The following is a 57363-nucleotide window of genomic DNA, read 5'->3' as shown; positions in this document are numbered from 1 at the left end:
GAAGCGCTTGAGATTAAGTTGATCCAAAATTCCCAATATCATCAGCGAGACTAAACCTTGGGTTGGTGGGATCATGTTGTAGACATTACCCAGGCTATGCTTGAGCTCTAGCGGATCAATCAGTTTTGCTTGATGGCGCTGTAAGTCACTTAAACGCAAAGGGCTACCCAATTCAGTCAATTCTTTGGCGAGTAAGTCAGCCAGATCACCGCGGTAATAATCTTCCGTTCCTTTTCTGGCGATCTGGCGCAGGGTTTTAGCGAGGCGCTCTTGTTTGAAGATGCTGCCAACTTGGGGCGCTTTGCCGTCCACTAGAAAGGTTTCTGCAAATCCAGGAATGGGACTGAGTTCGGCCGTCTTTTTAGTAGTTAAGCTCGATTGGCTATGAGTGACTGGCACCCCTTTTTCTGCGTAATAGATTGCATCAGCCAATAAACGGGAGAGTGGAATTTTTCCGCCCAAACCTTGTTTGGATAATTGATGTGCGGCACCCCATCCCGAGATGGTTCCGGCAACTGTATTGGCAGCAACCGCTCCACGAAACGGAATCGCCTTGGTAATACCGCGTTCTGCGTACCAGTTTTTTGTCGCTAGGCCAGCCGCTGCTCCACAGGCATCAATGCCACCCATGGCTTTACCAGGGGAGTGCACCACCCAAAAGGAGTCGCCACCAATGGAATTCATATGTGGGTACACCACTGCAATAGTGGCTGCTGCCGCAACCATGGCCTCAAGGGCATTACCACCTTCACGTAAAACTGCCAAAGCAGATTCAGATGCCAGGGAGTGGGGCGCTACGGCCATTCCACGAATACCCCATTTTTGTTGCATAGATTTCTCCGGATTGATTATTTTTTTAATTACCTCAATCCGATTATAGGGCTTCAGATCCGTGCCTTTAGGACCATTTGGATCTGAAGATTTTTAATTACTTGGCAAAAGCAATTTCTGCAAACTTAGCAATAGATAGGAGTTTGGCGTCCTCCTGGTATTGTCCAATCAATTGAATGCCTAAAGGCAAGCCATTGCCTGATTTGGTAAAAGGAAGATTGATCGCAGGCATTCCCAAAAAGCTCCAGAGGGCGCAGAAAATGGGATCTCCAGTAGAGGTCAATCCCTTGGGCGCCTCGCCACTAGCTGGTACCGATAAGAATCCATCGTATTGTTCAAAAAATGCAGCAATAGATTGTTTTAATTCTATTTGTTTTGCGCGAGCAGCAAGATAGGCTTCGGAAGAGTGCTTAGAGCCTCTGTCGGCTAAATCAATAATATGTTGGCTGAGGAGTTCCTTGTTCTCTTTGAGATGGGTTTCGTGAATCTGCGCTGCCTCGCAATCCATCATCAAGTTCATATCAGCTATGGCATCCCAGTATTGGGTTGGTAGCGTCAGCTCTTGGACAATAGCGCCTGCAGCGCGCAACCGATCTGCTGCAGCATCGAGCGCTTGTTTTTGCTCTGCACTTAGCAGGTGATCGTGTGGAGTGACAATTTTTGCAATGCGAGGTGTTGCAAAAGGGGCGATACCCGTTTTTTCGTTTAACACCAGATCGGGCAAAATAATTGCATCTTCTTCAGCCAGGCTGTCATTCTTGAGTAACTGAAAAGCCAGCGCCGCGTCATCAACTGATCTGGTGAAAAACCCAATGTGATCGAGGGAGCCGGCTAGGGGGTGAGCCCCTTCGCGCGTTACAGCGCCAAAGCTAGCTTTGAATCCAACCACACCACAAAAGGCAGCGGGACGCACAATGGATCCTTGCGTTTGTGATCCGAGTGCCAGAGGTACTATGCCGGCTGCCACGGATGCTGCTGAGCCGCTGGATGAGCCGCCAGGCGTATGTTCTGCATTCCAGGGATTCGTTGTGGGGCCAGGGTGGCGCCAAGCAAATTCAGTAGTGACAGTTTTGCCAAAAATCACACCGCCAAGCTGGCGAATTTTTGCAATGATGGGCGCATCCTCTTTGGGAATATTGCCCTTGTAAATTGGAGAGCCATTAGTAGTAGGGAACTGAGTTGTGGCAATAATATCTTTGACGCCAACTGGAATACCGCTAAGTGGCCCCGGCTTAACTTCTTTAGCAAGATCTTCCAGTGAGCCTCTCACCAGAAATGCATGCAAACTGGGCTCTAAGAGATCAGCCTGGTCACAGCATTGTGACAATAGTTCGTGGGGGGTGAGCTCACCCGCTTGAATTTTGTTGCAAGCTTCTCTTAGGCCAGGTATTTTTTTCATATGCATCGATGTCTTATGGTTGTTTGTTTAGGCAGTCTAAGACCGCCTAAACAGATTGATTACTTCAATGTTAATGCGTTCTTGATATAGGTTTGATTGATGAAGGTGTCATAAGCTGGTTGCTCCTTCAGATTTCCAAGTGCAATTTGGGTTTCCATTGCAATCTTTAGCGCTTGTGGCGTGATTTGTACGCTCTTAGGGAACACATTCTCACTCATCATGCGGTTCACTGCATTTTCAACAACCTGAGGGTCTTGTGAAGGAAACTCTTTCTTGGCGATTTCAATTGCGCCTTTGGGGTCTTTGGCCATATAACGCAGCGCCACTTCCATGCCATTAACCATTCTTTGGGCAACTACTGGATCGACTGTTTTCATAGCGGTAATTGACGAGAAGGCATAAGGACCATAGGTTTTTGGAAAGCCTAAGACAACTTTCATGCCCTTGATCGCAACTTGATCCAAGCCTGGCTCATATAGGACGGCTACCTTAGCTTGTCCACCTAGTAAGGCTGCTGGCTCAGTACCGAGAGGTACTTGGATCATATCAATATCGGTTTTCTCATTCATGCCATTTTCTTTAAGCAACTTCAGAAATAAAGATGTGCTGGTTGTTGGCATGAGGCCGGTGACTACTTTTTGACCCTTGATATCCTTGATTGAAGTGAATTTGACATCTGGTGCAGTAGCAATCCAAACTGCTGCGCCATTGACTGCATTGCTAATAATTCCCACGTTAGCACCTTTGGACGCTGCTATCGCAGTCCACTCTGGACCATGAATGGAGAACTGTGAGCTACCAGACAAAACAGAGGATAGTGCTGCAGTTGGGGAGCCAGCAGTTTCTTTAATCACGCTCAAACCCTGATCCTGGAAGAAGCCTTTATCAATCGCCACATATAAGGGCAAATACAGCATTGACTGAAAAGCCTGAGAGATCGTGACGGTCTTCACTTCTGCCGATGCCGATAGTGAAGTCATGCCGATTCCCGCTGCTAATGCGATAGTGCTTAATTTCTTAAAGATGGATTGCATTTGTAATACCTCCAATGAGTTAATAAATTACATTCGAATTTGGGTGCGTCCGTTATCAGAGCGCCAAGGGAACATCCATTTTTCCAGTGCATCAATCGCGTGATAGAGAAAGAAGCCAACAATCATTAGCATGAAGAGGCCAACCCATACTGAATTGAGCTCATATAGACTTGAAGCGTTATAAATCATGTGACCTAAGCCAGCTTTCGAGGAGATAAACTCACCCACGACTGCACCAACCAAGCCAAAGCCCACATTAATTCTGAAGTTAGAAACAATCACCGGCATTGAAGAGGGCGCAATGACTTCAAAAAATATTTGATGCTTATTACCGCCCATTGAAAACAATAGTGATTGCAGATCTTTATCAGCATCCTTGGTTGCCTGGTGGGCTGCAATGAGTGCAATGATTGCTGTCATCGAAACCACCAATACAACCTTAGCTCCCAATCCCGTTCCAAACCAGAGCAATATGATTGGTGCAAGGGCAATTTTGGGAACGCTATTAATAGCCACTATGAATGGTTCTGTAATTTGTGCGGCCCATTTTGAGTACCAAAGGGAGAGTCCCAGTGCCGTACCAATGATGGTGCCGATCACAAAACCAAGCAGTGCTTCCCAAAGGGTATAGCCTGTATCAATAAAGATGGAGTAGTTCAGCACACTTGCAACAAAACATTTCCAAATACCTGCTGGCGTTCCCACTAGGAATTCTGAAATAAATCCAAGCTCAGCTCCCAGCTGCCAAGCAGCAAAAAAAAGAACTACAGAAAGTAATTGGATAAATGATTTGCCTGTGCCGCTATTAAGCCAAGAACTTAGCAAGGATGGTTTTGAGTTCATACTGAAGCATCCTTTTTGGTTTGAATATCTAACTCAGAACAGAGTAAGTTGAAGTACTCAGAAAAGTTTTTATGAGCCCTTGCATCAATTGGGGATGTACGCTCTATTTCTATTTCATGTACATTTTTTACGGTAGTGGGTCTGCCACTTAACGCAACAACACGCTTGGATAGGGCTACTGCTTCATCAATATCGTGCGTCACTAGGATGACTGTCTTTTTAAAGGTAGCAACAGCCTCAAGTAAGACGCTCTCTAAATACAATCGAGTTTGATAATCAAGTGCAGAAAAAGGTTCATCTAATAGAAGGATATCCGGATCCATTAGCAAGGTTCTGATCAGGGCAACCCGTTGACGCATCCCACCAGAAAGGGTTTGAGGGTAAGATTTTTCAAATCCAGATAGACCAAAAGTAGATAGATATTCTCTGGCCATATCAACTGCCCGGGGCCCATCTTCCCCTCGCACTTTTAGCCCCAGTAAAACGTTATCAAGCACTGTTTTCCAGGGAAAAAGTAGGTCTTTTTGCATCATGTAGCCAATACGACCCCGCAGACTGGTGGTTTTTTCACCTCTATATATAAGAGACCCCTGATCTGCCTCTAGTAAGCCGGCAATAATATTAAAAATAGTCGATTTACCGCAGCCGCTTGGTCCAATGATGCTGACAAAGTCTTGCTCGTGGACATCAAATGTCAGGCCGCTAAGCACCTCAACAGGCCCCGACTTCGAGCTGAAGGATTTATGAATCCCGTTAATAGAGAGTTGAATAGCTTGATTAGTCATGTCTTTAATGGCGATCTAAATTGGTGCGAAGTAGGTAGTAATACTTACATTCTTAGTTCAGGCCAAAGTAGGGGAGGATTTTTTTATGGTGCAGCAATGCATCAATTTGGTATTTCCTGAACCAAGGTGGGGCTTTCCTGAGTGAGAGCCTCTTTGGGCACTCATTTTTACCTTAGGCGATAATTGCCTCTGATGAGCATTTTGTTGGAATTTGATAAAAAAGTACGGAGATATATGAGTAATTCAATTGAGAATAGTTTTTTTGCGCGATTTGCCATTCGCTGCGCAAACTGGGCTGAGCGTTGGTTCCCGGACTCCTGGGTATTTGCCGTAGTTGCTGTCATCGTTGTGGCCTTAGCCACGCTATACATTGGCGCCACCCCAAGCGATGCGGCCATGGCTTTCGGTAATGGCTTTTGGACTCTCATTCCTTTCACTATGCAAATGGCTTTTGTGGTGATTGGTGGCTATGTAGTTGCTAGCTCACCACCGGCAACTAAGCTAATTGAAAAAATGGCCAAAATTCCTAAAAATGGTCGTTCCGCCGTTTGCTGGGTCGCAGGTATTTCGATGGCAGCTTCTTTGTTGAACTGGGGTCTCTCTTTGGTTTTCGGTGGTTTACTGGTAAGGGCCTTGGCACGACGGACTGATTTGAAGATGGACTATCGTGCTGCAGGCGCTGCTGCTTATTTAGGCCTCGGCGCTGTTTGGGCGCTTGGTTTGTCATCTTCGGCCGCTCAACTACAGGCCAATCCAGCTAGCTTGCCACCATCTGTGTTGGCAATTACAGGCGTTATCCCCTTTACTGAAACTATTTTCTTATGGCAGTCTGGCGTTTTGCTCGCTGCATTGTTTATTGTTTCTTTGATTGTGTCTTATGTTTCAGCGCCCGGGCCTCAGGCTGCTCGTGATGCCGCTGGTTGCGGTGTTGATGTGAGCTTGCCTCCTCCTAAGCTGGCTGAGCGCACCCGTCCTGGGGAGTGGTTGGAATACAGCCCGCTATTAATTATTTTGCTGGCCTTGTTGGCTGCAGGCTGGTTGTATAACGAGTTCACTACCAAGCCTTTTATTACGGCGATTTCTGGTCTCAATACCTATAACTTCCTATTTATCATGGTTGGTGCTTTGCTGCATTGGCGTCCAAGAAGTTTCTTGGATGCGGTTTCAAAAGCAGTTCCAACGACTACGGGTGTATTGATTCAGTTTCCTTTGTATGGTTCGATCGCCGCTTTGATGACCCAAGTAAAAGGGGTTGATGCGCATACCTTGTCTGCGCATATCTCTGATTTCTTTGTGCATATTGCATCGCATGACAGCTATGCCATCATCATGAGTATTTACTCTGCAGTTCTGGGCTTCTTCATTCCATCGGGTGGCGGCAAGTGGATTATTGAGGCGCCTTATGTCATGCAAGTGGCTAATGACTTGCAATATCACTTGGGTTGGGCTGTGCAGATCTACAACGCTGCTGAAGCATTGCCAAACTTGATTAATCCGTTTTATATGTTGCCTTTGTTGGGCATCTTGGGAATCAAGGCACGTGAGGTGATTGGTTTCTCATTTGTACAGTTGCTAGTGCATACACCTTTGGTGCTGTTCTTGTTGTGGATGCTGGGTAACACCTTGGCTTATATCCCACCGATGCATTAATACTTAAAACATATTGATTTAATACATATTAAAAAGAGATGAATAATGAGTGAAAAATTAAAACTAGGATTTGTTGGACTTGGCATCATGGGTGCTCCAATGGCATCTCATTTGATTAAGGCGGGTCATGAAGTTTATGTAGCCACTCGCAGCAAAGTAGCCCCAGAAATTGCAGCATCGAGTGCAATTGTTTGTGCTAATCCACAAGAAGTTGCCAAGCAGGCGGATATTATTTTCCTGATGCTGCCTGATACCCCAGATGTGGAGCGCGTATTACTTGGTGAGCATGGTGTGGCAGCGGGCCTCACCACAGGCAAGACAGTGGTGGATATGAGTTCAATTTCCCCGATTGCCACTAAAGAGTTTGCTAAAAAAATCAATGCATTAGGGTGTGACTACTTAGATGCGCCTGTATCAGGCGGACAAGTGGGTGCTCAAAATGCCACGCTTTCAATTATGGTTGGTGGTGATGAGGCAGTATTTAACAAAGTGAAGCCTGTCTTTGAGTTAATGGGTAAAAACATTAACTTAGTTGGTGGCAATGGCGATGGTCAAACTGCAAAAGTGGCTAATCAAATTATTGTTGCTCTTAATATCGAGGCAGTAGCTGAAGCCCTGCTGTTTGCAGCCAAAGCGGGCGCAGATCCAGCCAAGGTTCGCCAAGCATTAATGGGCGGCTTTGCAAGTTCCAAGATCTTGGAGGTGCATGGTGAACGCATGGTGAAGCGCACGTTTGATCCTGGTTTCCGTATTGAGTTGCATCAGAAGGATTTAAATCTAGCTCTTGAGAGCGCTAGATCACTTGGGGTATCGTTGCCAAATACGGCAACCGCCCAAGCCCTCTTTAGTTCTTGCGTAGCCCATGGCGGTAAGGCGTGGGATCACTCTGCAATGGTGAAGGCCCTAGAAGGCATGGCTAACTTTGAAATCGGGCAAAAGGCTGACTAAAGCCCGAGTGTATTTATTGCAGTGCAATACACTAATAGCAGCAATAGTGTTCAGAGCCTCATCTACGATGGGGCTTTTTTATTGCCTAGGTGTTTTCGCTAGGAGTTGATGTGAATCAATTGCTTTTTTATTTCTACTTGATCTAATGACTCGACGACTTTCGTAATAACGAAGTCAAAAATAACTAATTACATATGGCAATCATGCCAGCGAGAGACAGGGCGGCTTATTGGCTGCTACAGAAAGGTAGAGATGAAGATTTATCAAACCATCAATAAAGTACCGGGCGGGTTAATGGTTGTGCCCTTATTTATTGGCATGCTACTCAACACGTTTGCGCCAAATGCCTTAAAGATAGGCGGTTTTACACAAGCTCTCACTAATCAGGGCTACCCAACCTTTTTGGCGATGTATCTATTTACCGTTGGCACAAAGATGACGCTCAATGCAGCGCCAACGATGCTCAAACGTGGTTTTGGTATCTTGTTTGCAAAGGTCGGTATCGCAATTGCTATTTCTTTGGCGATCGCCCACTTTTTTAATGGCGACATTGTTGGTCTCACTACCTTAGCAGTATTGGCAGCCATGAACGATACCAATGGCGGTATGTTTCTTGCTCTAACTAGCACCTTCGGTAGCAAAGAAGATGCGGGCACTTACGTGCCACAAAGTATAGAAACTGGACCATTTTTAACCATGCTAGTTTTAGTCGGAGCAGGCCTGGCGGTCATTCCTTGGATGACGATGTTCTCGGTCATTGCCCCAATTATTGCTGGAGCGATTCTTGGAAATCTAGATAGCGATCTCAGGGATTTCTTTGGTAAGCATGAGCCAATCATTATTCCCTTTATGGCCTTCACACTGGGTCAAGGTATCAATTTGTCAGCGGTAACGACCGCCGGCTTGCCGGGCATCTTGCTTGGCCTCTCAGTATTGGTCATTACTGGAATCGTTTGCATCTTGGCTGATCGCCTATTAGGCGGCTCTGGCGTAGCGGGTGCCGCAGCTTCCAGCACGGCAGGCAATGCCACCGGCACTCCGCAAGCAGTTGCACTGGCTGACCCATCTTTTGCAGCAATTGCACCTTTAGCGACTGTTCAAGTGGCCGCTTCGGTGATTGTGACTGCAGTGCTGACCCCGGTACTTACGGCCTATATCTATCGTCGCAATAAGAAGAAGCTAGAGGCGCAGTAATGTTCTGATCTAGCGGTTTCGCTTTTGCCTTTATTTTTTGAGGCGATACCCGGTCTTGAATATCCAGATGACCGCGGCGACAGAAACCGCTAGAAAGCTCAAAGTCATTCCCAGACTGACCCATAGGTTCACATCCTCAATGCTATAAAAGCTCCAGCGAAAACCGCTGATGAGGTAAACCACTGGATTGAGCAAGGCCACTTTTTGCCAGAATGGTGGCAATACTGAGATAGAGTAAAAGCTACCCCCCAAGAATGTCAGCGGGGTGATGATTAGTAAGGGCACCACTTGAAGTTTCTCGAAGCCATCAGCCCAAATACCAATGATGAAACCAATCAAACTAAAGGTGACTGAAGTCAGCAAAAGGTAAGTCAGCATCCAAATAGGGTGATCTATCTTGATGTTTACAAAAAAGGTTGCTGTGATCAAAATAATGAGACCCAGGATGATGGACTTGGTTGCTGCTGCACCCACATAGCTAATGATGATTTCTAGGGGGGATAGGGGTGCAGAAAGTAATTCATAGATGGTGCCGCTAAATTTGGGAAAGTAGATACCAAAAGAAGCATTAGAAATACTTTGTGTGAGTAGTGAGAGCATGATCAAGCCAGGCACAATAAATGCGCCATAGGAAACGCCTTCCATCTCACTAATACGTGAACCAATCGCTGAACCAAACACTACAAAATACAAAGAGGTGGAGATCACTGGCGCAATGATGCTTTGCATCAGGGTACGTCTGGTTCTAGCCATCTCAAATTTGAAAATGGCCCGCATGCCATAAAAATTAAGATTCATTTGAACTTGCTCCAGCATTCACTAAATTGACAAAGATCTCTTCAAGCGAGCTTTGTTTGGTATGAAGGTCTTTAAAGGTAATCCCACCCTCAGAAAGTCTGCGTAAGACTTCCCCTATGCCCATTTGCTCACTATTTGCATCATAGGTGTAGGTCAATTCGAATTTGTCTGTAGAAAGGCTAAGACCAGGAATATCGAGACCTGAGGGAATCGATTCAAGCGGAAATGGCAATTGCAGTATGAGTTCTTTTTTACCGAGTTGCTTCATTAACGCTAATTTTTCTTTTACTAAAATCAATTCACCCTTGCGGATGATGCCAATCCGATCGGCCATCTCTTCTGCTTCTTCAATATAGTGCGTCGTCAGAATCACAGTGGTACCGTTATTTTTGAGATCTCTGACCAATTCCCACATATCGCGTCTAAGACTCACGTCCACCCCAGCTGTGGGTTCATCTAGGAAGAGGATCTTGGGCTCGTGCGATAGGGCCTTAGCAATCATGAGTCGGCGCTTCATGCCGCCTGAGAGCGTCATGATCTTGTTATTACGCTTCTCCCACAGTGAAAGGTCTTTGAGGATCTTCTCAATGAGCGCAGGATTAGCCGGCTTACCATATAGGCCGCGACTAAATACGACGGTATTCCAGACAGTTTCGAAGGAATCGGTAGACAGTTCCTGTGGAACAAGACCAATTAAGGAGCGCGCCTCTTTGTAATTGCCAATGATGTTCTTCCCGTCAACCAATACTCGGCCAGAGCTAGGGTTCACAATTCCGCAAATAATGCTAATGAGGGTTGTTTTGCCAGCACCATTTTGACCAAGTAGGGCAAAGATTTCGCCTTTAGCAATTTCAAGATTGATGTCTTTGAGGGCCTGAAAGCCAGACTGATAGATTTTTGATAGGTGGGAAATGGATAGGATCTGATTCATTGGGGGTCATATTACCTGAAGGCTGTAATTGCTTGATTTATTGTGCGAATGAATAGGTTTCTAAAACTTCGAGGCTGATTTTTTCGAGGACATTGAAATGCGTACTCTCTAATTTAATTTGCGGCGCACAGTGCATTTCCATCGCCTCAATCCAGCGATTGACGCATAAGCACCACTGGTCGCCAGCGCATAAGCCAGGAAAGCCGTACTCCGGTCTTGGTGTGATGAGGTCATTGCCTTTGCTCAGGCTAAATTGCAAGAACGCATCACTGACAACTGCGCAGACCAAATGACTGCCAGCATCATCAACACCCGTGTTGCAACAGCCATCGCGAAAGAAGCCGGTAAGAGGGTCGAATGAGCAAGGGACTAGTGGCTGGCCATACACATTTAGGGTGGGAGCAATATTCATATCTTTACCAAGGTAGTTTTTCGCCGGAATATGATAAAAAACTTCCGGAGTCTTGTTTTTCAATACTTTCGATCACTTTGAAAAGATCACTGACGGCATCCAAAGCGGGGCGGCCAATTTGCTCCCCCTTAAAAGGCTTGGATAGTCTGGAGTTCACCGTGCCTGGATGCAATGCAACCAAGGCTGTATTGGGTTTAATTCTGCCCAATTCAATTGCTGCAGTTTTGATTAACATATTTAGGGCAGCTTTTGAGGCGCGATAGCCATACCACCCACCAAGACGGTTATCTTCGATGCTGCCAACTTTGGCAGACAGGGTGGCCATGATGCTATGTTGACTGTCGAGGAGTTTTGAAAAATGACGAATAGTCAGGGCTGGCCCAATCGCATTGATTTTCATGAGTTCGCTCAGTTGATCTGCATTGAGATCATCCAGCTTCTTTTCTGGCATCCAGTCGGCGCTATGAAGGACGCCAATCGTATTGATAATGAGTTGAAAAGGTGCTTTGGAGGCTAAAGCCTTGGCTGCGAGCTCAATCGATTCAGGTATCTGATAATCAATCGAGGGTGCAGATTGGCGGCTTATTCCCACAACCATTGAGCAGGAGGGGTTATTTTGCAGCAGCTCCATAAATGCAGATCCAATGGTTCCAGAGGATCCAATGACTAGTGCACGAAAGGGGTGGGGAAGTAATCCCATGGATTGTTTGGCCGGTGAGGTATCGCCTGCTAGTTTATTGAATAAGTCTTAAACTTGCTTGATGAGCCAGGAACTGCAAAAACTAAGCCTTTTTTATGATGGCGCTTGCCCTTTGTGTCAGGCTGAAATCACTTTTTTGTCTCGCAGAAATAATGCGGGGCTGCTCGATTTTGTGGACATCAACTCGCAATTTTATGATTCGCACGCAACGGGTGTCTCATGCGACCAAGCTTTGGCATCAATGTATGGTCAATATGCTAATGGTGAATTGATTAATGGCGTGTCAGTTTTTTCAGAGGCCTACCGACGGGCGGATCTGCCTTTTTTGGCTTGGGTGTTTTCGCAAAAGGCGCTTCAACCGTTGCTGCAACTAGGCTATGGTTTCTTTGCTAGAAATCGACATGCTATCTCTAAAATCTTTGGTCCAGGCGCCTTATGGCTGGTAAATAGGACGAACAACAGGAAATGAGATGAAAAGACTCATTACAGTTTTAACTTCAATACTCTGCATTGCGCTGGGCATGAATACGCCTGCTTACTCTCAAGATGCCTCTTTTATTCATGCACTATTAAATCAAGCAAAGTTACAGGGCGCTGGTAAATTTACTTATTGGGGGTTTGATGTCTATGATGCGAAGCTCTACCGCAGTAACAACGTAAGCGCGCCAGAATTTGCATTGGATATCCGTTATCTAAGATCTTTTTCAGGCCCTGCAATTGCCAAAAGAGTAACGCAAGAGATGGAGGGTTTAGGTGTTCCAGCGCAGCAAGCTGATCTTTGGGGTAAGCAACTTGCGACGATCTTCCCCAATGTTGAACGTGGCCAATCTTTAACTGCGATCTATTTGCCAAAACAGGGTACTGTATTCTTTCATGAGGGTAAGCAACTTGGCGAAATACCCGATACCCAATTTGCTAAAGCCTTTTTTAGTATTTGGCTCGACCCCAATACCAGCGCACCTAAATTGCGCAATCAATTGCTCGGACAAAGCTGCCCTCCACCTTTAATTAATGAGGCTTGTTGATTTATGAAAATACACTTACGTCAAATTGCCTTAGGTTTCTGTATGACCCTATTGTTGGGTGGCTGCTCTAGTCCTGCGGTTGTGCAATATGCTGATCAAAAGCCCGAGCTAGATTTAAGTCAATTTTTTTCCGGAACGATTCATGCCTATGGCATCTTTACTGATCGCAGTGGGGAGGTTAAAAAGCGTTTTACCGTGTTAATTCAGTCGAACTGGGAGGTGGTTCAGGGAAAAAAAGTAGGTACCCTGGATGAGAGTTTTGAGTATTCTGATGGCACAACGCAAAAGCGCATATGGCGGCTAACTGAGACAGCCCCAGGTCAATTTACTGGTACCGCAGATGATGTTGTTGGGGTAGCTAAAGGTGAGTCCGCGGGGAATGCCTTGCATTGGGCCTATACCTTGGCCCTTCCCGTGGATGGCACAACTTACCACGTGCAATTTGATGATTGGATGTACTTGGTGACGCCCAAGGTGATGCTTAATAAAGCCAAGATGAGTAAATTTGGTATTGAACTGGGTGAAGTAACCTTGAGTTTTTATAAGCCTTAATTGATGGACCCATGCAAAGGAACATGTTGATGAATAAAACAGGAGTTGTAAAGTATTTGATTGGTACGATCTTCTGCGGGGCAGTCTTTACTGTTGGCGCCCAAGTAATCCATCCAGGTGGATTTGTCACCATGACGCCGAGTGAGATTCCATGGAAAGATAGCGAGAGTGGCCTAAAGACAGTCATACTGTTTGGTGACCCAAGTAAGCCTGGGATCTACATCATGCGCAATATTTTTCCTGCAGGGGTGATGAGCACACCGCATTCTCACGATCAAGATCGTTGGGTAACTGTAATTAAAGGAACTTGGTATTCTGGTACGGATGGCGCTTGGGATCCAAAGAGCACGATCCCCATGCCGGCAGGCAGTGTCATGTTTCATCCTGCTAATGCGGTCCATTTTGATGGGTCACTGAAGGAGCCGGTTGAGGTCCAGATTATGGGGATGGGTCCAGTGAAGACGACTTATATTGACCCAAAATTGGGTAAATATGGACACCCATATAAATTGAATTAGGAGTTTTTGTGAGAATTGAAGATAAAGATCCCGCAAGGCATGCTGGTATTGAATACCCGATGGAGGTTGGAGCGCCCGTATTTGCACCGATTAAAGTCGTCGAAGAAAAAGATAAAGCGGTTAATGTTGCTAGGCAAAATGCAAAGCTTGAATACGATCGCATTATGGAGCAGGCTGAAGTCCTCATGAGACAGGCGAGGTCTTTGCAAGCGCGCCTTGATGCTACTGAGATGGTTCATCGCTCTAAGTTTAGTTTTAATCCCTTACACGGTAAAACCTATCATCTTTACTATGATCAAAGAAATGCCACGCATCTTCTCATTCAAAACGGACCGAAGGATTGGAGTTGTGGAATCCCTGATAACTGGGTGTACTCCATGGCAGTCAAAAAATTAGGTGATAGCACGTGGGCGGTAGTGGAGGAAGATCAGTAAACCGCAATTAAAGATAATTTATTGGATATAGAAAAAGCCCCTGAATCTACATCCAGGGGCTTCGTGTTTACTACTCCGTGAGAACCTATCTCATGGTAATAATGGGTGATTAAGCGAACCCAAAAATTGCAACAAATCCAAGCGCAACTCCAACCATCAAGATCTTCAAGACAGTCATTGCAAAGATATCTGGATAGGATTGCTTGTGTGTCAAACCGCAGACTGCCAAGAGGGTGATGATGGCGCCATTGTGTGGGCCAGTATCGAAACCGCCTGATGCGATAGAGGCAAAGCGACCCAAGATTTCTGGTGACATATTGACAGTTTGCGCCCAATCTAACCAAAACTTGCTAAACAGATCAAGTGCAATGGACACGCCGCCAGATGCTGAGCCGGTAATACCGCAAATGATATTGATGGTCACAGCCATGGATGCCAAAGGACCATCACCCCAGTTCATATTCATGACGCTATGAGCAATAGTGTTAAACCCAGGCAGGGCAGCAATCACGTTGCCATAACCAACTTCGGAAGCGACGTTCATGACTGCCAATAATGAGCCCACTGCACCAAGACTAATCGCTCTGCTAATACCGCCTTTGGAGATGCGATTAAAGCCGAGAGCGATTGACACCACAATACCGCAAGCAACGGCAATAATTAAGGACCAAATACTAATGACATTCTTAAGAGCAGTAGCCGTCAATGGTAATTTCATCGCCACAATCGGCGCCAATGAATCTGGATCCCAAGGAAATACATTGTTACCAATGTAGTTCACTACCAATACTGTCAACAAAGGCAGTATGGATAAATGCCATGATGGCAATGCTTCATCGCGTGGGCTTGGCTCGTTAATGGTATGTGCACCATAGCCTTCACCATTTGCATGGGCTTGATTAACACGATAGGTTAACCACATCATGCCGGTTACAAACATGATGATTGCAACAGTAATACCTAGGGTTGGCCCAGAATAAACACTGGTTCCAAAAAACTTAGTTGGAATAATGTTTTGGATTTGTGGTGAACCAGGAAGGCTGTCCATCGTGAAAGTGAATGCCCCTAATACGATGCTGGCAGGTACAAACTTCTTTGGAATATCCGCTTGCTTAAATAAAGCGGCAGCAAAAGGGTATACGGCAAATACAACCACGAACATGCTGACGCCACCATAAGTCAAGATGGCAGCAGAAAGAACGGTTGAGAGCACTGCACGCTTTGGCCCTAAAGATTTGATAATCGCGCTTGCAATGGATTGCGCCATACCGCTTTCTTCCATCACTTTGCCGAAAATAGCGCCAAGCATAAATACAGGGAAGAAGTTTTTGACGTAGATCGCCGCCTTCACCATAAACAGCTCGGTGTAAGTTGGCATTACTGGCAATCCTTGTGAGAATGCCGCAATCAAAGCAAATATAGGGGCAAAAAAGATAACTGAATACCCCTTATATGCAAAGTAAATCAATAAAACTAAACTGGCAAAAATTCCTATAACTTCCATTTTTTGTCTCCGCTTATATTAGAAAGAAATGTCGATCTCAATTACTTCGAAGTCGGCATTACAAACTCAGCGCCTTTGGCAATACTCTCTGGCCAACGCTGCATGACACTCTTTTGCTTGGTATAGAAACGTACGCCTTCTTTACCGTAGGCATGCATATCACCAAAGAGGGACTTCTTCCAACCGCCAAAACCATGCCACGCCATTGGAACTGGGATAGGTACGTTAATACCAACCATGCCGACTTGTACGCGGCGGGCAAATTCGCGAGCAATATTGCCATCGCTAGTAAAGCAAGCAACACCGTTACCAAATTCGCAAGAGTTCACTAGTTTCAAGGCTTCGGTAAAGTTGGCTACACGCAAGCAAGACAATACTGGTCCGAAGATTTCTTCGAGGTAAATCTTCATATCAGGGGTAACGTTATCAAATAGGGTGCCGCCAATAAAGAAGCCATCTTCATGACCGGGTACTTTAAGACCGCGGCCATCTACCAAGAGTTTGGCGCCAGAAGCAACGCCGCTTTCTATATAGCCAGTAATGCGCTCAAGTGCAGCTTTGGTAACGATAGGGCCCATCTCAGCATCGAGCTCCATGCCATTCTTCACTTTGAGAGTCTTAGTACGCTCAATCAGTTTTGGCATGATTTTGTCAGCAGCATCACCTACCAATACCGCTACAGAGATTGCCATGCAACGCTCTCCAGCAGAGCCGTATGCGGCGCCAATCAAAGCGTCAATTGCTTTATCCATGTCGGCATCCGGCATGATGACCATATGGTTCTTAGCGCCACCCAAAGCCTGGGAGCGCTTACCAAAATGTGCGCAACGCTCATAGATGTAATTGGCAATAGGTGTAGAGCCAACAAAGCTAACAGCTTTCACATCTGGGTTTTCGATTAAGGCATCCACCGCCTCTTTATCACCTTGTACAACGTTAAATACGCCATCAGGTAGACCAGCTTCTTTTAAAAGCTTGGCCATAAAGAGTGAAGCCGTAGGGTCGGTTGGGCTGGGCTTGAGGATGAAAGTGTTGCCACAAGCAATCGCCACAGGGAACATCCACATTGGCACCATTACTGGGAAGTTAAATGGAGTAACACCAGCAACAACACCTAAAGGCTGACGCATGACCCAGTTATCAATCCCGGTTGATACTTGCTCGGTATAGTCGCCTTTAAGTAGCTCAGGGATACCAGTGGCAAATTCAACAATTTCAATGCCGCGGGTTACTTCACCTTGGGCATCGGTAAATACCTTGCCATGTTCCGCAGTAATGATGGCGGCTAACTCATCACGCTTGGCATTGAGTAACTCTAAATACTTGAACATAATGCGCGCACGGCGCAGTGGAGATGTTTGGCTCCAGCTCTCAAAAGCGGTTTGAGCGTTTGCAACAACTGCATCAACCTCTTTGCGGCTAGCGAGGGCCACGCGACGGGCTACTTTGCCAGTGCTTGGATTAAATACATCAGCAAAGCGACCCTCTGTTGGGTTGACTACTTTGCCACCCACATAGTGACCAATATCTTCTTTAGATTCAAAGGGTTGCGGTGCATTCATAGTGTATGTATACCTGTTTTTAGTGATAAAGCTTGGGATCTTATCGCAAAACCCCGTTTTTTGTTGGGCGTGCCAAAGCCGATTAGCTGGCTATTTCATTCAGAATGAATGTGCGTGAATATACAGATAGGGGATCAAAATGTCCCTGACCTTTATCAAGTCTCTTTTATCTCAATTAGAACTTTAGTTTTAGCCGCTCAGGAACTTGATTTTGGTCAAGATTGTCACTTATCAATAGAGCTATAAATGAGTTTTAAAGCCATTAATAATGTGTTGTTCAAAAGAGGGTTGATAAAAAATGAATAAATCTGAGTTGGTTGAAAAAATTGCTAGTGATGCTGATCTTTCTAAAGCATCTGCTGATCGTGCCCTGAGCGCAGTAATTGCTCATATTATGAAGGCCGTTACCAAGGGTGATGATGTCCAGTTGATTGGTTTTGGCGCATTTAAGTCCGGCAAGCGTGCAGCGCGCCTTGGGCGCAATCCAGCTACTGGTGCAGAAATCAAGATTCCCGCAGCCAAGACAGTGAAATTTACTGCTGGTAAAGCGTTTAAGGACGCTGTTAATAAACGTAAATGAAATGTTGCAGTACGGCATTAGAAAAAGTCACCTGAGGGTGGCTTTTTATTTGGTGTGAGAGGGTATGCCCTTATTTGAGTTTACGCAAAAGACAGTATGCTGTGTCGATCTACAAATATATGTGGAGGAGACAAATTTGAAGTTCAAGAAAAAGGCTGCTTGTTTTATTGGAGCGGCCCTATTAGCCCCCACCTTTTCCTATGCCCAAGAAAGTGTGACGCCTGATCAGGTAGTGGGCGCTATTGAAAACCAATTTGGTGTGAATCCGGGTCAGAGGCGCAATCATATTAATGGTGTCTGCGTTGCCGGATCTTTTGTTGGTAATAAAAGTGTTCAGGCTTACACCACATCACCTTTGTTTTCCGGGAAAGCTATCCCGGTGATTGGTAGATTTTCCTTAGCAGGTGGTAGCTTAAAAATCCCAGACACAGCCAGAAATCCTCGTGGCATGGCCCTCGAGTTTGAATTGCCCAATCAAAATAGACAGCACTTTACGATGCTCAATGTTCCAGTATTTGGCGCAGCTACACCCAGCTCTTTTTACGACGGTGTGATTGCAAATACGCCAGACCCTGCAACCGGTAAACCTGACCCAGAAAAGGTGGCTCATTACAAAGCAACTCATCCGGACGCGCAGGCGCTGGGGGAGTATTTAGCAAAAAACAATCCCGTTGTCAGTTATGCCAATAGTGATTTTTATAGCGTGCATACGTTTCGATTTATCAATAAAAATCAGCAAACCACTCTCGTCAAGTGGCGCTTTGTACCGGAGGATGGTGTGAAGCGTTTGTCGGATGAAGAGCTTAAAACAGCGCCAACCCGTTTCTTGGACCAAGACATCATGTCTAAAACGCAAGCAGGACTGGTGCGCTGGCAGATGATGCTTGTCATTGGTGAGCCTGGTGATGAACAAACTAATCCCACTATTTATTGGCCGGCAAATCGCAAAGAAATTAAGGCCGGTGTGCTGACCTTGAGCTCAGCTTCTCCACAACAAGGCGGCGCTTGCGAAAAGATTAACTTCGATCCTTTGGTAATGACACAAGGCATTGCACCTACTAATGATCCCGTTTTACTGTTCCGCTCACCAGCTTATGCTGATTCCTATGCCAAGCGTATGACAGGCCAGTAATAGACTGCAGTGCAGAATTACAAAACAAAAATCCTCCCCATGAGCAGGGAGGATTTTTTAGTTAAGCTAGCTTCTTTTTTGCGAGTAGTGGCAACGTTGCAGCAATGATGGCGCATAGCGAAATCTGAATGAATCCAGCCCCAGTCCAGCCAAATGATCCTTTGAGTGCCGCCAAAAGATAGCCAGCAAATGCTGCAGGAATATACAAGCTAGCGACGAACAGTCCTGACGCTTTCGAGGCATAGGAGCGCTTTACGGATTTGATAATTCCTGCTGAAAGATTGGCGTATGCCATGCCGCTGATAGAAGCGCCAAATAAGAAAGATAGCCCAATATGCACTGTCAGGGAATCACTGATACCTGAAAACAAGATGCCACCCGTGATTGAGGCCACAAGTAGCGAAATAAAAAGAAGTTTTTGATAGTTAAAGCGATCGCCAAGCCAGCCGCCAAAGAGAGACAGCAAAGCCCCTGCGCCATAAAAGCTGACTGCCAAGCCCGCTTGTTTTGGAGTGAATCCTAAAGCTTCGCGTAGGTAGGTTGGGTATAGGCCTAAATATCCGTAAATGGAGAGGCCAGCAAAAACGGTTGCCAATGCCATGATCATTGGCGTTCTTGACAAAAGAGTGCCCCCGGATTCGTTATCAGCAATAGTTTCTTGTGCGGTGCTCGGGGTGGCAACGGACTCGCTAAACCATGGCTTGACAAAAAGGACAATCAAAATGAATGTTGGGAGGCCTGCCAAACCAAATACGATAAAAGGAGTTTGCCAATTTGTAATGCCTAAGATGGCGGCACCCAAGTTTGGCCCCAGAATAGCCCCAATTCCAAATGTAAAGTTAAGTGAACTTGCCGCCACAGCGCGATGATTAAGAAAGTAGGTGGTGCCAATTGCCAAAATTGCAGTTAGCTGCATCGCCTCACCTAGACCAGAGATAAAACGGTAAATAATTAAATCCGTTAATGTGGTTGCGTACCCTGTTAAGTAGGTGGCAACGGAGAATAAAACAAGTCCAAGTAAGACGACATTCTTACGCGACATTTTGCTGAGCAAGAAACCTGTGGGGATGCCAGCGAGCCCCATGCCCAATGTAAATACAGTAGAAGCTAGGCCGACCTGTGGAAGTGATAGTTCCAAGGCTTTGCGAACATCACTGGCAAGAACAGAAAATAACTGACGGTCCATCGCATTGACAACATAAGAAAGCAAGAGAACAACAAACATCAGCAATGCCCATTTTGGGTTTTCCAAATGGAGGGTTTGCTTTTGAGGGATTGGATTGGCGTTGCTCATAGTCGTTCCTTCATGTTTACGATGGCAATTGATTAAATGGCTGAGGTTAATTATTTTGTACTAGATAAATATCAAGAATTTCTGCTCCCGTACAAATCAGAACCTCGTTATGGGCTTGAATGTAATCGAGCAATGCCTCTAAATATTTAATGCGATGCGGTGCACCAGTAAGGTAGGGATGAATAGATATAGCCATTACCCGTGGAATTTTCTCGCCCTCTAAATAGAGTCGATCAAATTGATCTTTGCCTCTTTGGAAAATTTCATCAGAGCGATGTTGTTGAACGGCAGAAATCACCACGTCATTGATTTCAACGCTATAGGGGACCGAAACAATTTTTCCGGTTTCCGTTTTGATTGATACGGGTTGATCATCCAGCACCCAGTCAGCGACATACTCTATGCCAGCAGCGGCAAGTAAGTCAACGGTGGTTTCTGTCTCTGTAATACCGGGGCTTTCCCAGCCACGCGGCGGCTTGCCAGTAAATTCAGTAATTGCAGCAATCGTCTTGGCTATGGCTTCAGCCTGATCTTCTACCTTATGCATCGGCTTTTGCTCAAACCCATGGCCCATAAAGTCCCAGCCAGCCTCACGAGCTGCTTCACAGGCCTCAGGATATACAGTAAGAGCAGATCCGTTGACAGCGAAAGTGGCCTTAATCTTGCGACTCTCTAAGGCTTCTAGAAATCTCCAAAAGCCCACGCGCATTCCGTACTCATGCCATGCCCAGTTGGGAACGTCTGGTAATAGGGGTTGCCCCATCGGGGGAGATAAAACAGTTCTTGGCATTGCTAAAGCAGGGGACCAATTCTCCACATTAACAATAATCCAGACTGCAACGCGTGCTTTTTTAGGGAGAATAAAAGGCTTACGTTTGATGATCGAGGCATATGGAATGCGATCTCTGATTGGGGTTAGGCTAGTCATGGAAGTGCTTTCCTCTTCACTGATGCATACATGTCGAACATACTATATTTAATTGAATGAACCTGGGTAACTAGATTCATTATTTTGGTGCAACTATTTGCTCAAGAAGTGCCAAATCCATATTGCGATTGCCCAAGATCGAGATTCCAAAAGGGGCGCCTTCAATTTGCAGCAAAGGGAGGGTGACTTGGGGAAGTCCGCATAGTCCGGCAATGCACAATAATTGGAATGTATTTTTTCGGAAAGCATCAAATTCCTCCATTGAGGAATTTAGTTTTGGCGCCACATCAATTACGGTGGGAAGGATTAAAAAGGTATTTCCCGATAATAATTTTTGCATCGCTAAAATAATTTCCGCTTGTTCGGCTTTGGCTTTGAGAACCTGCTCCTCATTAATGAGCTTAGCCGCCTCAAAGCGTTCCTTGACGCCAGGACCAATGTCCTGAATATGAGACTGAACCCATTGACCATGCTCTTTCCATGCCTCCGCAGCCTGAAGGATACGAAACGTTTCCGTCCAATCTTTTAGATGCCCCGAGCCAATACTTATAGTGGGAATGTCTGTCAAGTTAAGGTGCTTGCTAACCGCTTCTTTGCTCTGGGTGGCCAATGCTGAAGGTAATAAATCGAAAGCTTCTTTTATATAAGCAAAGGTAGGCTCATAGATTGGGGTGGGCCCTTTTAATAAGATCTTCCCAAGCTCTAGAAGAATTTGAGCATCTCTCGAGAACCATCCCAAGGTATCAAAACTTTTGGCTAGGGGCCGCGCCTCTGCAAGACTAATGCACCCATGAGTCGGTCTAAAACCATAAATCCCGCAAAAGCTAGCAGGTGCCCTTACTGAGCCTCCGGTATCAGATCCTATGGCAAAGTCTACCAATCCTGCTGCTACCGCTGCAGCTGAGCCGCTAGAGGATCCCCCGGGAACGCGATCCGGCGCCGCACAATTAACAGGAGTCCCGTAATGGGGATTCATTCCCAAGATACTGTATGTAAGCTCGTCGGTGTGGGTTTTACCAATCAGTGATGCGCCAGCATGAAGCAAAGCTTCGATAAATTCAGCGGTCTTGTTTGGGATGGGGTGAGAATGAAGCCATGCTGGACTTCCAAATGAAGTAGGAACTCCAGCAATGTCGTAGTTATCTTTTACCCCGAATGATAGCCCTTTGAGTGGCCCCGAGGCAGTTGAAATAATTTCGATAGGAGCATGTTTGCAAAAGGCATTAACGTTATCGCGTTCAAAGATAGTGGGCATGGGATCTCAGGGGGTAAAAATTAAAAGTCCCTATCAGTGTAGGTGATCTGCGCAAATTTAGCTGGGAGCTTATAAACAAAAACCCCGCTATTGCTAGCAGGGTTTTATTATTGCAACCCTGAAATTTCAGGGCCTCTTCTACTGAGCTATTTACTTCACCACCATCAAGGTAAATGGTGAAACATAGGCTTGCAGGGTAACCAAGATACCTACTAAACAAGCTAATGCAATGGAGTGGAAGAATACAAAGCGCAGAATGGTTCCTTCGTGGTTAAACCAACGAGTCGCTGTGGATGCTACAACGATCGATTGTGCATCGATCATTTTGCCCATCACGCCACCAGAGCTGTTGGCTGCTCCCATCAAGTTTTGACTCAGACCCAATTGGTCAGCAGCCACCTTTTGCATACCGCCAAACAAGACGTTTGAGGCTGTATCTGAGCCAGTCAAGGCTGTGCCCAACCATCCCATCAAGGTTCCAAAGAAGGGGTAGAGGGCGCCAGTTGCAGCAAAAGCCAAACCTAAAGTGGTGTCTGTTCCAGAGTAGCGGGTTACTGTGCCCAAGCCCAACATCAAGCAAATGGTGATTAATGAGTAACGCACCAACCAAATTGTTTTACCGTAGTTCACAATCAAGCTGATTGGGCTGTATTTCATTAACAAACCACTGATGATGGCTGCAACTAAGATGGCAGTACCACTTGCCGACAGTAAGCCAAAGACATATACCGCTGCTTCTTTGGTTGGCACCGGAACGGCAGGAGCCACCTTTTCAACCATATTGTGCAGCCCCTCGATTGGGAATTTCGGAGCAAAGATGCCATTCATATAGGCTTTTACTTCTGGTAAGCCCCAAATAAAGACGAGCACAGTCAAGATGATCCAAGGCAGCCAGGCGCGAATCACATCGGCGCGTGGATGTTTTTGTGGAATAGATGGTGCCTGTGCATCACCTCCATCGGCCTCATGATTTTTGAGGGTAGTAGATTTCCAAATGGTTTTTGGTGACCAAACCTTCAAAAACAATACAAGAGCAGTCATTGAAACCAATGCAGAAATCACGTCCACTAATTCAGGTCCAATGTAGTTTGATACATAGAACTGGGAAACTGCAAAGCTGATGCCAGTTACGAAAATAGCAGGCCAAACTTCCCACATTGCCTTGCGACCAACAAAGGCCCAGATCAGCCAGAAGGGCACAAGGAAGGAGAAGAATGGCAATTGACGGCCAACCATAGCGGAGATAGCCATGACATCGTAGCCATGCACTTTAGCTAAAGTAATAATTGGAATACCTAAGGCGCCAAATGCGACTGGTGCAGTGTTGGCAATTAACGATAAGCCGGATGCAGCCAGGGGTGTAAACCCAAGGCCAATCAAGATTGCAGCGGTCACCGCCACTGGAGTGCCAAATCCTGCCGCACCTTCAAAGAAGGCGCCAAATGCAAAGGCGATTAAGAGTAACTGGAGGCGGCGATCTTCAGTGATGCCAGCAATAGAATCTTGCAAGATCTTAAATGAGCCATTTTGCTCAGTCAGTTGGTGCAAGAAAATAATATTGAGAATAATCCAGCCAATTGGTAGTAGACCAGTTAGGCCACCCAAGAGAGCTGCTTTGCTAGCCATTTCCATTGGCATACCGTAAATAACGATTGCTACGATCAGGGCGCTCAGAAGGCCCAAACCTGCTGCAATGTGGGCTTTCATGTGCAGGAATGCCAAACCAACTAACATGACAACAACCGGAACTGCTGCCAAGAGAGTTGATAGGACCATATTACCCATTGGGTTGTAGATTTGTTGCCAAACCATGTGTTGCTCCTATTAATAAGTTAATGCGATTAGTTTTTGCTTATTTCTAAGCATTAAAAAGCCCAAGGACCTTTTGGATCTCCATCAATCACCTTGCAAATCAATCTTTATGGTTTTGTTGTAAAAATGATCAATTCGCTGTTTGGCGTATCAAAAATGCATATTACCCCATTAGCAGGGGCTCTTTTTGGGCGGGCGTATTCAGATTAACCCTGATACGATATTGATCGTCAAGGCCAAAATGGCTGTATTAAAAAAGAAGGCCAGTACGCAATGCACTAGTACCGTTCGCCGCATGGTCTGGCTGGAGATATTGACATCGGCAGTTTGTGACGAGGTGCCAATGATGCAAGCAAAGTACAGAAAGTCACCATAGTTAGGCAAGGGGGTGCTCGGGAAGTCGAGGCCGCCACGTAATTTTCCATCCCTAGAGGGCAGGTAATAGTAGTGGGCGTACTGTAGTGCAAACATGGTCTGTATAAAGGCCCAAGTCAGAACAATAGTGCAGGCTGCCAAGCCAATATGAGAGACTCTTCCGCTACCGGTAACGCTCTTGGCAACAATGGTCTCTGCAACGATTGCACCAATGGAGGCGAATGCAGCAACAATGGCCATGGCTAGCACCACATATTGACCTTCATCGTTACGAAGTGCTCTTTCTTTAATGTCTTGATTTTTAGAAAAAATGAGTTGTGAAGTCAGGGCTAGATAGGACAAGACCATGACGTTCCAGCCGATGAGGGTGCGGGTCAGGGGAAGAAGAGCTAGGCTGGCTGGGAGTAAGTAGCTAACAGTAGCTCCCAAAAAAATAGCCAATATCAATCTAGGTCGAGATTGAATCATTTGAAGTAGTGGAACTTTTTGCATAGGCTATGCCAAGCTTAACTTAAATAAGTGTTAGCCGCGAAATTTGATAATCCAGTATTCTTTTCTAATTGTTAGCTCTGTGAGTATGCATCGATGTATTTAAAGAGAGTAAGGCAGTCACCCGCTTTTTTTGAGGGATTGAAGGCTATGGCAGAGCCTGCCTTAGCGTTGATTACCTGGTCAATCGTCACCAATATCGCCTTGTTGTCTGCTGGCTTAAATGCCTCCCATACCTTTTGGTTCAATATATTGGTTTATGCTGGGTCAGCACAGCTGGCAGTCATCCCTTTGATTGTTGGGGATTATCCATTGTGGACTATTTGGCTCACCGCATTGATTGTTAACTCCCGCTTCATTATCTTTAGTGTGGCACTTCAGCCATATTTTAAAAAATACTCCTTTGTTCAGAGGCTTGGCATTGGCTATATCAACGGCGATATCGTGTTCGTGAAGTTTTTAGAAAAATTTCCTATAACTAAGCATGGCAATAAAGCGGAAATACAATTATTTTATTTTCTGGGCTTGGCTCTGGGTAATTGGCTTGCATGGCAATTTGGGGTTTTGTTAGCGATTGCTTTTGAAACCCAAATACCAGGCTCATGGGGTCTTGGATTTGCAGGCACGCTTGCTCTGGTGGCGCTTGTCATTCCAACCATAAAAAATAAGACGGCATTGGTTTCTGCATTGATGGCCGCTCTTACATGCGTACTGACTATTAACTTGCCTTATCGCCTCACTATTGTTTGCTCAGTGATTGCAGGTGTACTTGCTGCTGCATGGATGGACCGTGCTATTAGTAAGGGGGCGCGATGATCGGATTTGATTTATGGCTTGCTTTTTTCGGTTTGATCATCATTACCTTTATTAGTAGAGGGCTTTTTTTACTGATGGGCGACAAGTTTCACATTTCAGAGAGTATTCATGAGTTTTTGCGCTATGCCCCTACTGCGGCTTTGATTGCCATCATTCTGCCCGAGGTCATTTTTACAAAAAATACAGCGCACTTCTATGAGCTCAATGTATGGTCGCCACAGCTCTTTGGTGGAATAGCAGCAGTGATCGTTTTTTTATTCACAAAAAGCATGCTGGTAACTATCTTTATTGGCATGACCATCTTTACAGTCGCAAGATTTTTACTTTGAGCCTTGTGGTAACAAGAAAGCCCAACCAAGTTTCCCCGTTGGGCTTCGCCTTCCGCTAAGGGGAGGCTTGTGCGAATATGAAAGATTAAGGTTTCATAACGCCGAGCACATAGATGTGCTCACTAAGTTACTGGCGGTTGCCAGTGCGGGCTACACATTCTCTGTAAACCCACAGCTTCATCCTATGCTTGCTTTTGCTATTCGTCAAATGAATTTATAGATAGTTTAGTTATTAAAGGGGATGGAAGCTAAAAAACGTCTTGAACTAAATGAATCGCTGCATTGGTTTCACAGCTACATTTGTAGCTTATGAGCGCGAGGGGTTTCTATTCCGGGGTGATCGGGGCATCATATGGCTACGTGTATATGCGATTCTCAATTTCATTTGGCGCTAGTGAGACAAGTGTGATTGTATTTAGCAATCAACGATCTTCATATTTCGATTGCGCCTCGTTTTGCCGATGATACAAATGGCATAGTGATTTGTGCTGATGTCTATGATGGTAGCTAATTAACTCGCTTACTCATTCGTTAAGATAAGTGCACACTGAGATTGAAGTGAAAGCTATTTGAAAAGGCAATGTCGTTCAATGGAACTCAAACAATTAAAGTATTTCGTAAGCGTTGTAGAGCATGGCAGCATGGGTAAGGCAGCGCTTGCCTTGGGTGTGGTTACATCCGCTCTTAGTCAGCAAATTAGCAGACTAGAAAGCGAGTTGGCAATTCGTTTGCTTGTGCGCACATCAGGTGGCGTTGTTCCAACCGAGGCGGGTTTGGCTTTTTGTCAGCAAGCTCAGTTAACTTTGCGTCATGCAGATGATGCCATTCTTGCTGCGCGCTCCGCCCGCTTATCTGGCCATGTGAGTGTTGGCCTCGCACCCAGTACAGCGAGTGTAATAGGCCTCCCTTTTTTGAGGGCGATGCAAGAGCGGTATCCAGAAGTTCGCCTGCGTTTGGTAGAGAGTCTTTCTGGGCATTTGGAGTCGATGTTGATTGGGCGACAAATTGATCTGGCTATTTTATTTAGAGAGATTCCCACCCAACGTTGGAGCTTTGTACCGCTTTTGGACGAACACCTTTTTTTGATAGGACATGCCAGCATGAAAGGCATGCCCTCCGGATCTAAGGTAGCACTCTCCAGGTTAGGGGGGTTGCCCCTCATTTTGCCAAGTGGATCACATGGCTTGCGTGCGCTACTCGATGGCGCGTTTAGGGGTAGCCAATCTCACCCGCAGATTGCCCTTGAGGTTGATGGATTAGCCATGCTCATGGATGCAGTCCGTGGTGGACTTGGTGCGACCATTCAACCAGGTGCGGCACTGGCACACATCCAAAATCATTCTTTAGTAAGTGTGCGCATAGCTGATAAGGATGCAGTTCGGCCTAACTTGATTGTCAGCGTTTCGGATAGTGAGCTTTCACCAGCTGGGCTTGCAGCGCGTGTAGTGTTAGCTGATGTAAGTCGTCAATTGGTTCTGGCTGGTGACTGGCCTGGTGCAAGCTTACGCTCCCACAATCTTCACAAAAAGTGAAGACTACTTGTCAATATTGGTATATCGTAGAACACGCTGTCCTGCTAAAGTAAATTTTTAATCAGGAGTGTAGATGGTCGATGTATTAGTAATTGGTGGGGGTAATGCAGCATTATGTGCTGCGCTAATGGCGCGTGAGGCCGGTGCAAGTGTAATGCTGTTAGAGTCCTCCCCGAAAGAATGGCGAGGCGGCAATTCTCAGCACACTCGCAATCTTCGCTGCATGCATGATTTCCCTGAAGATGTATTGGTTGATGCCTATACGGAAGAAGAGTATTGGCAGGATCTTCTAAAGGTTACTGGAGGTAATACCAATGAGGCGCTGGCTCGACTGGTGATTCGTGCATCTGCAGACTGCCGCCCTTGGATGCGTAAGCATGGGGTGCGATTTCAGCCACCCTTATCTGGCGCTTTGCATGTAGCGCGAACTAATGCTTTTTTTATGGGTGGCGGTAAAGCTTTAGTGAATGCCTATTATCGCAGCGCAGAAACTCTGGGGGTGCACATTCGTTACGAAACGCCTGTGGATAGAGTGGAGTTAGATGGCGATCGGTTTGTTGCTGCATATAGTGGAGAGGAGCGTTTCGAGGCTCGAACCTGTGTGCTGGCGTCAGGTGGTTTTGAATCAAATCGTGAATGGTTGCGTGAAGCCTGGGGTCAAAATGAACTTGGCGAATGGCCAGCTGATAATTTTCTGATTCGTGGTACCCGTTTCAATCAGGGTGTTTTGCTAAGAGCGTTATTGAATGCTGGTGCAGATAGCATTGGTGATCCTTCGCAATCGCACTGCGTTGCTATTGATGCACGTTCACCTTTGTATGACGGAGGTATTTGCACGCGTATTGATTGCGTATCGTTGGGGATTGTTGTGAATCGCAATGCGCAGCGTTTTTATGATGAGGGCGAAGATTTTTGGCCTAAGCGTTATGCAATTTGGGGTCGTTTGGTAGCTCAACAAGCTGGTCAAATTGGCTACTCCATTATCGACTCTAAAGCGGTTGGGCGTTTTATGCCACCAGTCTTTCCTGGTGCAAAAGCAAATACCCTTGAGGAACTTGCATCTCAATTGCAACTGCCAGAGGCGCAGCTAGTTGAGACAGTGAACAGGTTCAACGCAGCCTGTAAAGAGGGTACTTTTGATCACACCCTTTTAGACAATTGCCATACCGAGAACTTGCAACCTCCCAAGACGCATTGGGCTAGACCAATTGATAGCCCGCCATATTATGGTTATGCATTGCGGCCCGGAATTACTTTTACGTACTTGGGGTTAAAGGTGAATGATCGTGCCCAAGTTCATTTTGGCGGACAAGCCAGCCCAAATCTATTTACCGCCGGAGAAATGATGGCTGGTAATGTTCTTGGTAAGGGTTATACGGCTGGCGTTGGAATGTCTATTGGCACTGCGTTTGGGCGGATTGCTGGAGTAGAGGCGGCGCGCGCCAGTTTGCAAATAAGGAATGAACATGCTTGATAAGTCTTCTATAGTAATTCCGATTGAGGTCATGTCAGAGGATGAGTCAGAACTCGCTCGTGAGTTACAGATTTGTAATGCTTGCCGCTACTGTGAAGGGTTTTGTGCGGTCTTTCCGGCGATGACTCGGCGACTCGATTTTAGTAAAGCAGATGTTAATTATTTGGCCAACCTTTGTCATAACTGTGGCGCTTGCTATCACGCTTGCCAGTATGCGCCACCCCATGAGTTTATGGTCAATATTCCGCAGGCAATGGCACGAGTGCGACTTGAAACTTATACCCAATATGCCTGGCCAAAAAAACTTGGAGCCCTGTATCAGCGCAATGGCTTGTTCGTTTCGTTAACGCTTGCATTTTCGCTACTTATATTTTCTCTGGCAGCACATGTGCAAACGAGTAATCAAATGACCAGTCATTTGGAAGGTAATTTTTATGCTGTTTTCCCGCATAGTGTATTGGCAATCATCTTTGGAGTCATTTTTGGGTTTGTATTGATATCTTTAGGCATAGGCGTTCGGCGCTTTTGGAAAGACATATCTACCGATCGAGCCACTACGGAAGCGGTAATTGAGGCCAGTACCAACGCATTAACCCTGAAATACCTTGATGGCGGTCATGGGGAGGGTTGTAACGAATCAGACGATGCCTTTACTTTAATGCGCCGCCGCTTTCATCATTTCACCTTCTATGGTTTCATGCTTTGTTTTGCAGCCACCTCAGTTGCCACCATGTATCACTATGTTCTGAAGTGGGATGCACCTTATCCTGTGCTGAGTCTGCCAGTTTTATTGGGTATTGCTGGAGGTATTGGTTTGCTCATCGGACCTGCTGGTCTTCTTTGGCTGAACCTGCGTCGCCATGACCAACATGGGGATGTGCGTCAACGCCCAATGGATCGGGTATTCATTACGCTCTTATTTTTATCGGGATTTACCGGTTTAGCCTTGTTGATCTGGCGTGATAGCCCTGCAATGGTAAATTTATTGGCAATTCATCTGGGTGTGATATCGGCGCTTTTCATATCATTGCCTTACGGCAAATTTGCTCATGGTATTTTTCGTTGTGCCGCATTACTGAAGTCATCCATCGAAAGGCGTCAAGCTAGCAATTTAAATCTGGGCTCTGATTAGAATGGATTCATTATTTTGTATATCCAACCCTCAATGGGAGTTATGAATGAATTCCAGTTTGAAGTTAGCGCCAACAAAACCGACAACCACAGTTTCAACTTTTGGAGCTGTTTTGCGTGTCACCAGTGGCAATTTTCTTGAGCAATTTGATTTCTTTCTCTTTGGGTTTTACGCTACCTCTATTTCGAAAGTATTTTTTCCGGCCGACAGTGAATTTGCTTCGCTGATGTTAACGTTCGCAGTCTTTGGCGCCGGCTTCTTAATGCGTCCCTTGGGAGCAATTTTTTTAGGGGCTTATATTGATAAGGTGGGGCGCCGCAAAGGTTTGATTGTCACCTTATCCATTATGGCGAGCGGCACCATCTTAATTGCTTGTGTCCCAGGATATGCAACGATCGGAATATTGGCGCCATTTTTGGTTTTGCTGGGGCGGTTATTGCAAGGCTTTTCTGCTGGGGCGGAGTTAGGTGGTGTTTCGGTTTATCTAGCTGAAATGGCTACGCCAGGACGAAAAGGTTTTTTCACAAGCTGGCAATCCGCTAGTCAACAGGTTTCGATTGTTTTGGCTGCGGTTTTGGGTTATTCGATAACCCAAATCATGCCCGCTCAAGATATCCTGGCTTGGGGTTGGCGTATCCCATTCTTTATTGGCTGCGGTATTGTTCCAATCATTTTTATCTTGCGTCGTAGCTTGCAAGAGACTGATGAGTTTAAGGCGCGCAGACACCATCCCAGCACTCGCGAGGTGTATGCAACCATACTGAATAACTGGATGACTGTATTGGCTGGGATGTTTTTGGTCGCAATGACTACAGCTACTTTCTACATGATCACTGTATACACGCCAACTTTTGGTAGGTCGGTATTAAAGTTGAGCGCCTCTGATAGCCTCTTGGTTACCTTTTTTGTCGGGATTTCCAATTTTCTGTGGTTGCCGGTAGGTGGCGCCTTATCCGATCGCATTGGCCGACGCCCGATTTTGATTGCTATTACCGTACTAGCTATTTGTACCGGTTATCCATCGCTCACTTGGTTATGTGCGGAGCCTAGCTTTGAACGCATGTTATTAGTTTTGCTTTGGTTCTCATTCTTTTTTGGCATGTATAACGGTGCGATGGTGGCCGCCTTAACGGAGATAATGCCAGTTAATGTTCGGGTAGCTGGATTTTCCCTCTCATTTAGTTTGGCTACTGCAGTTTTTGGCGGATTTACACCGGTTGTTTCGACTTATTTAATTAACTTAACTGGAGATAAAGCAGCGCCAGGCTATTGGCTCAGTTTTGCTGCTATTTGTAGTCTAGGAGCAACTCTATTTTTATACCGCCGGGCGACGGTATTTTTAAAATAAAAGAGGCTAATCAATCCCTTCTTTTAATTCAGTTGCATCCAGATTGCAGTAATAAAAATAATAAGCAGGAGGAGACATGAAGCATAGTAAGTATAAAGACGATCAACGTCGACAATTTTTAAGTTGGTTGGCGGCGAGTCCATTGTTGGCACTCGGGTCCAGCCAAGATCTTTTGGCTCAGGAAAAAATTGATCCCAGAGAGCTTCTGCGGAACTATAGCGAGCATCTGGACCCGATGATGCTCTCGCCCAAAATACCTTTTGAGCTTATCTCAAGTCCACAAGAAGCTATCAATGTATTTGACTTTGAGCCAGTAGCCTTTAAGAGGGTTCCGCTAGCCCACTTTGCTTACATGGCCACAGGAATTGATGATGAAGTGACCTTGCGCGCCAATCGTAGTGCCTTTCAAAAGTTCCCATTACGCCCGCGTCGTATGCGTGATGTCAGTCATGTGGATACCTCAATTACTTTATTTGGGAGTAAATGGAAATCTCCAATCATGATTGCTCCCACGGGTGGAAATAAGGCTTACGACCCCGAAGGGGAGGTAGCCGTTGCTCGAGCAGCTCGAGCGGGGGGTTATTTAAATGTTCTCTCAGCAGCCGGCGCTTCTACTATTGAAGAGGTTGTAGCCGCTCGCCAAGGTGAGGTCTGGTTTTCTCTCTACGCAACCTCAAGTACCGAAGTTGCTAAGCAGGTTGTTCGGCGGGTTGAGAGGGTTGGTGTTCCTGTTTTAGAGATCACGGTTGATCGCAATGGTGGCAGAAATCAGGAGACCTTTTTTCGTTTAAAGAAAATGGATTCTCGCACTTGCTCAAATTGCCATGTCCATGGATTTGGGAGTGCGCAAGAGCGGCCAATCTATGATGGTATTGATATGACTGGTATCAATATGTCCTCATCGAATATGACGTGGGACTTTATTCAGAAAATGCGAGACGTTACGAAGATGAAGATCGTTCTCAAGGGCATCCTGACTGAGGAGGATGCAAGCCTTTGTCTAAAGTATGGAGTCGATGGCATTCACGTTTCGAACCATGGCGGTAGAAGTGAGGATGGCGGAAGAGGTGCTATTGAATGCTTGCCTGAGGTTGCGAAGGTGGCTAAAGGTAAAGTCCCAATTCTTTTCGATAGTGGTGTGCGTAGGGGGAGTGACGTTTTTAAAGCAATGGCATTAGGCGCCAATGCAGTTTGTATTGGGCGTCCGTACCTATGGGGTCTAGGTGCATTTGGACAGCCCGGTGTTGAGCGGGTGATGGAGATCCTGCAAACCGAATTTAAGTCAACCATGCAGCAAATGGGTGCGCCCAATATTGCTGCAATTCAATCATCAATGGTTTTTAAGGGTGCCTAATAAGGTCGCGCTAAAAAGTAAGGATAAAAAATGAAAAACAAATTACATATTTTTAGTTTAGCCCTCCTACTCATAGTTTTTTCTGTTAACTCTTTTGCCCATAAAGATAATGAACCACTTCATCAGACTTATCTTGAGGGCAATTTACTTCTTGAAAATGGCAGCATTATTGAAAACTTTAAAATTTCATATACAACTGCAGGAACTTTAAACGCAGAAAAAAGTAATGCTATTTTGATGGTGACTGCAATTGGAGGCAATCACCATCGAATTGATTATCTTATTGGACCTGGAAAAGCGCTTGATACCAATAAGTATTTTGTTATCTGCACAGATGCGATTGGTAATGGTCTCACTACCTCGCCATCAAATAGCGAGACCCAACCTAATATCAACTTTCCTGAGTTTAATATTCGAGATATGGTGAATAGCCAATATCGACTTCTGACTGAGCACTTCGGTATTGCAAAGTTAGTAGCGGTAGTTGGGGCATCGATGGGCGGCATGCAAGCGCTTCAATGGGGCGTCTCCCATCCCAACTATACCCAAGCAATAGTACCAATTATTCCGCTTGCTAAAACTCATGCTTGGACTACTGGTGTGCTTGAAATGATTCGTCAGAGCATTATGACTGACCCTGCCTATCAGGATGGAAAATATGACAAGCCTGTTGAAAAGGGTATGCGCTTATGGGCGGGCTGGTTAAGTGGGGTGATTGTTAGAACGCCTACTTACCAAAATCAATTATTCAATACGCCTGAAGCCGAGATTAGATTTATCCAAGGCGTTGAAGATGCTACATGGAAACGAATGGATGCAAATGATTGGATATGGCAATCCCGCGCTTATGATCGGCATGATGTTGGTCAAACACAGGGCTTTAATGGCGATACGATAGCTGCACTAAAGTCTATCAAGGCAAAAGCATTAATTCTTGCTGGTACGGGTGATTTATTGAATCCTGAGTCAGATGCCAGGGAGTCGGCTAAGTACATACCCAATGCTAAATATGTAGCAATTAATGATATGTTGCCAATGGGTCACTTTTCAGGCGCGGGTGCTACTACAAACGAGAATGAGCTGCAAAATAAGGTTATCAAGGAATTCTTATTCACGATTCAAAAATAAAGCTGTAGACAATAAAAATATTGGAGACAAAATGAAGTTGAAAAAAAATTGGATACTAATATTGCTGGCCCTGAGTTGTACTTGTGCAATGGCGCAGAAAAGTAATATCAAAAGTGCTGAAAGTTGGGTTCAAAACGGCGAGGTCAGAATTTATATCTGGGAAAAATATACCGGCAGTCCAAAAAATAAACCCGTGATTATTTTGGCCCATGGATCAGCTACTGCTGGGAAGGAGTCTTTCGATCTGCAGGTTCCTGGGCGGCCCGATTTCAGTGTGATGGATGCTTTGGCTAAACAGGGATTTGATGTATTTGCTTTAGATGTGAGGGGGTTTGGAAGATCTACCCATCCAACTGAGCATTTCACAACAGAGGATGCTGCAAGTGACCTGAATGCAGTTGTAGATTATGTGATGCGCGAGAGAAATGTTCCTAAAGTGAGATTGTTAGCTTGGTCTTATGGCACTCAATATGCGGGGTTATTTGTTATGGCTCATCCAGATAAGGTAGATCGTTATATCTCCTATGCGCAGATGGGTATTGATAGCGTAGATATTGCTAAACGCAGGCCCAATTTGAAAATGTATCAAGAAAAAGTCTACATTCAGATACCAGAGCAGGGATGGCATGGCCGCTTTTATTCGCTTACCCCTAATGAAAATAACTATCCAGATGTTGTGGATGCTTTTGCCAAGGCAGCAGCATCTATTGAAAAAAATACGCCTACAAGCCCTCAATTGGATTTGGTTACCAAACTACCGATGCTTGATGCGTCAAAAATAGTGGTGCCCACCATGATCATCCATGGTCAATATGACGATGTGGCAGATACCAAGCAATTACTTCCATTTTTTGAGCAACTACCTAATCCCAATAAGCGTTATGTCATTGTTCCAGATGCTGGTCATATGATGATGCTGCAAAAAGGCCATACTATTTTTCAGCAAGCTATTACAGATTATTTTAGTGAGCAGTTTTAAGTGTTAGATCTAACAATAAATAATTTAAGGGGCTATTGATGAAGACAATACTAGGCAGGTTAATGTGCATTAGCGGAATTTCTTTGGTTTTACTGTCACCAGCCTTTTCCCAATCCCCGCCTACTCCAGGAGAGCCACCACGTTTCCCGCAGATAACAGTAGAGCAACTTCCCTCTGATGCTCGACCATTAGCCGAAGAGATCATCGCAATTTCTAGCGTTGGCTTGGGTGGGCCTTATAACGTGATGCTCAGAAGCCCTGTATTTGCGGATCGCATGAAGCGGTTGTTGGATTATTTGCGTTTCAATACATCGCTACCCACTAGACTCAATGAATTTGCAATTCTGATTCAGGGCAGACTCTGGCGCTCTCAGGTTGAGTGGTATGCGCATTACCCTTTGGCGCTTAAGGCGGGCTTATCGCAGCAAGTAGCCGATGATTTGAAGGCCGGCATTCGCCCAAGAAATATGAAGCCAGATGAGGAGGTTGTGTACGACGTTTCTATGGAGATGGTGAATAATCATCAAATTAGTGATGCCTTGTTCCAAAAGTCTAAAGCCATATTGGGTGAGCAACAGCTTGTGGATTTGGTGGCGGTGAGTGGAACATACGTGACTGTGGCGATGTTGCTAGCCTTGGGTCAAGAAATGCCGCCCCCAGGAAAGCCTCTGCCCTTTCCTTGAGTGATGGCGGGTTTGTAATGTTTAGGTAAGTGCTTTGAGAGAATTTTTAATAAAGGAAAGTGATGCAATTTGACTTTCATTCAACCCGCTCAATCCTGGTGGAGAGAGGCGGGGCTGCTAATCTTGCCAAAATCATTCAAGCGCGAGGAGGCAAGTCTGTTTTGATTGTTACTGACCCGGGCGTTTTGTCAGCCGGTCTATTGAGTCAATCCCAACAAGGCTTTAAAGATTTAGGAATCGCTTTAGATGTTTTCTCACAGGTTCAGGCTGATCCTCCCATCTCTGTTATTGAGAATGCAGTCAATGCAGCTCAACAGTGCAGGGCTGACTACATTGTTGGATTTGGGGGTGGCAGCTCAATGGATGTTGCCAAGCTAGTAGCGCTGTTGGCTACCGGCAAAGAAAAACTTTCAGAAGTGTATGGCGTAGGGGTGGCTAAGGGGCCGCGTCTTCCTTTAATTTTGGTTCCTACCACTGCTGGAACAGGCTCTGAAGTCACAACAATTTCCATAGTGACGGTAAGTGATAGCGAGAAGAAGGGCGTAGTGTCCCCCCAATTGTTACCTGACCTTGCTTTATTAGATGCTCAACTCACCCTTGGGCTGCCCTCTCATGTGACCGCTGCTACAGGTATTGATGCCATGGTCCACGCTATTGAAGCCTTTACAACGAAACGCTTGAAAAATCCAATATCAGATTGTTTGGCAAAAGAGGCCTTGAGATTGTTGGCCAGCAATCTGCACCGAGCGGTTAGATCCGGCAATGACATTGAGGCACGTGAAAATATGCTCTTAGGTGCCTGCCTTGCCGGCATGGCTTTTACCAATGCGCCTGTGGCAGGAGTGCACGCTTTAGCTTATCCAATTGGTGCAAGATTTCATGTGCCACACGGCTTATCAAATGCCTTGATGTTGGGGCCTGTGATGCGCTTTAATTTAGAGCAAGCACATTTTATGTATGCGGAGCTCGGTCAAATTATTCAACCTGGCTTATTGGGCTCAACCCTGGATCAGGCAACTCAATTGGCAGACTATTTAGGTAGTCTTGCCACCGAACTGGGGCTTCCAGGTCGATTAACTGATGTTGGCATTACTGAAAATGATATCAACCAGCTTGCCGCCGATGCAATGCTGCAGACTCGTTTGCTAATGAACAGCCCACGCGAGATTACCTTGCAAGATGCTGCAGCCCTGTATGCGGAAGCTTTATGAGTAATAAGAAAATTGCACCACCAAAGCGTTCTGATTTTGTCGCGTTTGAGCAAATTCATTCTAGATGGATGGATAACGATGTTTATGGACATATTAATAATGTCGTGTACTACTCATTTTTTGATACAGCCGTCAATCGATATTTAATTGAGCACAACGCACTGGATATCACAAACAGCCAAGTGATTGGCTTGGTAGTGGAGACTCAGTGTCAATATTTTTCCTCCATGGTATATCCGGACTGCATTCATGTTGGCATGAAGGTGGTGCATTTGGGTAACAGTAGTGTTCAATATGAGCTTGCTATATTCAAAAATGATGATGACGCTGCCTCTGCAATGGGACGCTTTGTGCATGTCTATGTAAATCGACAGACCAATCAGCCAACGCCAATACCGGAGAATGTTCGGGATGTATTGCTCGGGCTGATGGTATTGGGTTGAAATTCATTTGCACCTAGATTATTGGGCTGAAAAAGAAAAGGGGTCGCTTAGGGTTCGATCCCATGGTACTGTTGGTGGATCGAGCAAGATTGACTATGCCGAAATTTTGTCTTTGAACTCGTAACCAAGGGATTTTCAAGGTAGTTTATCTGCAACTATGGCTGTTATAAGGGAGATTTATTAGAAAGCGAGCGCTTGTGAGCAAAGTAGAGTAAAATCCAAAAAGCGATTTTCAAGCTAATAGTGTTGTTGTACTAGTAATTAATACCGCATTTCTGCGATAGTTCTTTTTAGCATCTCCCCCGCCATTCTTGACTTTCGCCCCTTCTGGGGCATTGCCCCTTTTTTATATTTTTTAAGGAATAGTCAGATATGGCAAACGGAATTGTGAAATGGTTTAACGATGCAAAAGGCTTCGGCTTTATTACCCCTGAACTCGGTGGCGAAGATTTATTTGCCCATTTTTCAGCAATTAATAGCAATGGATTTAAGACATTAGCTGAAGGTCAAGCAGTGACTTTTGATATTACTACTGGCCCTAAAGGCAAGTTAGCATCCAATATTCAACCTGCTTAAATCAGAAGCAAATGCCAGGCGGAAATGATTTGCCTGGCCCAAAGCCCAGCATGACTGGGCTTTTTATTTTCCTTGAGGGATGTTAAATGGCAAAAGAAGAGTTGCTTGAAATGGAAGGTCTTGTTGATGAAATTCTGCCAGATTCTCGTTATCGGATTACCTTAGATAATGGTCATAAGCTTATTGCCTATACAGCAGGAAGAGTCAAAAAAAATCACATCCGCATATTGGCTGGGGATAAGGTTTCTTTAGAGGTCTCTCCTTATGACTTATCTAAAGGCCGTATTACATTTAGACATCTCGAAAAGAGGCAATCTTTTGCAGGTGCGCCGAATAGACGATATTGATAGTCTTGAAGTTAAGGCTGCAAGATAAATTACTATTTGCAAAGAATCTCTGGTGCTGATTGATATCTTCCGGTAATCTAGAAATGCTAAAGCCACCTTCGGGTGGTTTTTCTTTGGGGTGATGGCAGGCTCTCTCAAATTTGAACATTGTGATACCGGCTTACCCAAACACCCATGTGAAGTTCACGGATAACCATCGTCGCTTATCCTACTCATTGCGACTCGATAGATTTTCTATTGAGCTCACACAAGGACCAATACGTTCGATTCAACCAAGAAAAGAGGGCCGTATTGCTGTGATCCCTTCGCATTGCTGGTGGGTCGGTCGAGATTGGCTGGGCCGAAACTTCGTTTTCGAACTCGCGATCAATTGATTAACAACATGAAATGTGTCAGCAAGTTTATGCAGGCCAACCTACAATCATCGAACTAAGTCTAGGCAATAAATTATTAGGAGCTTTTATGAAATATCGTTTATTAGGCAATACAGGGCTTTATGTCTCTGAGCTCTGTTTAGGCACTATGACTTTTGGTGCTCAGGGATTTTGGGAGGTCATGGGCGGCTTACAGCAAAAAGCTGTCAATGAGTTGATCAAAACTTCATTTGATAGCGGGATTAACTTTATTGATACTGCTAATGTTTATTCTCTAGGGCAATCTGAAAGCTTGCTGGGACAAGCGATTAAAGATTGCGGCTTGCCACGTGATCAATTAGTTATAGCTACCAAATCTACTGGGATTATGGATGAGACCCCCAATGGCAGAGGGCAATCACGTTTTCATATATTTAATGAAGTTGATGCGAGTCTAAAGCGCCTTCAGTTAGATCATATTGATCTTTATCAGGTGCATGGCTTTGATCCTTTAACACCATTTGAAGAGTCCTTGTCTGCGCTGAATGATTTAGTGAAAATGGGCAAGATTCGCTATATTGGTTTATGTAATATGGCTGCGTGGCAGATCATGAAGGCAATCGGCATTTCTCGTCAAAAGGGTTATGCTGAGTTTACAAGCGTGCAATCGTATTACTCTATCGCTGGAAGAGATTTAGAGCGAGAAATATTTCCTCTGGTGCAGGATCAAAAGCTAGGGCTCATGGTCTGGAGTCCTTTGGCAGGCGGCTATCTCTCGGGTAAGTTTAGTCGTGATACGGCAAATCCTGATGGAGCCAGACGCTCAAGCTTTGATTTTCCACCCATTAATAAAGATAGGGCATTTATTTGCATTGATGCAATGACACCAATTGCTAAGGCGCATGGAGTTTCTGTGGCTCAAGTCGCGCTTGCCTTTATTCTATCGAAAAAAGCAGTATCAACCATCATCATTGGTGCCCGCAAACTGGAGCAGTTAAAAGACAATATTGCTGCTAGTAAGCTAGTCTTAACGGAAGACGAGCTTAAGATACTTGATGAAGTCAGCGCCTTGAATCCAGAGTATCCAGGTTGGATGCTTACTTTCCAGGGTCAGTATCGCGCAACTCCACCAATTAAAGACTAATTTTTATCTCAATCAATCATACTAAGGAAATATATGAATACATTTGATGCAATTCGCCAGCGCAGAGCAGTGAAGTACTTTGACCCCAGCCATCAATTTTCTCAGCAGGAGATTGATCAGCTGATTGAATTGGGTATGCAAGCCCCATCTTCTTTTAATATCCAGCATTGGCGTTTAGTCAATGTCACCGATAAAGCCCTCAGAGCAAAATTACGCGAGGCGGCAAATGACCAAGCTCAAGTGACTGATGCATCTTTGTTATTTGTTGTGACAGTGGATATCAAGGCATGGGAAAAAGATCCAGCAAGATATTGGGTCAACGCCCCTAAAGAGGCTCAAGATATCTTGGTGCCTTGGATTCACCCTTTTTATTCTGGCAAAGAACAACTTCAGCGTGACGAGGCCATGCGCTCAGCTGGAATCTTGTTGCAAACTATGATGTTGTCAGCTAAAGCAATGGGCTATGACTCTTGCCCAATGGTTGGTTTTGATTTTGACAAGGTTGCAGAGTTGATCCATTTACCTAAAGACTATGCGATTGCAGCAATGTTGGTAATTGGTAAAGCAGTTAAACCTGCTTGGCCAAAACCTGGTTTTATTCCCAAATCAGAAATGATTATTAAAAATCACTTCTAACTAAAGCCACCCTCGGGTGGTTTTATTTTGTCGGATAACCGACATATCACCATAAGCGTCCGGAAACACGACACCTGCAAGTCGCTCACGGTCAATCAGTCTGAACCAGCGTCTGCCATCCCCACTTAAAACGTCCTATAGATATCTCATTGTTACCGGCGCCCTCCACATATGCACCAGCCCAAAAGAAAAAGCCCCTAGATTTTTCTAGAGGCTTTTGTGTAACTGGTGGGTCGGGCGAGATTGGCTGCGCCGAAACTTCGTTTTCGAACTCGCGACCAAGAGATTAAAAGATACCGCTTAAGTATCTACTAATGCTTAGTAGTAGCTCATTGGGACAGTCTTACCCCAAAATATTCGATAAGAGTAAAAGGTATAAAGCAGGATTGCTGGCAAGACAATTGCAGTGCCCCAAAAAATTAACCAAAGAGATTCGGTTGCAGCTGCGGCTTGCCAAATCGTCATTTGATCGACGATGATGTAAGGAAAGAGGCTATAGGCAATTCCGAAAAATGAGAGCCAATAAATTGCCACGCTTGCAACAAAAGGAACCCACATTTTTCGGTGTGGATTTGACGACAAGGTCGTCAGAGTTCGCTCAATGATGATAAAAAGGATCAGAGTAGTTAATGGTATTGGAGCTAAGTAGATGATATTTGGCAGGGCAAACCACTTAGTCATAATTTCAGGACTAAAAAATGGTGTTGCAATGGATATCAATCCAATTCCAAGCGCTGTGAAGCCCAGACTTACTTTGGCCCAGTGAGTAGCCTTTAATTGCAACGCGCCTTCAGACTTCATGATCAGCCAAGTTGAGCCTAAAAGAGCGTATCCAGCAGGAACACAGGCACCCACTAGGAGAGCAAATAACCAGCCCAATAAACCAGAGTCAAAGCCCACGATATGACGCCCAATCATGACCCCTTGAGCTATGGAGGCAATAACGCTACCTAGGTAAAACAGAAAGTTCCATAGCGGTTTTTGATGGGATTGAACCTTAACCCGAAAATCAAAGGAAACGCCCCTTAAAATTAAACCAGCCAGCATGATAGCCACGGGGATATAGAGTTCAGTCAGAATAATTCCGTGTGCCAATGGAAATGCAACTAGTAGTAGTCCAACACCTAGAACCAGCCAAGTTTCATTGGCATCCCAAAATGGCCCTATAGAAGAAATCATCATGTCCTTTTCTTCATCAGTTGCTCTATTTAGAAGAATACCAACACCTAAATCATAGCCATCCAGAACAACATAGGAGAGCACGGCAATACCCATGGCTACCAAGAAAAATAGTGGAAGCCATCCTGAAGCTTGGCTCAGATCGGGAATCATATTTAGTGGCATTGTGAATTTATCTTATTGGGCATAGGAGTTAGACGTGCTTGTAATCGTATTACTTACTGGGGCTTTATCCCCTTCGCGAGCAAGGTAAAAAACCACCCCAATGTAAGAAATAATGAGTGCGATATATAAGAATAAATACATCAGCAAGCTACTCAGAACAATGCCTCCCGCTATTGTTGTAGCGGCATCAGCGGTAGTTAGAACCCCGGTAACGATGTAGGGCTGCCGACCAATTTCAGTGACGTACCAGCCTGCAACTACAGCAATCCAACCAGAAAAAGTCATTCCAACCAAAATTTTGGCCATCCAGGGTTTGATATCTTGTGACTTATAAATTTGCCAGCGTGCCATCCATGAAACTAATAGCATGAGTAGACCCATGCCAACCATAATACGAAAGGCAAAAAATACTGGTGCTACTGGAGGAATTTTGTTGGGGAAATCTTTTAAGCCTTGCACTTCACCATCCCAGTGATGGGTCAGATAAAAGGAGGCTAACTTAGGAATGCTAACTTCATAGAGGTTACTCTGCGTCTTTTGATCTGGAATGGCAAAGATTACAGCTGGTATACCAGAGCCAGATTCCCAAATGCCTTCCATTGCAGCGAGTTTGGCAGGTTGATGTTGCAATGTATTTAGTCCATGTGCATCACCAAGGATGATTTGAATAGGCATCAAAATTGCTGCTGCAGTGATGGCAATTTTAAGAACAGCTTTATTAGCGGCAGACTTGCTGCCTCGGAGTTGCCTAAAGGCTGAGATGCCAGCTAATAAAAATGTCACTGTAATAAAGGCTGCAGTGAGCATATGCGCCAAGCGATAGGGCATAGAAGGATTAAATACGATGGCAAACCAATTAGTAGCATGTGCTTGGCCATCAATCATTTCAAAACCTTGCGGTGTTTGCATCCAAGAATTTAATACGATGATCCAAAAAGCGGATAAGGTGGTACCAAAAGCGACTAGAAAAGTTGCGATGGTATGAACGCGTGGAGAGACTCTTTTGCTACCAAACAGCATTACTCCCAAGAAGGTGGCCTCCAAGAAAAAAGCAGTGAGTACTTCGTAGGCAAGTAATGGGCCTGCAATATTGCCGATGGTTTTCATGTATCCAGGCCAGTTAGTGCCAAACTGAAAACTCATGGTGATACCACTGACTACCCCTAAAGCAAATGTTAATGCAAAAATCTTTACCCAAAATTGGTATGCCTGATTCCAGCTGGAATCATGGGTTCGATTGAATTGAACTTTGAAGTAGAAAAGAAACCATCCCAAAGCAATAGAAATGGTTGGGAAAAGAATATGGAAGGTAATATTTGCGCCAAATTGAATGCGACTAAGCACCATAGGGTCAAGCATTGTGAGCCTCTTAAGCAATGGTTGGATTTATCAACTATCTTATTCTCAAAACTCAATTGATGCTTGAGGGATTAAATATGAAGCGATTAACCCTTGAGACCCTATATTGTTTAAGGTGTTGATCAAGCAATTTGAGTGAACTAAAAGAAAAAGCCCCTAGATTTCTCTAGAGGCTTTTGTATTGCTGGTGGGTCGGGCGAGATTCGAACTCGCGACCAACGGTGTTTAGGCCCTAAGTTGGCGCTGTTTGATGAGTTCTGCAGCAGGGATCCGCACTATCTTGCCATTAATTGTGGTCACGATTGCGGTATTGGTTTGGATTGCCAAGTCTATCGCTGCTTTTCTAGCACGTTTAATAGCGAAGTAGGAGCCTGATATATCAGGATCTGGTGAATTGAGGATATCTGGAGTTGGAATAATCATTTCTAGCCTTGAGCAATCTTTTCTAATTCAGTTAAATCACCATCAAGCAATACCCATGAGTTTACAGCTTTTTGATACTTTGGGAGATTCTCTAATCCTGCTCGATAGCGCCTACGAATGACTTCTTCAGGAATATTGTGTCCACCCTGTGCAACTCGCTCTGCTACTCGAGAGATGGCTAATTCAGGAGAGCTTAGGGCAATAAACCAGAGCTTAATTGTGTAGCCCAAGTCCTTCCAGTCTTGAATGCGTTGTAGATAATGGGTGCCGGATAACGTGGTTTCAAATGCAAAACTTTCACCTGCTTTGGTGTATTCATCCAACTCATTGAGCATCAAGCGAGCCGCTTTGAATGAAACAGACTCTGGGTTAAATGGTGCTAAACCAGCGGCTATGAGATCAGCATTAACAAAGCGAAAAGTATGCGCTTCTTGTGGCAAGAAGTTCTTGGCAAAGGTAGTTTTACCGGCCCCATTGGGTCCGGCAATGATGATAATTTTTTTATTTAAATTAACCGTCATTTGATTGTGCCCTTAATATAACTTTGCTTAGTTTCTTCTATTAATTGGGCGATACTTTTTTTGCCATATATATAGCTAGTTAGTTTTTGTTCAAACTGCTCTGTTAAGGTGACGCCCTCAATTCGAGCAGAAGCTATGGCATTGCAAACGTTATATTGGCGAAGTTGATGTGTTGTGGCAAGCTTTGCTGGCATTTCACTATTTTATTGGATTTGGGTCGGATTCCCTAGCCAAAAAATGGCCCTAAAATGCGTTTTAAAGAGCAATTCGGAGGGATAGTGCAGGTAATAAAAAAGCCTCGCAGAGGCGAGGCTTAGTATTGCTGGTGGGTCGGGCGAGATTCGAACTCGCGACCAACGGATTAAAAGTCCGCTGCTCTACCGACTGAGCTACCGACCCAGTAAAGTCAGAAATTATAGCAAGAAGTTTGAAGGTCTTTCTTAGTTTTCTACTGTCCGCCCTCAAGCCCTTGTGTTTACAAGTGTCTTAGGCATTGCCTCTTTTGGCAACGGGTGGATTTTTTGAAAAATAGTCTTTAATTCCCCTCAAAATCGCATCTGCGATTCGATCTTGGTAGGCCTCATCATTGAGTTTTACCTCTTCCTGAGGATTGCTGATAAAGGCCGTCTCGACCAGGATGGATGGAATATCTGGTGCCTTTAGTACGGCAAAGCTCGCTTGCTCAACATTGCCCTTGTGAAGGGGTGCAAAACCGCCGATTTGCCGCAGTACAGAGTTGCCCACTTGAAGTGAGTCTTTGATTTGTGCTGAGGTGGACATATCTAGCAAGAGATTGGCCACTTGGCGATCTTGGGTTTTGATATTGATGCCGCCGATTAAATCGGAGGCATTCTCCTTATTGGCCATCCAGCGGGCAGTGGTGCTGCTCGCCCCCATTTGTGAAAGTGCAAATACGGAAGCCCCTTTGGCATTCGTTTCTATAAATGCATCAGCATGGATCGATACAAATAAATCGGCTTGTACACTCCGCGCTTTTTGTACACGCACATGTAGTGGCACAAAGTAATCCCCATCCCTAGTTAAAAATGAGCGCATATACGATTCGCCATCGATCTTTTCTCTGAGGCGCTTGGCTACGGATAGCACAACATGTTTTTCTTTGGAGCCCATTGAACCAATTGCGCCTGGATCCTCACCACCATGTCCCGCATCAATCGCAATCGTGATTAACCGTTGGTATTTGGCAGTCTTGGGCGCTGGCTTTACTTCGGGTATTGCCTGCATAACAGGCGCGCTAGGAGCTTCTTTCTTCGTGGCAAATTGTGCAATCTGATCAACTTCTTCATTGGCCTTCACTAGCGCGCTCTCTTTGCGTGCGCTGCTCTTGACTAGCTCCATTAGGGGATCGGGGGGTGCAGTCGGGTAGAGGTCAAAGACCATGCGGTACTGATACTCACCAATTGGGTTAAGAGTAAAGAGCTGGGGCGTAATGGGCTCTTTTAAATCAAATACAAGGCGGACAACCGTTGGTTGATACTGACCCACACGAATTTGCGATACGTAAGGATCATTTGGTTTTACCTTAGCGACTAAATCTTTGAGGGTCGCATTAAGTTGAAGACCTTGTACATCAACTACCAAGCGATCTGGATTGCTGAGTACCTGTTGAGAGATGGGTAGGGGAGTATCGGACTCTAGAGTGATGCGGGTGTAATCCTCCGAAGGCCAGATACGCACCCCCAGAATTTTTGCGCCCCAGGCGATGTCTATTTCTGTAAGTAGCAATGCAAAGCTCAGTAATTTTGCGGACAGCTTGAGCTGCTCCCGGCGCACTAAGTTTGTTAGTTTGTTGCTAGGTGTATTGCTCATTGAACATTCTGAGGCAAATGGTCAAGAATGCTTTTGCCAGGGGCATTAAGAGCGCGCAGGGTGATAGTTCGCTCCATCTCATCTTGACCAGCTTGCAGTTCAATTTCGATATCAAACGCAGGCAATGTGCCTTGTGCTTTTTCTGGCCATTCGATTAAGCAAAAGCCGGGTGCATCAAAGTGCTCTGCAAATCCGGCCTCCTGCCATTCAAGGGGATCACGCATCCGATAGAGATCAAAATGGTGTACGGTGAACCCATCCTTGCCATCTAAAGTGATGGAATAAGGCTCGCACAGGGTATAAGTTGGGCTTTTAACCCGTCCAACATGGCCCATGTTTTGAATCAAATAGCGTGCAAAAGTCGTTTTACCTGCTCCCAAATCCCCCTTCAGGGCGATATTGAGGTGGGCGTGTGGCATGGCCACTAGAAACTGACTCAATTGCTGAGAAAGCAGCTTTGCCAGTTGGGCCGTTGCGGTCTCTTGCCTACAATGCAGAGTAATTGTTTCTGTCATTTGCTTAGTTTATTCAATTATTACGCTACATTCAGTATTCCTCATGGATTCTTCAGTCAATTCCTCCTCTATTGATGCTCACGCCCTGCGGGATTGGTTGCGTGAGAAGGCTGGTGTTTTTGGGTTTGATGGTCTGCGTATCACGGATACCCATTTGGGGGTAGCAAAAGAACGTTTGCAGGAATGGCTGGCACAAGGGCGTCATGGCGCAATGGAATACATGAGTCGCCAAGCCCAATTGCGCGCCAACCCAGAGTTACTCTTACCAGGTACGGTAAGGGTGATTTGCTTATCGATGAGCTATCTCTCCCCGTCAGTCCATTATGAGGGGGAGTGGGAGCGCTTAAATGATCCATCTCAAGCGGTAGTTTCAATGTACGCCCGGGGGCGTGATTATCACAAGGTCCTGCGACAGCGTATGCAAGATTTTGCTCAAGTCATTGAGGAGAAAATCGGGTGCTTGGGATATCGTGTTTTTACAGATTCAGCGCCCTTGATGGAGGTAGAACTTGCTCGTAAGGCGGGCCTAGGATGGCGCGGGAAACATACCCTGTTGCTCAATCGCGAATCAGGCTCTAGCTTTTTCTTGGGAGAGATCTTAGTTGATGTTCCCTTGCCACTAGACGATGAGCAGGTAGAACATTGTGGAACCTGTACCTCGTGTATGGATATCTGCCCAACTCAGGCCATTACTGCGCCATATCAATTAGATGCAAGGCGTTGTATCTCATACCTGACCATTGAAAATCCCGCAGCCATTCCAATTGAGTTTCGTAGAGCCATGGGTAATCGCGTGTATGGGTGTGATGATTGCCAATTGATTTGCCCGTGGAACAAGTTTTCTAAGCGAACCGAATTACCTGATTTTGCCGAGCGCCATGGTCTTGGTTCAGCCACTCTTTTGCAGTTGTGGTCTTGGACCAAAGAGGAGTTTGAGAAGCGCCATGAGGGCAGTGCAATTAGACGTATTGGCTATGCTAGATGGCTGCGCAACCTCGCAGTTGCCATTGGCAATGCCTTAGCCTCCAAAGAAGTGGCATTTTCTGAAAAGGAAAAAATGCGGCATGAATTGAGGGTGCGGTTGCCGAATGTGGATGCTTTGGTGGCTGAGCATATTGAGTGGGCTCTTGAGCAGCTCTAGGGCGCACATGAATTGATCTAAGCTCTTACAATAGCCTAATGACATCAACCAGCAATTCTCTAGAGCATCGCTTTAAAAATCAGCGGGATGCCTTTTGGGGTGGTGTTCGAGAAGGCGCTGCCGCTCCAGCCACGGTTTTATTTGCCGGCATGGTTGGCTTTGGTGCTATGGGAAAAACCAATGGCTTAGATATTTGGTTTACCACCTTCACTAGTTTCTTTATGTTTGCCCTGCCCGGGCAAGTTGTTTTGCTGGAGATGGTGATTACAGGTTCTGCAGCAATCGCTATTGCGCTTGCAGTGACCTTGACGGCTACTCGTTTTATTACGATGACCGTCACTTTGTTTCCGCAACTTCATAGCAAGCATCGTAACCGCAGCCTATATACCTTGGTTCATTTATTGGCGATGACTGCATGGGCAATCTCTATGCGTGAGTTTCCTCGGATTGAGAGTGAGCATCGCAAGAGTTACTTCATTGGCTTGGGTTTGTTATGTTGGATGATCTCCATTCCAGGGACAATTTTGGGTTATTACCTGGCGGGTATGGTGCCAACACCAGTAACGCTGGGGCTAATTTTTATTAACCCCTTATTTTTCTTGCTGACATTTACCGAGGTTAAGCCGTGGATCAACCGCATTGGTATTTGCCTAGGTTGTATTTTTGGCCCTTTTTTCTACTTGCTCAATAAAGACTCTAGTTTGTTGGTGACAGGCTTGGTTGCTGGCACAATTGCCTATTACGTTGATCGCAAAATATTGCGTAAGCGGCCGGGGTTGATTGGATGATGCATCAAGCACTGACTGGATGGAGCTTATGGCTTGCCTTATTGGGCGCCTGTGTGGGAACTTATCTATGCCGCGCCGTGGGGGTGTCGCTTTCCAGCCGCATCAACCAAGATAGCGAAATATTTCGTTGGCTAGCAGCTGTAACCTACGCGATGGTAGCCGCGCTAACGGTGCGCCTCATTTTTTTGCCGATCGGGTTGCTAGCAACGGTTCCTGCATGGATCCGGATTGCTATTTGCGCATTGAGTATTGCCGTCATGCTCTCTAAGCCTACCCGCAGATTAGTGCCCGCCTTATTGACAGGCACTCTTCTGATGGTCTCCTACGGCTTAATGCTCTAATTGAGTGCCAAATAGACCTCTTATGAGAGGTCTTGGCTGTAAATTGCAAGCAATCCCCTTGAATATGGGAAAATGTACATATTCGCTAGTAATTAGGGCGGTTTCATAAAACATTCGAGACGGAAAGACAGGCAAATTATGTTCGCTACCAAACCATACTTAACTCAAGCTGATGCCCAAAAAATCTTGGCTGCTGCAGATAAATACGCAGCTGAACATAACTTGGCAGTAACCATTGCCGTTTGTGATGATGGTGGCCATGTACTTGGTTTAACTCGTCGTGATGGTTGTGCTCCTGTGTCTGCTTATATTGCTCAAGAAAAAGCACGCGCTGCTGCGATGGGCAAGCGTGAGACTCGTGTTTATGAGGAAATTATTAATAACGGACGTACTGCCTTCTTATCAGCCCCACATATTTCTGGGATGTTAGAGGGTGGAGTCAATATCGAGGTAAATGGTTTTACCATCGGCGCAGTCGGCGTTTCCGGCGTTAAATCGACCGAGGATGCTGCCACTGCAAAGGCGGGTCTTGCGGCTATTCTGTAAGTTACCTTGACAAATACTGCGCCTGAACTAAACACCCCTGCTATACCTGCAGAGTCAATTGACTCTGCCAATACTCCCGCTGAAATCACTTTTGCTGATTTTGGTCTTGATCCACTGATCCAAAAGGCGATTGCAGAGCAGGGGTACAACACCCCCACTCCAATTCAGGCACAGGCAATTCCCCATGTATTAACAGGGCGCGACCTGATGGGCGCCGCCCAAACCGGGACTGGCAAAACGGCAGCCTTTGTGCTCCCAATTATTCAAAAGATTTTGCGCCATGCAAGTAGTAGCGCCTCTCCTGCGCGCCATCCAATTCGTGCTTTGGTGCTCACACCTACTCGCGAATTAGCTGTGCAGGTTGCTGAAAATGCAGCAAGTTATTCAAAGCATACCGATTTGCGTACTGCAGTTGTGTATGGTGGCGTTGATATGAAAGAGCAGGTTGGCTTGCTGCGCAATGGTGTAGAGATTCTGATTGCTACACCTGGTCGTTTACTGGATCACATTGGCTCTAAAGTAGCCAATCTTTCCCAGGTAGAGATTCTGGTTTTAGACGAAGCTGATCGCATGTTAGATATGGGTTTCTTGCCAGATCTCCAACGCATCATTGATTTAATTCCTGCGCAACGTCAAACCTTATTGTTCTCAGCAACATTCTCCCCAGAAATTAAAAAGTTAGCGCAAAGCTATTTACGTACTCCAGTAACCGTAGAAGTGGCTCGCCAAAATGCAGCCGCTGATACCGTTAAGCAAGTAGTGCACATGGTGTCTTCTGCGGATAAACAGCGTGCAATTGTGAAGGTACTTGAGGCTCGCACACGCCAAGGTTTATCGCGCCAATGCATTATCTTTACTAACAGTCGCTTGGGATGCGCCCGTTTAGCCCGTGCATTAGAGCGCGATGGTATTAAAGCGGGTGCGATTCATGGTGATAAGAGCCAAGGCGAGCGCACTTTAACGCTAGATGCCTTTAAGTCAGGCGCCATTGAGGTGCTGGTTGCAACCGATGTCGCAGCGCGAGGCTTGGATATCCCATCAATGCCTTGCGTGATTAATCACGAGTTGCCATTTAATGCGGAAGATTTTATTCACCGTATCGGCAGAACCGGGCGCGCTGGTAGCAAGGGCGATGCCATAGCTTTGGTTGATGACAGCGAAAAACGCTTGCTAGATGATATTGAAAAGCTAATGAAGCGTAAGTTGGAGGTGGCAGCGCTTCCTAATTTCAAGCAAGAGCCAGGACAAACCTCAGACCCATTTTTCTATAAGCCTTACGAGGCTACCAAGCCATCTCAGTCAAATGATCCGGTTCAGAGTTCGGTTACCGAACCCAAGAAGGTTGGCATCGTTTCAGCGAAGCCAGCAGTCGGCGCCTTATTGGGTGGCTTTAAAAAGAAGTAAGCGGCTTGATTGCCCATGCCTGGGTAGCCGCTAATAGCCACTGGGCAATGGTGATGCTCTTCCCATCTGGTAGTCCATGTAAACCTAAATGTTCAGCTGCCTGACGCAGCGCTGCCAATGAATGATTGGCATCTTGCGTATTAATTTGGGTGGCTTTAGTTTGTTTGCTTAATTTTTCACCATGCTCATCGAGCACTAGCGGTAAGTGAAGGTATTTGGGGGTTACCAAGCCCAGCAAGTTCTGGAGATAAATTTGGCGGGCAGTATTGCTTAATAAGTCCTCGCCTCGCACGACATGTGTAATCCCTTGGGCAGCATCGTCTACGATTACCGCCAACTGGTAGGTAAAGAGGCCGTCGCTGCGACGCAAGACAAAATCACCGATTTCAGAACTGAGGTTTTGGGATTGTGGTCCTAGAGCAAGATCCTCAAACTCAATCTGAAGATCTAGCGGTAGGGCCAGTCTCCAAGCTGACTGACCATGCTGTAATTCCCCTAATTTATAAGGGGATATATGTGTAGGTCGGCAGGTTCTTGGATAAACCATTTCTTGATTGCGATCAGGCGGCTTACCCAGCGCTGCAAGAGCCTTTGCAATGGTTAATCTAGAGCAAGTACAGGGGTAGAGTTGATTAAGCTCATTCAGGCGCTCTAAGGCGCTCTCATACTGTATTTGACGTTTGGATTGCCAGACCACTTCCTCGTCCCATTGGAGACCGCAAGCCTGCAGTTGAGCCATGATTTCCTGATCAACCCCTTGAATGCAACGAGCTTGATCTACATCCTCGATTCTGAGAAGCCATTTCCCCCGATTTTTACGGGCATCCAACCAACTTCCTAGCGCGGCCGCGAGCGATCCAGCATGCAGTAGCCCGGTAGGTGAGGGGGCAAATCGCCCGCGATACCCGTAGGTTGGGGATGAAGGGTTTTGATCAGTAGACACAGCTAAAATCATCTCATGTCTTTGCCCCGTTTTGTCCATTTACGCGTTCACTCCGAATTTTCGATTACGGATGGGGTGGTGCGTATTGATGATGCAGTTGCAGCGGCTCAAAAAGACGAAATGGGTGCTTTGGCGCTCACTGATTTGAGTAACTTGTTTGGTTTGGTGCGGTTTTATAGCGCCGCTCGCTCAGGTGGCATTAAACCGATCGCCGGAGCCGATGTGTGGGTCAGCAATCTACAAGATCCTGATCAACCTTACCGCTTATTACTTTTGGTACAAAACCATTCGGGTTATCTCAATCTCTGCCAAATTCTCAGTCGAGCCTCTTTGGAAAATCAATCCCGGGGTAGGGCTGAAGTGCACCCCAGTTGGTTTACAGAGCCCGCTGCTAAGGCTGCGGATAAAGCGGCTAATAAAACTTTAGCGCATGGTTTGATTGCCCTGTCTGGTGCGCGCATGGGTGATGTAGGTATGGCTTTACTAGCCGGCCAAGAAGAACAAGCCAAAACAGCAGCTTTGCGTTGGGCAGGACTTTTTCCAGGTGCATTTTTTATCGAAGTTCAACGCGGTGGGCACACTCAAGACGAACAACATCTCCAACTAGCCTGCCATTTGGCAAGTGAGCTCGATTTGCCAGTTGTTGCGACCCATCCAGTGCAGTTTATGCAAAAAAGTGATTTCACGGCACATGAGGCGCGTGTATGCATTGCTGAGGGGGAGTTACTCGGCAATCCACGTCGTCAAAAGAAATTTAATGAAGAGCAATACTTTTTGTCTCAAGAAGAGATGGAAAAGCGCTTTGCTGATTTACCAATGGCTTTGGCTAATTCTGTGGAGATTGCCAAGCGTTGCAATTTATCGCTGACATTAGGGCAGCCGCGCTTGCCAGATTTTCCAACCCCGCCAGGAATCACCTTAGACGACTATTTATTGCAGCAATCTGAAATTGGCTTGAAGCGCCACATGGAGCGCAACTTTCTAGATCCGGAAGAGCGTGCCAAGGAAGAGGGGCGTTATCACGAACGTTTGGTCTTTGAGGTGAAGACGATCTCTCAAATGGGTTTTCCAGGTTATTTTTTAATTGTGGCGGACTTTATTAACTGGGCCAAAAATAATGGCGTACCAGTCGGCCCTGGTCGTGGATCTGGTGCGGGATCTTTGGTTGCGTACTCCCTGGGAATTACCGATCTAGATCCACTACGTTATAACTTGCTGTTCGAGCGCTTTCTGAATCCAGAGCGGGTATCGATGCCCGACTTTGATATTGACTTTTGCCAGCATGGGCGCGATCGCGTTATTCAGTACGTTAAAGACAAGTATGGCAAAGATGCGGTAAGTCAGATTGCTACTTTTGGAACAATGGCTGCTAGGGCAGCTATCCGTGACGTCGGCCGTGTTTTAGAACAGGGCTATAACTTTGTTGATGGGATCGCCAAGTTGGTTCCCAATAAGCCAGGTCAATACATGACCATTGAAATGGCTAAGAAGGAAGAGAAGCAATTAGCCGAGCGCGAGAAAAATGAAGATGAAGTCCGTCAACTTCTATCTTTGGCGCAACAGCTGGAGGGGATGACCCGAAATGTCGGTATGCATGCTGGGGGTGTATTGATTGCGCCAGGCAGGCTAACGGATTTTTGTCCGCTCTACACTCAAGAATCCAAAGATCAAGATAGCAGTTCTGTAATCAGTCAGTTTGATAAGGATGATGTGGAGGCCATTGGCTTGGTGAAGTTCGACTTCCTCGGCTTAACTACCTTAACCATTCTGGCGGCTGCTGAACGTTGGATTAAGGCCTTACATACTGATCGCAAGGATTGGAATATCGGTGAAATACCGCTCGATGATCAGGGGGCTTTTGAGGTTTTGAAAAAGGCCAACACTGTTGCAGTTTTCCAGCTTGAAAGTCGCGGCATGCAAGGCATGCTACGCGAGGCCAAGCCTGACCGGTTTGAGGACATCATTGCGCTTGTGGCTTTATACCGCCCGGGCCCGATGGACCTCATCCCAGACTTTATTGAGCGCAAACATGGTCGTCAAAAAGTCGAGTATCCGGACCCACGTATCGAGCCTGTTCTGAAAGAAACTTACGGGATCATGGTCTATCAAGAGCAGGTAATGCAGATGGCTCAGATGATCGGCGGCTACTCTCTAGGCGGTGCAGACATGTTGCGCCGGGCAATGGGTAAGAAAAAGCCTGAAGAAATGGCTCAGCACCGTAAGATTTTTAGTGATGGCGCGAAAGCAGGTGGCATTACTGAAAGCAAAGCAAATGAAATCTATGACTTGATGGAGCGTTTTGCGGGGTACGGATTTAATAAATCACATGCTGCTGCATATGCATTACTAGCCTATCAAACCGCTTGGTTAAAAGCGTACTACCCCGCTGAATTTATGGCGGCCAACTTATCACTCGCCATGGATGACACCGATAAGGTGAAGATTCTGTATGACGATTGCATGGCCAATCAAATTCGGGTGTTCTCACCAGACATCAATACTGGGGTCTATGAGTTCACCCCATTGCGCGCTCCCGACGCTGCGCCTGATAGCCCTTTAAGCCATATTCGTTATGGTTTAGGTGCCGTTCGTGGCACGGGTGAGGCGGCAATTGAGTCGATTGTGAAAGCACGCGACGCTGGTGGCCCCTTCAAAGATTTATTTGATTTTTGCGCTCGGGTTGATCGGCGCCAAGTCAATCGGCGTGCAATTGAGGCGCTGATGCGTGCCGGGGCATTCGATAGCCTCTATCGTGACACTGTTCCTGCTGGCGGAAATTTATACGATATCCGGTCCACTTTGCTTGCTTCATTAGCAAGAGCCATTGAAGCTGCGGAACAAGCGGAAGCCTCAATTCATCAGGTGAGTTTATTTGAGGCTTCCGGTGAAGCTGAGCGTCATCTGCCTGAGCTGGTTCGCGAGCCTATATGGCCAGAGAAAAAACGTCTGCAAGAAGAAAAAAATTCCTTAGGTCTTTGTTTAACTGGCCATATGTTTGATGCATATCGTGATGAGACTGCGCACTTTATTCGCCAGCCATTGGCAAAGATTGCTGAAGGTAAGGATCAATTAATTGCTGGCATCATTACATCGGCACGCATGTTGACCGGGCAACGCGGTCGCATGATGATCGCTACGATCGATGATGGCTCGGCAGCAATAGAGGTCACCCTTTATAGCGAAGTGTATGAACCCAATCGTTCTTGGCTTAAAGAAGATGAGCTTCTCGTTGCAAAAGTGAACGTTACTCCCGATAAGTTCTCGGGTGGCATGCGAATTGTGTCAGAAGCGGTCATGGATATTACGGGGGCACGCATGCGTTTTGCCCGTAATTTGCACGTATGTATTGATTCAGCAACCGATCTCAAACTGTTGCGCAGCCAAATTAATCCCTACTTGATGAGTAATCGCATGCGCGATCCAAAACTAGGGCCTGCTGGACCAGGAGCCCCTGCAACCAATGATGGCGTGAAGGGCTTATTACTGACTGCTGCAGTGACTACCGGGGGCGGGGCGTGCTTGATGCAATTCCCTGAGGAATTGCGCGTTTATCCAGATGACGCATGCTTGCATGGGCTCAATCAAATTTTGTCCCATAAACAAAGTAACCTGCGGACCTCTGCTGTGGAAGTTCAGTACCACTAAGTCTGAAGAGCCAGCTTCACTGCTGTTATCACCTGCGCCGGCTCCAATAAGTCCAAACAAGCACTGCGACTATCAGGCCGATCGTCACAGCCTGCTTTGCGGCAAGGCACACAATCCCCCGGACCTTGTAAGACAGTAATTTTTCCAACGGTTTGTGAGCGCGCACGCAGTTGATATGGCTGTGGCCCAATATAGCCATTTGGCCAAGGACCGAAGTTCGTCGGCGGAGTGGCGCCAAACAAAGCAATGGTGGGGGTATTACAGGCTGCCGCCAAGTGGGTAATAGAGGTATCTACACCAATGTACAGCACAGCATTGCGAATCAGTGCGCCGGCCTGCGGAATCGAGAGCGAGCCATTGGTATCAGTTACCTTGTCTCTAGTAGTTTGATCAAGTAAAGACAGGATGTCCTGATTGAGTTGTAGGTCCTGCTTGGCTGGTGAAGCACTCAAAATAACTTGCAAGCCTTGCTCGCAAAGCCATGTAATCAGAGTTTGCCAATATGTCAAAGGCCAGCGCTTATAAGCAGTAAGCGGTCCCGGATGGACGACTACATAAGGAGCATATAGTTGCATCGCAATGTCAGGTGGAATACTCTCACCACATGGAGGCGTCACTGAAATTGGCTTACTAAATAGCTCTTGAGGGTCCTTATAAAAAACACTCAGTAGACGTAATTTTTCTGCAATGACATGTTGATTGAAATAGTCGACATCAACGACATCTAGACAAATCGCTTTTTTCCAAGCATTTTGTTGTTCACTCTTACTTTTTTTACTTTTATCTTGCTCCGTGAGGCCTTGGGGGTGTCCGCCCAGTACGCCAACTCGGTGAAAGGCAGAGACTAAGCCATACACATAGGCGCGATCACTTGGCTGCGTCACAAATGCTAAGTCATAGCGTTGAAAGAGGCGATTGAATAAGCGCAGATATTCACAAAAACCAGGGCGATCTGAAGTCTCAATGATTTCTGAGATGTCTGGATTGCCTTTGAGCATATCGAGCTTGCCGCGATAGCCTAAAAAATGAAATTCAGCGTCTGGCCATAATTCACGTGCTTTACTAATTAAGGGGGTGGTAACGAGAACATCCCCAATTTGCCGAGTGGCAATAAATAGAACTTTTTTAGGCTTTAAAGGGAAAAATCTTTTCTTGGATGGCATGAAAATAACCTTACTTTACCTTGGCCATAATTTTTTCACGTACACGCCGAGCATTTTCTGCGGCTTGGGATTGATCGTTGATTTTATGAAAGAGATGAAGAACTTCAGTTGACCAAGAGCCTGATTTTCTGATGAGACCTATATTAGTGAGTCTAAAAACGAAATCTGCATCCTCGTGACCCCAACCGGTCATGGTTTCATCGAAGCCATTGATTTTGAGGGCATCATTTTTCCAGCATGCCATATTGCAGCCTTTAATTCGACGCCACATGAATTTTTGATAGTTGCGCCAAGCGCCATCTCCTAAATGAATTTTCAGTGGCCAGTATTTATTGATTGCCCCATGCAGTCGATACCAAAGTAAATGGGACGCAAAATGTTTGAAGCTCCAGCAAGACCATTCCAGTAATTGTTTGGTAAGTGCCTGATCTAAAAGCACTCTGCTGCCTGTTACTAGATATCCTGGCTTTGCAAGTAAGCGGTGATTTGCAATAAAAGTAGGTTGGCAAATGCAATCTCCATCCAAGAAAACCAGATAGTTCCCACTTGCTTGCGCAATGGCTTGATTGAGTATTCTGGTTTTACGAAATCCGAGATCTTCCTGCCAAAGGTGCTTGATTTGCACTGGAAAGGATGGTTTGATGCTCTCAATCAAATCTTTGGTTGAGTTGCTCGAGCCATCATCTGCAATGATGATTTCAAAATCTAAATCAGTTTGTGTAGCTAGCGACTCGAGGCAAAGTTTAAGCGCCTGCGGCCAGTTGTAGGTAGCCAGAAGAACCGAAATCATTTGCGGTTTTCTAAATTCAGTTGCCATAGCTTGATGTAGCGGTAATAAGTGCCCTGACCATTGGAGATGGCCAATGCTAAACCTTGTGCGCCATCCAAAAATCCGGCCTTGATAATGTAGGTGCGGAAAAAAGACCAGGC

At 45.7% G+C, this 57363-nt stretch carries 59 protein-coding genes and 1 tRNA gene (2 of these 60 only partly in view); 32 read left to right on the top strand and 28 right to left on the bottom strand.

Annotated elements, in window-relative coordinates; translation table 11 throughout:
• The 5 genes from M2125_RS05750 to M2125_RS05730 all read right to left on the bottom strand — a co-directional run.
• Window positions 1-831, bottom strand: the 5' portion of a protein-coding gene (locus M2125_RS05750) for a gamma-glutamyltransferase family protein (RefSeq protein WP_076023525.1). Its footprint begins 768 nt before the window's first position; 831 of the gene's 1599 nt are visible here — the first part of the coding sequence; its start codon is at window positions 829-831; its stop codon lies off the left edge, out of view.
• 97 nt (window positions 832-928) lie between these two features.
• Window positions 929-2230 (bottom strand): amidase, encoded by a 1302-nt coding sequence (locus tag M2125_RS05745; protein WP_076023526.1) that lies wholly within the window; start codon window positions 2228-2230, stop codon window positions 929-931.
• Between the two features lie 59 nt (window positions 2231-2289).
• Entirely contained in the window at window positions 2290-3264 is a 975-nt protein-coding gene (locus M2125_RS05740) for an ABC transporter substrate-binding protein (protein ID WP_076023527.1), read from the bottom strand.
• A 27-nt stretch (window positions 3265-3291) separates the two neighbouring features.
• Complete coding sequence (locus M2125_RS05735; protein ID WP_277542316.1) at window positions 3292-4107, bottom strand: ABC transporter permease; 816 nt, start codon at window positions 4105-4107, stop codon at window positions 3292-3294.
• Entirely contained in the window at window positions 4104-4892 is a 789-nt protein-coding gene (locus tag M2125_RS05730) for an ABC transporter ATP-binding protein (protein WP_076023529.1), read from the bottom strand. Before M2125_RS05730 ends, M2125_RS05735 begins: the two co-directional genes overlap by 4 nt.
• 234 nt (window positions 4893-5126) lie before the next feature.
• Here M2125_RS05730 and M2125_RS05725 point away from each other — a divergent pair, with 234 nt between their 5' ends.
• The 3 genes from M2125_RS05725 (at window position 5127) to M2125_RS05715 (ending at window position 8684) form a co-directional block, all read left to right on the top strand.
• Window positions 5127-6542 carry a short-chain fatty acid transporter gene (locus M2125_RS05725; RefSeq protein WP_076023530.1) on the top strand — a complete coding sequence of 472 codons (1416 nt, stop codon included), beginning with the start codon at window positions 5127-5129 and terminating at the stop codon, window positions 6540-6542.
• A gap of 45 nt (window positions 6543-6587) precedes the next feature.
• Window positions 6588-7490 (top strand): 2-hydroxy-3-oxopropionate reductase, encoded by a 903-nt coding sequence (gene glxR, locus M2125_RS05720; RefSeq protein WP_425334237.1) that lies wholly within the window; start codon window positions 6588-6590, stop codon window positions 7488-7490.
• Window positions 7491-7742: 252 nt separating this feature from the next.
• Window positions 7743-8684 (top strand): 2-keto-3-deoxygluconate permease, encoded by a 942-nt coding sequence (locus tag M2125_RS05715; RefSeq protein ID WP_076023532.1) that lies wholly within the window; start codon window positions 7743-7745, stop codon window positions 8682-8684.
• Between the two features lie 30 nt (window positions 8685-8714).
• Here the strand turns inward: M2125_RS05715 and M2125_RS05710 are convergent, their stop codons facing one another.
• The 4 genes from M2125_RS05710 to M2125_RS05695 are packed head-to-tail and all read right to left on the bottom strand — an operon-like array spanning window position 8715 to window position 11525.
• Window positions 8715-9482, bottom strand: coding sequence for an ABC transporter permease (locus M2125_RS05710; protein WP_076023830.1), 768 nt, complete (start codon window positions 9480-9482; stop codon window positions 8715-8717).
• Entirely contained in the window at window positions 9472-10413 is a 942-nt protein-coding gene (locus M2125_RS05705; protein WP_076023533.1) for an ABC transporter ATP-binding protein, read from the bottom strand. The genes M2125_RS05710 and M2125_RS05705 overlap by 11 nt, the downstream gene beginning before the upstream one ends.
• A gap of 37 nt (window positions 10414-10450) precedes the next feature.
• Window positions 10451-10825 (bottom strand): DUF2237 family protein, encoded by a 375-nt coding sequence (locus M2125_RS05700; RefSeq protein ID WP_076023935.1) that lies wholly within the window; start codon window positions 10823-10825, stop codon window positions 10451-10453.
• 4 nt (window positions 10826-10829) lie between these two features.
• Window positions 10830-11525, bottom strand: coding sequence for an SDR family oxidoreductase (locus tag M2125_RS05695; protein WP_280742684.1), 696 nt, complete (start codon window positions 11523-11525; stop codon window positions 10830-10832).
• 61 nt (window positions 11526-11586) lie between these two features.
• Between M2125_RS05695 and M2125_RS05690 the strand changes: the two genes are divergently transcribed.
• The 5 genes from M2125_RS05690 to M2125_RS05670 are packed head-to-tail and all read left to right on the top strand — an operon-like array spanning window position 11587 to window position 14054.
• Entirely contained in the window at window positions 11587-11994 is a 408-nt protein-coding gene (locus M2125_RS05690) for a thiol-disulfide oxidoreductase DCC family protein (RefSeq protein ID WP_280742683.1), read from the top strand.
• Window position 11995: 1 nt separating this feature from the next.
• Window positions 11996-12550 (top strand): chalcone isomerase family protein, encoded by a 555-nt coding sequence (locus tag M2125_RS05685; protein WP_280742682.1) that lies wholly within the window; start codon window positions 11996-11998, stop codon window positions 12548-12550.
• 3 nt (window positions 12551-12553) lie between these two features.
• Window positions 12554-13102: a DUF3833 domain-containing protein gene (locus M2125_RS05680; RefSeq protein WP_076023938.1), complete on the top strand. Its 549-nt coding sequence runs from the start codon at window positions 12554-12556 to the stop codon at window positions 13100-13102.
• Window positions 13103-13131: 29 nt separating this feature from the next.
• Window positions 13132-13620: a cupin domain-containing protein gene (locus M2125_RS05675; RefSeq protein ID WP_076023939.1), complete on the top strand. Its 489-nt coding sequence runs from the start codon at window positions 13132-13134 to the stop codon at window positions 13618-13620.
• A gap of 8 nt (window positions 13621-13628) precedes the next feature.
• Window positions 13629-14054 (top strand): DUF2452 domain-containing protein, encoded by a 426-nt coding sequence (locus M2125_RS05670; protein ID WP_280742681.1) that lies wholly within the window; start codon window positions 13629-13631, stop codon window positions 14052-14054.
• Between the two features lie 109 nt (window positions 14055-14163).
• Here the strand turns inward: M2125_RS05670 and M2125_RS05665 are convergent, their stop codons facing one another.
• Together M2125_RS05665 and M2125_RS05660 are read right to left on the bottom strand one after the other, a co-directional pair.
• Window positions 14164-15558, bottom strand: coding sequence for a GntP family permease (locus M2125_RS05665; RefSeq protein ID WP_277542296.1), 1395 nt, complete (start codon window positions 15556-15558; stop codon window positions 14164-14166).
• A 41-nt stretch (window positions 15559-15599) separates the two neighbouring features.
• Window positions 15600-17120 (bottom strand): CoA-acylating methylmalonate-semialdehyde dehydrogenase, encoded by a 1521-nt coding sequence (locus M2125_RS05660; protein ID WP_076023941.1) that lies wholly within the window; start codon window positions 17118-17120, stop codon window positions 15600-15602.
• 298 nt (window positions 17121-17418) lie between these two features.
• On the opposite strand from M2125_RS05660, the gene M2125_RS05655 reads away from it, so the two are divergent.
• Entirely contained in the window at window positions 17419-17700 is a 282-nt protein-coding gene (locus M2125_RS05655; protein WP_280742680.1) for an HU family DNA-binding protein, read from the top strand.
• A gap of 136 nt (window positions 17701-17836) precedes the next feature.
• Complete coding sequence (locus M2125_RS05650) at window positions 17837-18832, top strand: catalase family peroxidase (protein ID WP_277542289.1); 996 nt, start codon at window positions 17837-17839, stop codon at window positions 18830-18832.
• Window positions 18833-18893: 61 nt separating this feature from the next.
• On the opposite strand, the gene M2125_RS05645 is transcribed toward M2125_RS05650, so the two are convergent.
• From M2125_RS05645 to M2125_RS05625, 5 genes are all read right to left on the bottom strand, one after another.
• Complete coding sequence (locus M2125_RS05645; RefSeq protein ID WP_076023943.1) at window positions 18894-20126, bottom strand: MFS transporter; 1233 nt, start codon at window positions 20124-20126, stop codon at window positions 18894-18896.
• A 46-nt stretch (window positions 20127-20172) separates the two neighbouring features.
• The gene (locus M2125_RS05640) at window positions 20173-21054 is read right to left on the bottom strand and encodes a polysaccharide deacetylase family protein (protein ID WP_076023944.1); all 882 of its coding nucleotides are present in this window, start codon (window positions 21052-21054) and stop codon (window positions 20173-20175) included.
• A 79-nt stretch (window positions 21055-21133) separates the two neighbouring features.
• Entirely contained in the window at window positions 21134-22309 is a 1176-nt protein-coding gene (locus M2125_RS05635) for an amidase (protein ID WP_076023945.1), read from the bottom strand.
• A 150-nt stretch (window positions 22310-22459) separates the two neighbouring features.
• A complete protein-coding gene (locus M2125_RS05630) occupies window positions 22460-24121 on the bottom strand; it encodes an L-lactate permease (protein WP_280742679.1) in 1662 nt (553 codons plus the stop codon).
• Window positions 24122-24322: 201 nt separating this feature from the next.
• Entirely contained in the window at window positions 24323-24988 is a 666-nt protein-coding gene (locus tag M2125_RS05625) for a DUF1345 domain-containing protein (RefSeq protein ID WP_277542285.1), read from the bottom strand.
• A 147-nt stretch (window positions 24989-25135) separates the two neighbouring features.
• Here M2125_RS05625 and M2125_RS05620 point away from each other — a divergent pair, with 147 nt between their 5' ends.
• The 16 genes from M2125_RS05620 to M2125_RS05545 all read left to right on the top strand — a co-directional run bounded on the left by M2125_RS05620 (window position 25136) and on the right by M2125_RS05545 (window position 40470).
• On the top strand, window positions 25136-25801 hold the full coding sequence (locus M2125_RS05620) for an AzlC family ABC transporter permease (protein WP_280742678.1): 666 nt from the start codon (window positions 25136-25138) through the stop codon (window positions 25799-25801).
• Complete coding sequence (locus tag M2125_RS05615) at window positions 25798-26130, top strand: AzlD domain-containing protein (protein WP_076023949.1); 333 nt, start codon at window positions 25798-25800, stop codon at window positions 26128-26130. The genes M2125_RS05620 and M2125_RS05615 overlap by 4 nt, the downstream gene beginning before the upstream one ends.
• 590 nt (window positions 26131-26720) lie before the next feature.
• The gene (locus tag M2125_RS05610) at window positions 26721-27662 is read left to right on the top strand and encodes a LysR family transcriptional regulator (RefSeq protein WP_076023950.1); all 942 of its coding nucleotides are present in this window, start codon (window positions 26721-26723) and stop codon (window positions 27660-27662) included.
• 73 nt (window positions 27663-27735) lie between these two features.
• On the top strand, window positions 27736-29136 hold the full coding sequence (gene tcuA / locus M2125_RS05605; protein WP_280742677.1) for an FAD-dependent tricarballylate dehydrogenase TcuA: 1401 nt from the start codon (window positions 27736-27738) through the stop codon (window positions 29134-29136).
• On the top strand, window positions 29129-30268 hold the full coding sequence (tcuB, locus tag M2125_RS05600) for a tricarballylate utilization 4Fe-4S protein TcuB (protein WP_277542279.1): 1140 nt from the start codon (window positions 29129-29131) through the stop codon (window positions 30266-30268). Before tcuA ends, tcuB begins: the two co-directional genes overlap by 8 nt.
• 46 nt (window positions 30269-30314) lie before the next feature.
• A complete protein-coding gene (tcuC, locus tag M2125_RS05595; RefSeq protein WP_280742676.1) occupies window positions 30315-31616 on the top strand; it encodes an MFS transporter in 1302 nt (433 codons plus the stop codon).
• Window positions 31617-31692: 76 nt separating this feature from the next.
• Window positions 31693-32970 (top strand): alpha-hydroxy acid oxidase, encoded by a 1278-nt coding sequence (locus tag M2125_RS05590; RefSeq protein WP_277542277.1) that lies wholly within the window; start codon window positions 31693-31695, stop codon window positions 32968-32970.
• A 30-nt stretch (window positions 32971-33000) separates the two neighbouring features.
• Entirely contained in the window at window positions 33001-34098 is a 1098-nt protein-coding gene (locus M2125_RS05585) for an alpha/beta fold hydrolase (protein WP_076023955.1), read from the top strand.
• 31 nt (window positions 34099-34129) lie between these two features.
• Entirely contained in the window at window positions 34130-35077 is a 948-nt protein-coding gene (locus tag M2125_RS05580) for an alpha/beta hydrolase (protein ID WP_280742675.1), read from the top strand.
• Window positions 35078-35115: 38 nt separating this feature from the next.
• Entirely contained in the window at window positions 35116-35760 is a 645-nt protein-coding gene (locus tag M2125_RS05575; protein ID WP_076023957.1) for a carboxymuconolactone decarboxylase family protein, read from the top strand.
• Window positions 35761-35819: 59 nt separating this feature from the next.
• The gene (locus tag M2125_RS05570; RefSeq protein ID WP_425334185.1) at window positions 35820-36971 is read left to right on the top strand and encodes an iron-containing alcohol dehydrogenase; all 1152 of its coding nucleotides are present in this window, start codon (window positions 35820-35822) and stop codon (window positions 36969-36971) included.
• The gene (locus M2125_RS05565) at window positions 36968-37414 is read left to right on the top strand and encodes an acyl-CoA thioesterase (RefSeq protein WP_280742673.1); all 447 of its coding nucleotides are present in this window, start codon (window positions 36968-36970) and stop codon (window positions 37412-37414) included. Before M2125_RS05570 ends, M2125_RS05565 begins: the two co-directional genes overlap by 4 nt.
• Before the next feature lie 372 nt (window positions 37415-37786).
• Entirely contained in the window at window positions 37787-37990 is a 204-nt protein-coding gene (locus tag M2125_RS05560) for a cold-shock protein (RefSeq protein ID WP_076023959.1), read from the top strand.
• A gap of 86 nt (window positions 37991-38076) precedes the next feature.
• Complete coding sequence (infA, locus tag M2125_RS05555) at window positions 38077-38337, top strand: translation initiation factor IF-1 (protein WP_076023960.1); 261 nt, start codon at window positions 38077-38079, stop codon at window positions 38335-38337.
• 462 nt (window positions 38338-38799) lie between these two features.
• Window positions 38800-39834: an aldo/keto reductase gene (locus M2125_RS05550; RefSeq protein WP_076023961.1), complete on the top strand. Its 1035-nt coding sequence runs from the start codon at window positions 38800-38802 to the stop codon at window positions 39832-39834.
• Between the two features lie 33 nt (window positions 39835-39867).
• Entirely contained in the window at window positions 39868-40470 is a 603-nt protein-coding gene (locus M2125_RS05545; RefSeq protein ID WP_277542262.1) for a nitroreductase family protein, read from the top strand.
• Window positions 40471-40788: 318 nt separating this feature from the next.
• Here M2125_RS05545 and M2125_RS05540 read toward each other — a convergent pair whose 3' ends face one another.
• From M2125_RS05540 to tsaE, 8 genes are all read right to left on the bottom strand, one after another.
• Window positions 40789-41814: a cytochrome d ubiquinol oxidase subunit II gene (locus M2125_RS05540; RefSeq protein WP_076023963.1), complete on the bottom strand. Its 1026-nt coding sequence runs from the start codon at window positions 41812-41814 to the stop codon at window positions 40789-40791.
• A 12-nt stretch (window positions 41815-41826) separates the two neighbouring features.
• Window positions 41827-43173: a cytochrome ubiquinol oxidase subunit I gene (locus M2125_RS05535; RefSeq protein ID WP_280742672.1), complete on the bottom strand. Its 1347-nt coding sequence runs from the start codon at window positions 43171-43173 to the stop codon at window positions 41827-41829.
• A 225-nt stretch (window positions 43174-43398) separates the two neighbouring features.
• The gene (locus tag M2125_RS05530) at window positions 43399-43596 is read right to left on the bottom strand and encodes a hypothetical protein (protein ID WP_280742671.1); all 198 of its coding nucleotides are present in this window, start codon (window positions 43594-43596) and stop codon (window positions 43399-43401) included.
• Between the two features lie 2 nt (window positions 43597-43598).
• Entirely contained in the window at window positions 43599-44117 is a 519-nt protein-coding gene (locus M2125_RS05525) for an ATPase (RefSeq protein ID WP_280742670.1), read from the bottom strand.
• Complete coding sequence (locus tag M2125_RS05520; protein ID WP_280742669.1) at window positions 44114-44311, bottom strand: antitoxin VbhA family protein; 198 nt, start codon at window positions 44309-44311, stop codon at window positions 44114-44116. The genes M2125_RS05525 and M2125_RS05520 overlap by 4 nt, the downstream gene beginning before the upstream one ends.
• Before the next feature lie 129 nt (window positions 44312-44440).
• Window positions 44441-44516, bottom strand: a tRNA-Lys gene (locus M2125_RS05515).
• Window positions 44517-44603: 87 nt separating this feature from the next.
• Window positions 44604-45947, bottom strand: coding sequence for an N-acetylmuramoyl-L-alanine amidase (locus tag M2125_RS05510; protein ID WP_280742668.1), 1344 nt, complete (start codon window positions 45945-45947; stop codon window positions 44604-44606).
• Window positions 45944-46462 carry a tRNA (adenosine(37)-N6)-threonylcarbamoyltransferase complex ATPase subunit type 1 TsaE gene (tsaE, locus tag M2125_RS05505; RefSeq protein WP_076024336.1) on the bottom strand — a complete coding sequence of 173 codons (519 nt, stop codon included), beginning with the start codon at window positions 46460-46462 and terminating at the stop codon, window positions 45944-45946. Before tsaE ends, M2125_RS05510 begins: the two co-directional genes overlap by 4 nt.
• A 43-nt stretch (window positions 46463-46505) precedes the next feature.
• On the opposite strand from tsaE, the gene queG reads away from it, so the two are divergent.
• From queG to M2125_RS05480, 5 genes are all read left to right on the top strand, one after another.
• Window positions 46506-47603 carry a tRNA epoxyqueuosine(34) reductase QueG gene (gene queG / locus M2125_RS05500; RefSeq protein ID WP_280742667.1) on the top strand — a complete coding sequence of 366 codons (1098 nt, stop codon included), beginning with the start codon at window positions 46506-46508 and terminating at the stop codon, window positions 47601-47603.
• A gap of 38 nt (window positions 47604-47641) precedes the next feature.
• Window positions 47642-48391: an AzlC family ABC transporter permease gene (locus M2125_RS05495; RefSeq protein WP_076024334.1), complete on the top strand. Its 750-nt coding sequence runs from the start codon at window positions 47642-47644 to the stop codon at window positions 48389-48391.
• Entirely contained in the window at window positions 48388-48732 is a 345-nt protein-coding gene (locus M2125_RS05490) for an AzlD domain-containing protein (protein WP_076024333.1), read from the top strand. The genes M2125_RS05495 and M2125_RS05490 overlap by 4 nt, the downstream gene beginning before the upstream one ends.
• A 138-nt stretch (window positions 48733-48870) precedes the next feature.
• On the top strand, window positions 48871-49278 hold the full coding sequence (locus M2125_RS05485; protein WP_076023534.1) for a GlcG/HbpS family heme-binding protein: 408 nt from the start codon (window positions 48871-48873) through the stop codon (window positions 49276-49278).
• Window positions 49279-49284: 6 nt separating this feature from the next.
• Entirely contained in the window at window positions 49285-50682 is a 1398-nt protein-coding gene (locus M2125_RS05480; protein ID WP_425334236.1) for a DEAD/DEAH box helicase, read from the top strand.
• Here the strand turns inward: M2125_RS05480 and gluQRS are convergent.
• Window positions 50669-51637, bottom strand: a complete 969-nt coding sequence (gene gluQRS / locus M2125_RS05475; protein ID WP_280742666.1) for a tRNA glutamyl-Q(34) synthetase GluQRS — start codon at window positions 51635-51637, stop codon at window positions 50669-50671. The two genes, M2125_RS05480 and gluQRS, sit on opposite strands and share 14 nt — an antisense overlap.
• A gap of 3 nt (window positions 51638-51640) precedes the next feature.
• On the opposite strand from gluQRS, the gene dnaE reads away from it, so the two are divergent.
• Entirely contained in the window at window positions 51641-55270 is a 3630-nt protein-coding gene (gene dnaE, locus M2125_RS05470; protein WP_280742665.1) for a DNA polymerase III subunit alpha, read from the top strand.
• On the opposite strand, the gene M2125_RS05465 is transcribed toward dnaE, so the two are convergent.
• The 3 genes in view from M2125_RS05465 to M2125_RS05455 are tightly spaced (at most 10 nt apart) and all read right to left on the bottom strand, a layout consistent with a single transcriptional unit that may run on beyond the window.
• A complete protein-coding gene (locus tag M2125_RS05465) occupies window positions 55267-56433 on the bottom strand; it encodes a glycosyltransferase family 9 protein (protein ID WP_280742663.1) in 1167 nt (388 codons plus the stop codon). The genes dnaE and M2125_RS05465 overlap by 4 nt on opposite strands.
• Window positions 56434-56443: 10 nt before the next feature.
• Complete coding sequence (locus M2125_RS05460; protein WP_280742662.1) at window positions 56444-57223, bottom strand: glycosyltransferase family 2 protein; 780 nt, start codon at window positions 57221-57223, stop codon at window positions 56444-56446.
• Window positions 57220-57363 carry the 3' portion of a glycosyltransferase family 2 protein gene (locus M2125_RS05455; protein ID WP_280742001.1) on the bottom strand. It continues 618 nt past the right edge of the window, so the window shows 144 of its 762 coding nt (coding positions 619-762); its start codon lies off the right edge, out of view — the gene reads right to left on this strand; the stop codon is at window positions 57220-57222. The genes M2125_RS05460 and M2125_RS05455 overlap by 4 nt, the downstream gene beginning before the upstream one ends.

The sequence above is a fragment of the Polynucleobacter sphagniphilus genome, from assembly GCF_029892205.1.
In the GTDB taxonomy this organism is placed as follows: domain Bacteria; phylum Pseudomonadota; class Gammaproteobacteria; order Burkholderiales; family Burkholderiaceae; genus Polynucleobacter; species Polynucleobacter sphagniphilus.
Note: the sequence above shows the minus strand (reverse complement) of the source record. Positions and strands in the feature narration are given on the sequence as shown.

Bases quoted from the DNA above. Each gene is read 5' to 3' on its own strand.
- M2125_RS05730 (WP_076023529.1), bottom strand. From the start codon at position 4,892: ATGACTAATCAAGCTATTCAACTCTCTATTAACGGGATTCATAAATCC.
- M2125_RS05680 (WP_076023938.1), top strand. From the start codon at position 12,554: ATGAAAATACACTTACGTCAAATTGCCTTAGGTTTCTGTATGACCCTA.
- M2125_RS05495 (WP_076024334.1), top strand. From the start codon at position 47,642: ATGACATCAACCAGCAATTCTCTAGAGCATCGCTTTAAAAATCAGCGG.
- M2125_RS05490 (WP_076024333.1), top strand. From the start codon at position 48,388: ATGATGCATCAAGCACTGACTGGATGGAGCTTATGGCTTGCCTTATTG.
- tcuB (WP_277542279.1), top strand. From the start codon at position 29,129: ATGCTTGATAAGTCTTCTATAGTAATTCCGATTGAGGTCATGTCAGAG.
- gluQRS (WP_280742666.1), bottom strand. From the start codon at position 51,637: ATGATTTTAGCTGTGTCTACTGATCAAAACCCTTCATCCCCAACCTAC.
- M2125_RS05465 (WP_280742663.1), bottom strand. From the start codon at position 56,433: ATGCCATCCAAGAAAAGATTTTTCCCTTTAAAGCCTAAAAAAGTTCTA.
- M2125_RS05530 (WP_280742671.1), bottom strand. From the start codon at position 43,596: ATGATTATTCCAACTCCAGATATCCTCAATTCACCAGATCCTGATATA.
- M2125_RS05520 (WP_280742669.1), bottom strand. From the start codon at position 44,311: ATGCCAGCAAAGCTTGCCACAACACATCAACTTCGCCAATATAACGTT.
- M2125_RS05655 (WP_280742680.1), top strand. From the start codon at position 17,419: ATGAATAAATCTGAGTTGGTTGAAAAAATTGCTAGTGATGCTGATCTT.
- M2125_RS05575 (WP_076023957.1), top strand. From the start codon at position 35,116: ATGAAGACAATACTAGGCAGGTTAATGTGCATTAGCGGAATTTCTTTG.
- M2125_RS05620 (WP_280742678.1), top strand. From the start codon at position 25,136: ATGGCAGAGCCTGCCTTAGCGTTGATTACCTGGTCAATCGTCACCAAT.
- M2125_RS05485 (WP_076023534.1), top strand. From the start codon at position 48,871: ATGTTCGCTACCAAACCATACTTAACTCAAGCTGATGCCCAAAAAATC.
- M2125_RS05645 (WP_076023943.1), bottom strand. From the start codon at position 20,126: ATGAGCAACGCCAATCCAATCCCTCAAAAGCAAACCCTCCATTTGGAA.
- dnaE (WP_280742665.1), top strand. From the start codon at position 51,641: ATGTCTTTGCCCCGTTTTGTCCATTTACGCGTTCACTCCGAATTTTCG.
- M2125_RS05745 (WP_076023526.1), bottom strand. From the start codon at position 2,230: ATGAAAAAAATACCTGGCCTAAGAGAAGCTTGCAACAAAATTCAAGCG.
- M2125_RS05535 (WP_280742672.1), bottom strand. From the start codon at position 43,173: ATGCTTGACCCTATGGTGCTTAGTCGCATTCAATTTGGCGCAAATATT.
- M2125_RS05510 (WP_280742668.1), bottom strand. From the start codon at position 45,947: ATGAGCAATACACCTAGCAACAAACTAACAAACTTAGTGCGCCGGGAG.
- M2125_RS05660 (WP_076023941.1), bottom strand. From the start codon at position 17,120: ATGAATGCACCGCAACCCTTTGAATCTAAAGAAGATATTGGTCACTAT.
- M2125_RS05635 (WP_076023945.1), bottom strand. From the start codon at position 22,309: ATGCCCACTATCTTTGAACGCGATAACGTTAATGCCTTTTGCAAACAT.
- tcuA (WP_280742677.1), top strand. From the start codon at position 27,736: ATGGTCGATGTATTAGTAATTGGTGGGGGTAATGCAGCATTATGTGCT.
- M2125_RS05710 (WP_076023830.1), bottom strand. From the start codon at position 9,482: ATGAATCTTAATTTTTATGGCATGCGGGCCATTTTCAAATTTGAGATG.
- M2125_RS05550 (WP_076023961.1), top strand. From the start codon at position 38,800: ATGAAATATCGTTTATTAGGCAATACAGGGCTTTATGTCTCTGAGCTC.
- queG (WP_280742667.1), top strand. From the start codon at position 46,506: ATGGATTCTTCAGTCAATTCCTCCTCTATTGATGCTCACGCCCTGCGG.
- M2125_RS05625 (WP_277542285.1), bottom strand. From the start codon at position 24,988: ATGCAAAAAGTTCCACTACTTCAAATGATTCAATCTCGACCTAGATTG.
- M2125_RS05540 (WP_076023963.1), bottom strand. From the start codon at position 41,814: ATGCCACTAAATATGATTCCCGATCTGAGCCAAGCTTCAGGATGGCTT.
- M2125_RS05700 (WP_076023935.1), bottom strand. From the start codon at position 10,825: ATGAATATTGCTCCCACCCTAAATGTGTATGGCCAGCCACTAGTCCCT.
- glxR (WP_425334237.1), top strand. From the start codon at position 6,588: ATGAGTGAAAAATTAAAACTAGGATTTGTTGGACTTGGCATCATGGGT.
- M2125_RS05735 (WP_277542316.1), bottom strand. From the start codon at position 4,107: ATGAACTCAAAACCATCCTTGCTAAGTTCTTGGCTTAATAGCGGCACA.
- M2125_RS05715 (WP_076023532.1), top strand. From the start codon at position 7,743: ATGAAGATTTATCAAACCATCAATAAAGTACCGGGCGGGTTAATGGTT.
- M2125_RS05675 (WP_076023939.1), top strand. From the start codon at position 13,132: ATGAATAAAACAGGAGTTGTAAAGTATTTGATTGGTACGATCTTCTGC.
- M2125_RS05665 (WP_277542296.1), bottom strand. From the start codon at position 15,558: ATGGAAGTTATAGGAATTTTTGCCAGTTTAGTTTTATTGATTTACTTT.
- M2125_RS05630 (WP_280742679.1), bottom strand. From the start codon at position 24,121: ATGGTTTGGCAACAAATCTACAACCCAATGGGTAATATGGTCCTATCA.
- M2125_RS05590 (WP_277542277.1), top strand. From the start codon at position 31,693: ATGAAGCATAGTAAGTATAAAGACGATCAACGTCGACAATTTTTAAGT.
- infA (WP_076023960.1), top strand. From the start codon at position 38,077: ATGGCAAAAGAAGAGTTGCTTGAAATGGAAGGTCTTGTTGATGAAATT.
- M2125_RS05740 (WP_076023527.1), bottom strand. From the start codon at position 3,264: ATGCAATCCATCTTTAAGAAATTAAGCACTATCGCATTAGCAGCGGGA.
- M2125_RS05685 (WP_280742682.1), top strand. From the start codon at position 11,996: ATGAAAAGACTCATTACAGTTTTAACTTCAATACTCTGCATTGCGCTG.
- M2125_RS05640 (WP_076023944.1), bottom strand. From the start codon at position 21,054: ATGACTAGCCTAACCCCAATCAGAGATCGCATTCCATATGCCTCGATC.
- tcuC (WP_280742676.1), top strand. From the start codon at position 30,315: ATGAATTCCAGTTTGAAGTTAGCGCCAACAAAACCGACAACCACAGTT.
- M2125_RS05690 (WP_280742683.1), top strand. From the start codon at position 11,587: ATGAGCCAGGAACTGCAAAAACTAAGCCTTTTTTATGATGGCGCTTGC.
- tsaE (WP_076024336.1), bottom strand. From the start codon at position 46,462: ATGACAGAAACAATTACTCTGCATTGTAGGCAAGAGACCGCAACGGCC.
- M2125_RS05545 (WP_277542262.1), top strand. From the start codon at position 39,868: ATGAATACATTTGATGCAATTCGCCAGCGCAGAGCAGTGAAGTACTTT.
- M2125_RS05725 (WP_076023530.1), top strand. From the start codon at position 5,127: ATGAGTAATTCAATTGAGAATAGTTTTTTTGCGCGATTTGCCATTCGC.
- M2125_RS05525 (WP_280742670.1), bottom strand. From the start codon at position 44,117: ATGACGGTTAATTTAAATAAAAAAATTATCATCATTGCCGGACCCAAT.
- M2125_RS05610 (WP_076023950.1), top strand. From the start codon at position 26,721: ATGGAACTCAAACAATTAAAGTATTTCGTAAGCGTTGTAGAGCATGGC.
- M2125_RS05460 (WP_280742662.1), bottom strand. From the start codon at position 57,223: ATGATTTCGGTTCTTCTGGCTACCTACAACTGGCCGCAGGCGCTTAAA.
- M2125_RS05615 (WP_076023949.1), top strand. From the start codon at position 25,798: ATGATCGGATTTGATTTATGGCTTGCTTTTTTCGGTTTGATCATCATT.
- M2125_RS05585 (WP_076023955.1), top strand. From the start codon at position 33,001: ATGAAAAACAAATTACATATTTTTAGTTTAGCCCTCCTACTCATAGTT.
- M2125_RS05560 (WP_076023959.1), top strand. From the start codon at position 37,787: ATGGCAAACGGAATTGTGAAATGGTTTAACGATGCAAAAGGCTTCGGC.
- M2125_RS05695 (WP_280742684.1), bottom strand. From the start codon at position 11,525: ATGGGATTACTTCCCCACCCCTTTCGTGCACTAGTCATTGGATCCTCT.
- M2125_RS05580 (WP_280742675.1), top strand. From the start codon at position 34,130: ATGAAGTTGAAAAAAAATTGGATACTAATATTGCTGGCCCTGAGTTGT.
- M2125_RS05705 (WP_076023533.1), bottom strand. From the start codon at position 10,413: ATGAATCAGATCCTATCCATTTCCCACCTATCAAAAATCTATCAGTCT.
- M2125_RS05565 (WP_280742673.1), top strand. From the start codon at position 36,968: ATGAGTAATAAGAAAATTGCACCACCAAAGCGTTCTGATTTTGTCGCG.